Source organism: Heyndrickxia sp. MSNUG (assembly GCF_049532715.1).
Lineage (GTDB): Bacteria > Bacillota > Bacilli > Bacillales > Cytobacillaceae > Mesobacillus.
Map to the genome: position 1 here is coordinate 1,510,904 of NZ_CP150978.1, position 57,671 is coordinate 1,568,574.

Here is a 57,671-nt window from a genome sequence, read left to right on the forward strand (position 1 = left end):
AACAGAAGCTGGTGGGAAAGTACTGTATGAAACTAAAGCAAAAGCGGCAGTAACAAAAAAGAAAGGTCTTAGCAGACAGGCAAAAGACAATCTTGCTGGCTATTTATTTATAGCTCCCTGGATCATTGGTTTTATCGGGTTAACATTAGGGCCGTTATTATTCAGTTTGGCTGCAAGTTTTACAGATTATAATATTACATCAAAAATGAACTTTGTTGGATTTGAAAATTTCAAACGCATGTTTACAATGGATGATCTTTTCCGCACTTCTCTTTATAATACTCTTTATTATGTGATTTTTTCGGTTCCATTGACGACTGCAGGTGCTATTTTGCTTGGTGTTCTTTTAAACCAGAAGGTAAAAGGCATGAGGATTTTCAGGACAATCTATTACCTTCCTGCGGTGTTATCCGGGGTAGCAGTATACTTCCTTTGGATGCAGCTGTTAAGCCCTTCTACAGGTTTAGTAAATACGATGCTGGGGTGGGTTGGGATTGATGGTCCGGCATGGCTGTTCGATCCTGAATGGACAAAGCCAGCCTTGTTATTGATGAAAATGTGGAGTGTAGGTGGAGGAATGCTCTTATATCTTGCGAGTTTGCAGGGAGTTTCGCCACAGATGTATGAAGCGGCTGATATTGAAGGAGCTACTTCTTGGCAGAAATTCTTCCATATTACCCTGCCGATGATCTCACCAATTATCTTTTTTGATGTCATCACGAGTACAATTGGATCATTTCAGATTTTCCAGGAAGCATACGTCATGACTGAAAATGGAAGCGGCGGACCAGGGAACTCACTCTTATTCTATAATTTGCATATGTGGAACAACGCGTTTGAAGTCTTTAACATGGGTTATGCATCTGCGATGGCATGGCTCCTGTTCATTATTGTAATGATTTTAACCGTAGTAAATATGAAACTAGGAAAACGCTGGGTACATTATGAAGGGGGAGATGGAAAATGAGTGCAGCGACAGCACCTAGATTCTACGAAACTAAGAAGTTTAAAGAGAATATGAAGCTCACTTTTGTCACGCTGCTGCTCATTGGGGGAAGCACACTGATTTTGATGCCTTTATGGTGGATGATTTCTACTTCACTTAAATCTCCAGCCGAAATTGCCCAGTATCCACCGACTTTTCTTCCAAAAGAATTTAATTTTAGCAATTATATTGAAGCGTGGCAGACTGCTCCATTCACTCGCTGGGCAATGAACACATTATTCATCGCCGCAATCGGGACGATAGGCAGCGTGTTTGTAAACTCTCTTGTCGCATATGCTTTTGCAAAGATCAAGTTTAAAGGGAGAAATACACTTTTTGTCATTGTTCTTTCAACGATGCTGATCCCAGGTTTTGTGACAATGGTTCCACAATATATTCTCTTTTCAAAACTTGGTTGGGTGAATACGTATCTGCCACTAATTGTTCCGGCTTTCCTTGGCAGTGCCTTCTTCATCTTCCTTCTTCGACAGTTCATGATGGGGATACCCAATGAGTTAATCGAGGCTGCTGTACTCGACGGAGCAGGTCATTTGCAAATTTGGTGGCATATCATGCTTCCGTTAACTAAACCGGCACTTATTACCGTTGCGATTTTTTCATTTAACGGTGCATGGAATGACCTGTTAGGACCATTGCTTTATATTAACGATGAAAGTATGTATACACTTCAAATCGGACTTCAAACCTTTAAAGGAACTGTCCAGACACAATGGCATTACTTGATGGCTATGTCGGTAACAGTTCTGTTGCCGGTGGTTCTATTATTCTTCTTTTTCCAGAGATACTTTATTGAAGGATCAAATCTTGCATCAGGAACTAAAGGTTAATAACAAAAGGATGCTGCACTTTAAACTGTGCAGCATCCTTTTTTTAGGACTATCCATTTTATGATTTTGAGGCAGAGCCTGAAAACGCGCTTAAAATCTTAAGAAAGTTAACTGCAACCATTAATTAGAAACTGGACAATTAGTCAGCCAAACGCCTGATACGCAAACTCTATAACCGTCATAATATGCATAACTTGTGCATCGCCAGCATAAGTAGCCATCCGGGTTCGCAACACCTTCTTGCTGGACTGTTTCTGCTTTTTGGGTGTTAATGTTTTTAACCTGTGAAATTGAGTCTTTCTGTGAAGGAGAGGCAATTACAGATCCAGAGAAAATTAGCAGCAGGACAAACGTCATCATCATTAACTTTTGCATTTTCCTTCCCCCTTTTTTAAATAGATAATACGAATCATTGCGAAAACTTACTTTGTAAAAAATTTACTATTACTTTAAAGTACGGATTAAATATGAATTTTAGAATAGGACAAAATCTTTATTATTCTCAGGGCCGCTGTAGTAAAAAAGGGGTGCAGGGAATTTTCCCAATAAAAAAATACGCCCAGATCGTCTGGACGTAACCGTTTTATAAGCTATGCTGTGGCAGATCTTTCTCGGTTATCACATTCTCCCCCTTATTAGTTTCCTTCCAAATTTTAAATTTTTCCAAGTCTGCAGTGATTTGTTTTAGGACAAATCCGATGACTGCCGCATCATCAACAATCCCCAATCCTACCAAGAAATCAGGCATCAAATCAATCGGTGAGACGAAATAGATGATTGAGGCAATGATTGTAACAATTGAAGCAGTAGGAATTTTTCTATATTCACCTTTGCGCCATGCACTGACTAATTCAAAAAGGAGTTGCAGGTTGTCCCATATTTCTGTAAGGGAACCTTTTTTATCATCAGCTTTTTTAGTTGCATCTTTAATGAGAACATCCGTTTTTTCTGGTCGTTTTACGTATTCTTTAGCTTTTTTTTCAAACTTTTTATATCCTTCTTCTATTTTTTTTGTGCCTAGCATGATTAACACCCTTCCTGGACGTGCTGAAAGTTATTACTACTATTTTTACCCTTATTAACTATTTGTCAAAACATCGCCAGCAATTAGAAAATTTTCCGAATAGTATTTAACAGAACTAAAAATAGAATGAGATCCGTTTTAATACGGTCATTAAGGGAATTTTATAGGATGAGTTAAAATGGTTGACGAATCATGTATATACAAGTAAAATGAAAACGTAATCAAAAACATGTATATACAAGTTTTCTTTCGAGCATCATTTTTTAGGTAATAAATGAAAACGGTAACAGGAGGAGAGAAGTATGAATCGTCAAGCTGTTGAGCAGATTGTTGAAGCTGTGGGCGGCAAAGAAAATATTGCTGCCGCAACACATTGTGTAACAAGGCTGCGTTTTGCCTTGAAAGACGAAGGCAAGGTAGATAAAGAAAAACTCGAAAACATTGATCTTGTAAAAGGTTCATTCTCAGCCAATGGACAATATCAGGTTGTAATCGGCCAGGGGCTGGTAGACAAAGTATATAACGAAATGGTAGAAATCACTGGCATTGGTACAGCGACAAAACAGGAAATTAAAGATGCTGCTGAACAAAACCTAAATCCATTGCAGAGAGCGATTAAAACACTTGCGGATATTTTCATTCCGATTTTGCCAGCAATCGTCACAGCTGGTTTGTTAATGGGAATTAACAATATTCTTACTGGTAAGGATATCTTTTTCGAAGGGAAGGCCCTTATTGATGTCTATACAAATTGGGCTGATTTTGCCAGTATTATTAACTTAATCGCAAATACAGCATTTGTATTTCTGCCAGGCTTGATCGGCTGGAGTGCAGTCAATAAATTTGGCGGAAACCCGCTGCTTGGGATTGTTTTAGGCTTAATGCTTGTTCATCCGGACTTACTGAATGCATGGGGATACGGTGCAGCTCAGCAGGAAGGAAAGATTCCGACATGGAACCTATTCGGTTTAACAGTTGAAAAAGTCGGCTATCAAGGCCAGGTATTGCCTGTTTTGCTTGCTTCTTATGTACTTGCAAAGATGGAGATATTCCTGAAAAAACGCATCCCTGATGCCTTCCAATTGCTTACAGTTGCTCCCATCTCGTTATTGGTAACTGGTTTCCTTTCTTTCATCGTAATTGGACCGATTACATTTATGATTGGTAACGGCATCACCAGTGCGGTCGTAGGAATTTTTGACGCTGTTCCGGCAATCGGCGGTTTAATCTACGGAGGGCTTTATGCACCACTCGTCATCACAGGGATGCACCATACATTCCTGGCAGTTGATTTACAATTGATCGGCACAATTGGAGGCACTTTCTTGTGGCCAATGGTGGCACTATCTAATATAGCCCAGGGTTCTGCCGCATTCGCGATGATGTTCGCAGACAAAAACAATGAAAAACTTAAAGGCTTATCATTAACATCAGCTATTTCAGCATGGCTCGGAATTACTGAACCAGCGATGTTTGGGGTAAACCTGCGCTATAAATATCCATTTATCGCTGCAATCATCGGCTCAGCAATCGCCGGAATCGTCATTACTCTTCGCGGTGTTCAGGCACCTTCTATAGGTGTAGGAGGCCTGCCGGCATTCTTATCCATTTTCACAGAATATTGGGGAGTATTCTTCATTGGTATGGGAATCGCGCTTGTAGTTCCTTTCGTACTGACATTCATAATGGCTAAGGCGAAACAGAAAAAAGAAGCTTAATTGCTAGAGAGTTAATCCTGACGGAGGTGGATTGTTTCAATGACTGAACCATGGTGGAAGAAGGCTGTAGTCTATCAAATTTATCCAAAGAGTTTTTATGACACAGCGGGAAATGGAACGGGCGACCTTCAGGGGATCATCGCCAAGCTTGATTATTTGAAAGAACTGGGTGTAGATGTAATATGGCTTACACCAATTTATGATTCTCCGCAGCGAGATAACGGCTACGATATAAGTGACTATTATAAGATTTATGAAGAATACGGCACAATGGAAGACTTCGACCGGCTGCTTGAAGAGGCTCATCAGCGAGGCATCAAGCTGATTATGGATATAGTGGTGAACCACTCATCAACAGAGCATGATTGGTTCCAGGATGCCCGAAAGTCAAAGGATAGTCCATACCGGGATTTTTATATATGGAAGGATCCAAAAGAAGATGGAAGCGCACCGACAAACTGGGAATCCAAGTTTGGAGGGAATGCATGGGCGTATGACGAAGAAACAGGTCAATACTACCTTCACCTTTTCGATGTGACCCAGGCGGATTTGAACTGGGAGAATGAACAGCTGCGCAATAATCTGTACGAGATGATGCACTATTGGTTTGAAAAAGGCGTCGATGGGTTCAGGCTTGATGTCATCAACCTTATTTCTAAAGACCAGGATTTCCCGGATGATGATGGGTCAGTGCCGCCGGGTGACGGGCGTGAATTTTACACGGACGGCCCTAAAATCCATCAGTATTTGCAGGAAATGAATCGTGAGGTTTTCTCGAAGTATGACAGCATGACGGTTGGCGAAATGTCTTCGACAACGATCGAGAACTGTATTAAATACTCAAATCCGGATCGTAATGAATTGAGCATGACCTTCAACTTTCACCATTTAAAAGTTGATTACTTGAATGGGGATAAATGGTCGCTTGTTGATTTTGATTTCCTCGCCTTGAAACGGATATTATCGTTATGGCAGTCAGAAATGCATAAAGGCGGTGGCTGGAATGCATTATTCTGGTGCAACCATGACCAGCCTAGGATTGTATCACGATACGGAAATGATGGTGAGTACCATCGTCAATCTTCCAAAATGCTGGCAACTGCTGTCCATATGATGCAAGGTACACCTTATATTTACCAGGGCGAAGAAATCGGGATGACGAATCCTTATTATGATAAAATCGAAGATTATCGTGATGTCGAGTCTTTAAATATGTATAAAATTAAGCTCACAGAAGGCATGCCTGAGGAAGAAATACTGAAAATCCTGCAAAGTAAGTCACGTGACAACTCACGGACACCTGTCCAATGGAATGGAGAAGAACATGCAGGTTTTACAAAAGGAACTCCATGGATTAATGTGGCTAAGAATTACCAGACGATAAATGTCAAAAATGCACTGGCTGACAAAGATTCAGTGTTTTATCATTACAAAAAACTGATTAAGCTTAGAAAGCAATACGATATTATTACGGATGGCGATTACGAAGTGATTCTAGAAGACCACCCACAAATATTTGCGTATGTCCGGAATGGACAGAGTGAAAAACTACTTGTCGTGAATAATTTTTACGGAAAAGAAACTGTGTTTGAACTTCCGGAAACAGTAAATCTTGAAGGTTATAGCGCTGAAATATTACTCTCGAACTATGATGATTCCAGCAAGGATATTTCAAGGCTAAGTCTCCGGCCATATGAATCGATTGTTTACCATTTAATGAAATAAGATATGTGGAGGCCTTTGTGTCTCCACAGTTTTTTTCGTTTGGTCATAAATTTTCCACTAGATGGAAAAAGTAGTGATTATCCGTTATTTCGTAGTGATTCTTATTAAAACCGTAGCGAATGAAGCAAAAACCGTAGTGAATCCAATCGAAAGCGTAGTGATTATCTCTGATTTCGTAGTGAATGTATAAAAAGAATATGAAGTTGTCATTTTCACAGTGTGCTATTACATGTTTGAGGGTCGTATAGGAGTGGAAAAAACAAATATACCAATCCTATACGAAATGAGGTCTGTGATATGATACAAATTCAATCTAATTTAGAAGGAAAAGAGCTTTCTGTTGGAGAATTGAAGCAAAAATTGGAGCCAATTGGCTTTACGATAAATGGCAATTGGGAATATGACCATGCTTATTTTGATTATAAAATAAATGATGATCATGGCGACCAGCAATACGTCCGAATTCCCTTTCAGTCAACAGGAGGTTCATTAGATGAAGCTGGTACACTCGTTCAGCTTGGGACACCATTCATGCTGGATCATCAGTTTGAAACAGAAGTAGATGACGAAGGGAATGTTGGAGCTCTCTCAGGCTCCTTCAACCAGTTTAAGGAGCCTGCCGACAAGGATGCTCCTTTCCCAGATGAATATGTAGAACGAGGAAGATCTTTGGTCAGCAAGGCGGAAGAAGCTCTTGAAATAAAATAAATGAACTACAAAAGGCAGCTATCCTGGAAAATGGATGCTGCTTTTTTTCTTTTCCGAATAAGCATGATTTTTTTGAATATCCAAAATGCCCTAGACTATGCGTTTGCTCCTGCACCTAGAAAGATTAAAAAAATGCTATACTTGTTATCAAAGTTTGAAATCGGAGCGTGAAGTGTGCAATGGATGAGAAATTGTATTACAAAGATTCTTATCTTAAAAGTTTTACGGCAGAGTTAATCAAGCAGGGCAATGATGAATCTGGACGTTTATATGCTGTATTATCACAAACAGCCTTTTATCCGACAGGAGGGGGGCAGCCGTTTGATACTGGCAGTATAAATGGAGTAGCGGTTATTGATGTCGAGGAAGTCGAAGGGGAAATACGCCATTACTTAGCAGAACCTTTAGGTGAATGTGCTGCTGTGGAAGGATGTATTGATTGGGAGCGGCGTTTTGTTCATATGCAGCAGCACTCTGGCCAGCATATTTTATCAGCAGCTTTTGAGGAGTTATATCAATATAAAACAGTCAGCTTCCATCTCGGCAAAGAAACGCTGACGATTGACTTGGCTACTGACAATCTTTCAAGTGAAGAAGCGTCTGCTGTAGAAATGCTGGCGAACAAGGTCATCCTTGAAAACCGTCCTATTGTCACTAAATGGGTAAATAAAGATGAATTGAATCAATATCAACTAAGAAAAGAGCTTTCTGTTTCAGAGAATATCAGGCTCGTCATCATCCCGGAATTTGATATTAATGGCTGCGGCGGTACGCATCCAAGCAGTACTGGCCAGGTAGCCTCATTGAAAATATTAGGCTGGGAAAGGCAAAAGAAGAAAGTCCGTGTTGAGTTCGTTTGCGGAAATCGTGTGCTCCTGCAGCTTGAGAAGAAACACACCATCCTCCAGCAGCTTACATCCTTATTGAATGCTCCTGAGCAAGAGATGGCAGGAGCTGTACAGAAAATGCTTGAAAACCGGAAAGACCTTGAGAAGGCAGTTGAAGAGTCGCAGGAAAGACTTTTAACATATGAAGCTTCAGAAATAATTGAGCAGAGCAGCCTGGACTTGTTCAGCAGGGTGTTTCAAAACAGGAGTATTCAGGAGCTTCAAAAGCTGGCAAGATTGCTGATATCGATGGCAGACTCCAAAACATTCCTTTTTGTTGCTGAAAATGAAGACAAGCTGCAATTTGTCTTTGCACGCGGGAAGACGGCACAGGGGAATATGAAGGAATTGGCGGGTAAGGCAATGTCGCTTATCAACGGCAAAGGTGGAGGAAATGATTCATTTTCTCAGGGCGGCGGTGACAAGCTGTTGTCAGGAGAGGATTTTATGAAGCAGATCGTTGAAATGTACAATGATTAAGATTTTTCCATAAGGATAGAGCCTATTTTTGATATGGCACCATGTTAAGTGAAACCGAGAGCGTGAGATTCCGAACCATCCTTGAAAAGCGAGCAATGACAGTAGTGGAACTGAAGAAAGAATACAATGTCACACACAAGTTTTCGAATGTTTTATTACAAATTTTAGGAATATGAGCCTGGTTCATTAGAAGCGTTTATTAACCTTTAAATTGAATTATTGATTAATTAAAGAGAATATTGATTAATAACCAGACTTTTAACCTATTTTTTACAGTTGTAATGGATAAAGATGAAAGTTTTACCATTTAAAAATAGGTTTAACTCCCTCATAATGGAATTCAACCAGAGAAATAGGGGGAATCAGAATGTTTGAAATTGAAAAAGGATCTATTGAAGAAGCCATTATGATCCTGCAAAATCTCGGTTTGAAAATGAATGAATATGAGAAAGTGAATTCGATGATTTCTGTAGAAAAATACAAGGAATTGTTGGAGTTTACAATCGCCATTGCCACAAAGACAAGCGAAATTACCGACACTATTGATGAGATGATGGATGATATCCAAGCCAATATGTAAATATAAATTTAAGGAGCAGCCCTCATGAGTTGAGGCTGCTCCTTTTATTCTTTCAGCAAATCGTTTAATTGTTTTGTGTGCGGTCAATGTATTCGAATAAAAATGATTGTCCATTGCGATAGAATCTAGGGTCATAGACGCCTAATTTTTCACCATCATCGACAATGACGACAAATGGTGACCATTCATAGAGGGTGCGGGCTTCTGGTCTTTCCTTAAATAAGTTATTCAGATTGGCATTCTCAGCGGAGGTAAGTTCATACTGAAGTTTTTTATCAGAGAAAAGATTATCCTGGAAAATCGCTACTTTACTATCGTTTTTAGTGATAACGTTATAAGTCCATGGAATGAAATCAGCCGAAAGGGCAATTTGATCATATTCGTTTTCATATTGGTTGTAGATAATCCAGCCCTGGACACTCTGGACAATCACGTGCAGGACAATGAAAGCCCATGCGAATTTAAAATAATAAGAGCTTTTCATTTTATTTATCCTGGATGCGATAAACGCGACACCGATAATTGACAAGAAAACAAAATCGATGATTGGAATGGTACCAAATGATATTCTAATACTGGAAAATGGCTCTAGATAACCTGTTCCCCAGGCATTGAATAAATCACTCGTGTCATGGATCAATACTGCCAGCCACCCAAGGAAAAATAATTTTAGATCTTTTACGTTAAATAAAAGGTAAGATAGTAAAATAAATAGTGCAGCCCATATTGGAGTCAGGAACAAGGAATGAGTAATGCCGCGGTGCCACATCTGGTAGAGGCCTTCGCTATCCCAAAATCTTGAAACCACATCGATATCGGGAATCTGGCTGGCACCGAGCGCAGTCAGCAGGTAAGCTCTTTTTTTGGATTTTCCCATGTCTTTTTTATCAATGGAGCCATAAATAGCTAAACCGAATAATGTATGAGTAATTGAATCCATGGTCCACCTCCTCGAACTTATATTATAAGGCTTTTGGGAATATTTTAAAAAGTATTGATATGTAATTGCAGGATTGCAAACTTACCGCCAGAAAGATAAGATTAACTTTATGAGGAAATTTGCCTTTAAATAGAAAGGAAACATAAAAATCATGAAAAAATTAAAAGACGAAGTATTATCGCGCAGAACATTCGCGATTATTTCCCACCCGGATGCGGGAAAAACAACTCTGACGGAAAAATTGCTCCTCTTTGGCGGTGCGATCAGAGATGCAGGAACAGTCAAAGCGAAGAAAACTGGAAAATTTGCTACGAGTGACTGGATGGAAATCGAGAAACAGCGTGGTATTTCCGTAACCTCCAGTGTAATGCAATTTGATTACGACGGGTTCAAGGTGAATATTCTTGATACTCCTGGTCACCAGGATTTTTCAGAGGATACTTACAGGACTTTGACTGCGGTGGATAGTGCCGTGATGATCATAGACTCTGCAAAAGGGATTGAAGATCAGACCCTTAAATTATTTAAAGTTTGCCGCATGAGGGGCATTCCGATTTTTACCTTTATCAACAAGCTTGACCGCCAGGGGAAAATGCCACTTGAGCTTCTAGCAGAATTGGAAGAGGTTCTTGGAATTGAATCATATCCGATGAACTGGCCAATCGGCATGGGAAAAGAATTCCTGGGAATTTATGACCGTTTCAATAACAGGATTGAGCAATTCCGTGTAGAAGAAAACGACCGTTTTCTTTCATTGAATGACAATGGTGAGATTGAAGGAGAGCATAAGCTAAAAGAATCTTCGTTGTATGACCAAACTCTTGAAGAGATCATGCTTCTTGACGAAGCAGGAAATGAGTTTTCCGCTGAGCGGATTGCTGAAGGAAACTTGACTCCGGTATTCTTTGGAAGTGCGCTTACCAATTTTGGTGTTCAGACTTTCCTTGATTCTTATCTACAGTTTGCGCCCACGCCTCAGCCAAGAAATTCGACTGCAGGCGAAATAGATCCTCTTTCAGATGAGTTTTCTGGATTCATCTTTAAAATCCAGGCAAATATGAACCCAGCCCACCGTGACCGGATCGCCTTCCTGCGTATTTGTTCAGGGAAATTCGAACGCGGCATGACTGTTCAGCTTAGCAGGACGGGAAAGCCGATGAAGCTTGCGCAATCCACACAGTTCATGGCTGATGACAGAAGCACAGTAGAGGAAGCTGTTGCCGGTGACATTATCGGTTTATATGATCCAGGCACATACCAAATCGGCGATACAATTGTTTCTGGCAAGGAAGCATTCAAGTACGAAAAGCTTCCGCAATTTACTCCTGAACTTTTTGTCCGTGTATCAGCTAAGAACGTCATGAAGCAAAAGCACTTCCATAAAGGAATCCAGCAGCTTGTACAGGAAGGCGCAATCCAGCTGTTTAAAACAGTGAAGACAGATGAATATCTGCTTGGTGCAGTCGGCCAGCTTCAGTTCGAAGTATTCGAGGCAAGGATGCGCAATGAATACAATGTAGAAGTATTGATGGAGAGGCAGGGTTCCAAAATTGCTCGCTGGATCGAGGGTGACCAGGTAAACGAGAACCTATCAAGCTCCAGAAGCCTTCTTGTTACCGACCGTTTTGATAAAAAAGCCTTCTTGTTTGAAAACGACTTTGCATTAAGATGGTTCCAGGAAAAGAATCCAGAAGTAAAACTTTATAATCCAATGGATGCATAAATGTGTTGAGCCGGCTTTGAAGAAAGCCGGCTTTTTCTATTGGCAAATCCTTCAATAACAACTTACGTACGTACCAATTAAGAAAAATATAATAAAGCACCTGTTAAAAACAGGTTCAATTTTCCTATATGGATGGTGTTATTGTTATAATTAAATTGGACTAGATATTAAGGCTGGAGGTTCATTATGAAAAATGAGTGCATACAATGCGGATTGCCATTTCATTTATACGATACAGGTTATCTGTTTATCCGGAGTAAAAAGGATCATCCTAAATTCAGCAGATTTAATGAAGGCTGGTTAACAAAAAATTATCATTCGGTTGAGGAATTGGAAAGAATGCTTAAGGAAGCGTGCGGGCTTTTTGAGGAAAAAGAGGTCGAGGCAGGTATTTCAGAAAAGAATGTTATTCCTAAAATGAACATCAGTCTCCATTCTTTATATAGTCGTGTACGGGAACGTGCCACGGTTGAAATGATCAATCATGGAAGTCTTGTAAGCTACCTGCAGCCGATCATCAATCTAAAGAATGACCGCCAGCTTTATGGATATGAGTCTTTGTTGAGAACGGAATCACCAGAACAGGTACCTCCTGCAAAACTTTTCGGAACTGCTCATGAAGCAGGTCTGCTTTCCTTGCTGGATAAACGGGCGCGGGAAGCTGCGATTAAGGCAAAAAAAGAAAAAGTGCCAGCAGGGATAAAAAGCTTCATTAACTTTCTTCCATCAACAATATATAATCCGGAATATTGTCTGCAGCATACTTTCAGACTTGTAGAAAAATATCAAATCAATCCGGATGATCTTGTATTTGAAGTAGTCGAATCAGAAAAAATCGAAGATATCCAGCACCTAAAGAACGTCTTGAATACATATAAAAGGCAAGGCATGAAGGTTGCCCTTGATGATGTTGGAACAGGTTTTTCAACCCTAGAAGTCCTCGAGATGCTGAACCCTGATTATGTAAAAATCGATCGGCAGTATATTCATTATTGCGACGAGGTTGCAGAGAACCAAGAGTTTTTAACCAGAGTCATAGAATTGGCAAATAAACTTGATATTACGGTACTTGCAGAAGGAATTGAAAGAAGGGAAGAAATGGAGTATTGCCAAAAGATTGGCATCGATCTTGCACAGGGATTTTATATTGGGAAGCCTAGCTTACATACATCATACGCAGCAGCAGGTGTAAGGTAATCTTAAAAGCCGGCTTTAAGAATGATAAAAACGAGTGTGAATGGACGAATATCAGGCAAGCTAGATATAAGAATATAAAGAATGAATGAAATCTGTCTTTCAAAAAGGCAGATTTTTTCTTGACAATTAAATAGTAAAATACTATATTGATATTATGCATCAACGCTTTTATGCATAAAAGCGTTTGAGTGGAAAAGTAATAAAAAATAGTGTTGGCAGAAAAAAGTAGAATTGTCATGGGCAGCAGAAAGAGACTGGGTGGTTGCTGGAAATCCAGGCAGTGGCAAATTTGAAATACAGCTGTCGATTTGATGGCACTATTAATGAAGTGGGCAGGCATGTTTGTTTGCCAATTAGGGTGGTACCGCGGAGCTCCTTCGTCCCTAGACGAAAAGGAGCTATTTGTATTTCAGCTAATTGGAGGAATCAACATGTTAAATCACCAGCATGCAATCTCGTTAAAAACATCGGAAGCTTTTGCCGTAATCCTGCTTTTATTGTCAGGTATAAGTTATGGAATGATCAAGTTAGAACTAGTACCACATATACCGGTCATGCTCGCAATTGGAGCTCTGATCGTTTACGGATTGTTCAAGAAAGTAAAAATTATTGAACTCGAAAGCAGCATGATTGAAGGAGCAAAAGCAGGACTAGGAGCGGTCATGATTTTCTTCTTTATTGGCATGCTTGTGAGCAGCTGGATTGCTGCTGGAACCATTCCCACATTAATATATCTGGCGTTTGAGCTTGTTTCTGGAAAATGGTTTTATGCTATCGTTTTCCTTGTAACATCAGTCGTTGGCTTAAGTATTGGCAGTTCTCTGACTACATCTGCTGTCATTGGGGTTGCTTTTATCGCAGTAAGTGAAACGCTCGGTTTTTCATCAGCCATCACTGCAGGTGCTGTTGTATCTGGAGCTTTTTTGGGAGATAAAATGTCTCCGCTCTCAGATACAACTGTACTCGCATCTTCCACAGTCAAGGTTGATTTATTCGATCACATTAAAAATATGGCATGGACTACTGTACCAGCATTCTTTATCTCATTACTTTTATTTGCCGGGATGTCTCCGGAAATTGGCTCATCCGATTACAGCAAACTGAATGGTTTGCAGAAGGCCCTTACCGACATGAATCTTGTACACTGGTACTCTCTTATCCCTTTAATACTAATCGGTGTACTTGCTATAAAGAAGGTATCTTCGATATTGACACTCGGGGCTGGAACCTTTTCTGCAATGGCAATCAGCCTGCTGGTGGTGGAAAGATCTGAATGGGGTAAGCTGCCGGGTATTTTATACTCAGGCTACCAATCACAGAGTGGTAACGAACAACTCGATTCACTGTTGTCTCGTGGAGGAATTGAAAGTATGTTATTTTCTGTCTCGCTCGTACTACTAGCCCTGAGTATGGGGGGCTTGTTATTCAAACTAGGCGTTCTGCCTGCTTTACTGCAGGGACTCACGGCGAGTTTGAGGAAAGTCCCTGTCCTGATTGGTTCAGCAGCATTGTCTGCCATTGGGATAAATTTTATAATCGGCGAACAATACCTTTCCATTTTGTTAACAGGAAACACGTTCGCAGGACATTTCGAAAGAGCGGGACTACAGGCGAAAAACCTGTCACGGGTTCTAGAGGATGCAGGAACGGTCATCAACCCACTCGTCCCATGGAGTGTTTGCGGGGTCTTTCTTAGCGGAGTGCTTGGTGTAAATACAATAGAGTATGTGCCGTTTGCGTTCTTTTGTTTGCTGTCTCCGGTTTTAACGTTGGCGGCTGGCTTTACAGGCATGACGGTATCTAGACTAGAAAGGAAAGCGGTGGCCTAAGCTGCCGTTTTTTTTGTGCAATTTTCAAGTGTTTCGATGAGAGGGAGAATCCGATGGTAAATAGAGAGAAAACAGGTTCGGAGATCTTAAAAGTAACTTCCTGTTTTCCAGCAAGCGTTGGAAGAAAATGTGAACTTATGCGGAAGGGAAACGAATGTAAGAGTATTTTCACGGAGAATGACTAATTCTGCGATATGTAAAATGAATGTCTCAAAGTTTCATTAAGGCATCAATTGATTTAAAATGAAGTGTACGGTTTCTTTCAAATGCTCTATTTTGAAAAAGGGGTCTCTACATACTACATAGATGACATTTGCAATCTCACAAAGGCTTCACTATATTTAGGGTTGAATTAATTTGATACGTCCGGTCAGTCAGCATGTTTTTACAGCCGAAAGGAGTTAATATATGAAAATCAGCAATTTTTCGATCAGAAGACCTGTTTTTACGATTGTGACCATGTTTTTGGTCCTGATACTCGGTATTGTTTCAATGATGAGGATTCCACTAAAGCTGATTCCGGATATCAATCCGCCAGTAGGTGTGGTTGTCACAAATTATCAGGGAGCCAGTCCTGAAGAAATAGTTGAAAAGGTAACGAAGCCTTTGGAAGCCAGCCTGGCTACTTTGCCAGGAATTAAGACGATGACTTCCACCTCCCAGGAAGGTGCCAACCTGATCCTGATGCAATTTTCCTGGACAACCAATATTGATGATATCCAGGACGAGGTCATTCAGAGACTGGATATGGCACAGCTTCCAGATGAGGCAGATAAGCCGCGATTCCTTAAGTTCGATCCTTCGCAGTTTCCTATTATCCAATTGTCCTTAAGTTCTGATCAGGATGAACAATCATTAAGGGATTTGGCTGAAGAGCTCGAACTTGAGTTGACCAAAGTGGAAGGAGTTGCAAGTGTCAATCTTTCCGGGACCTCTGTCCAGGAAGTAAGGGTGGAATTAGACCAGCAAAAATTAAAGAAATATAAATTAAGCCAGTCCGATATTGTTGACTTGATCAGGGCGAATGATGTCTCGATGCCGGGCGATACCATTTTAACGAATGGAAAAGAGCTGACGACCAGGGTCATAAGTACGCTTGATTCTGTAGACACACTTAAGAACCTGACTGTATTTTCAAATCCAGTGACAAAGCAAAAGGTTAAGCTCCAGGATGTTGGCAAAGTTGAATTACAAAAACAGGATGACCGTACAATTACGCGAACGAACCAGTCACCATCAGTCCTGTTAAGTGTACTCCAGCAATCTGACGCCAATACAGCGGAGGTTTCAAAGGCATTCCTCGATGAGCTGGACAAGTTACTTGAGCGAGACAAATATGAAGGAATTAAATCTGAGGTCCTTTTTGATCAAGGTGACTATATCAAAATGGCCATTGGGAATATCTCTAACTCCCTTATTATCGGTGGGCTGCTGGCGATGGCGGTGCTGTTCTTTTTCCTGAGGAATGTGAAGAGTCCGTTAATCATCGGGATTGCGATTCCTTATTCTGTTATTTTCACATTCGTATTAATGTTCTTTGCGGATTTCACCTTGAATATCATGACACTTGGCGGACTTGCCCTAGGAATTGGCATGCTGGTTGATAATGCGATTGTCGTGATTGAAAATATTTATCGTCACCTTTCGATGGGCAAGGATCCAAAAACTGCTGCCCGTGATGGAGCGCAGGAAGTTGGAGGAGCCATTACGGCATCTACCCTTACGACGGTAGCTGTATTTTTACCTGTTGTTTTCATATCAGGAATTATCGGTGAGCTTTTCACTGAATTTGCACTGACGATTTCATTCAGTCTGCTGGCATCTTTGATTGTGGCCTTGACTGTTGTGCCAATGCTTGCAAGCCGGCTTTTAAAGGCTCCTAAAAAGAACCTCGAGGCAAGAAGGCAGCGTTCAAGTTCGATGAAGAGTTTGGAAAAGTCCGTAAGATGGGCTCTCCGCCACAGATTCCTTGTCATTTTGATTACCCTGCTGATGCTTGCTGGAGGAGGGTATGGACTGACTACTGTCGGGACACAATTCATTCCTGCAACGGACGAAGGATTTTTCAGTATAAGGGTGAAATTAGAAAATGGTGCTGCTTTGCCGGAAACGGAAAAAGTACTCGCTTCACTTGAGGATGAGTTAAAGGGTGAAGAAAACGTAGATGTTTATGTCAGCTTGGTCGGTACTACACAAGAAGCTTCCTTTAGAGGGACGACGAATACAAATGTCGGAGAGTTATATGTGAAGATGGCTGACCTTGAACAGCGAAAAATCAGCACATTCAAGTTTGTCGATGATAAAAAGCAAGAACTGGAACAAGCTGCAAAAAAAGCTAACAGCACCGCCGAGCTCAGTTTTAATTTACAATCCACATCTGGTTCAGCGCCGAATACGCTCACATTCAGTGTCCGGGATACGAGTGAGAAACGACTGAATGAATCGGTGACAAAAATATACGATTCACTCAGAGAACTAGAAGATGTCAATGAACTATCAACGAGTCAAAATGAAAAAGTGGATGAAATTAAGGTAACAGTCGACAGGGAAAAGGCACTTGCCCAGGGGCTAGCTCCAGCGCAGATTGCCATGATCGTGAATGATGTGACCAGAGGGAGCATGGCAACACAAATGGCAGGTAATGACGGGGAAATCCTCGGGGTATTTGTTGAGTATGATCGTGCTGTTACGCAAAATCTTGATAAGCTAAAACAATTGCTGATCAAGAAGCCGGATGGGACCTATGTTGCTTTAGGACAGGTGACCAATATCAAAACTGGCAGCGAACCTGTTAAAATTCAAAGGATTAATCAGCAGGATGCCGTTGAATTTACGATGAAATATAAATCATCAACTAACCTTGGAGCTATCTCGAAAGAAGTAGACAAGAAAATTGATGAGCTTGATTTGCCTGATGAAACAGAAGTTGTATTCAGCGGGGACAGGGAGCTTCTAGAATCATCGATTGATGATTTAGTGCTAGCGTTCGTCCTTGCAATCATCTTAGTTTATCTCGTGATGGCGGCTCAATTTGAATCCTTGAAATATCCGTTTGTTATCATGTTCACTGTACCTTTAATGGTCATAGGAGTTGCAATAGCATTGACTTCGACACAAACTCCGATCAGTTTGACAGTGATTATAGGTATTATTGTTTTGGCAGGTATCGTCGTAAATAACGCAATCGTAATTGTCGATTATATCAACCAGAAGAAAGAACGAGGGTTGAATCCACATGAAGCTATTGTTCTCTCTGTTAAAGACAGGGCAAGGCCAATCCTGATGACTGCCTTAACGACGATATTAGGACTGGTCCCTCTTGCGCTTGGTATTGGAGAGGGTGCAGAAATCAATCAGCCAATGGGAATTACCGTGATTGGCGGCTTGATCAGCAGTACATTCCTGACACTGTTTGTTATCCCGGTCATGTATAGCTTTTTTGATAAAGATACAAGAAGGATGAACAAAATGTATGCGACTCCTGATGGACATTTGGTGCCTGCATACTTGCTGAAGGAGCACACTGACACAGAATTCGAAAGAAATAACGAAGAAAAGACTACCCTTATCCAGCAAGGGAAATATTCAAAAGAAGAAATGGCCGGAATGCTTGAAGAACTACTTCAACTGGTAAAAGAGGATGGAGAGTCAAAAACTAACAGGGATTTAAGAAGACGTAGATAATTTAGTCAATAGGTGTTTGGTGACTATGCTGCTTAGCATGGTTATCAGGCACCTATTATTTTTTGGGAACACTTTCCCTCAACTATCCAATTGAAAAATTAAAATTCAGAATAATCAGCAAAAAATTTTGCCAAATACAAACGCTTACAGATAAAATAAAGCTAATTACATTAAGGAGGATATATATGGAGAACGGATATTTTTTTACAGGCTTCCCAGGATTCATCAGCAATCAACTGATAAGAGAGGTGCTTCGGAAAAACAACGGAAAAGGAAAAGTATATGTACTTGTCCTTCCATCCATGACAGAGAAGGCGGAGAACGAAAAGAAGTCCATAATAAATGATTTCGCATTAGCTGAGGACCGTTTTGAAATTATTACGGGAGACATTACGAAGCATGGTTTGGAGATAGAAACGCAAAAAAGTGCCTATTTACATGAATCGGTTACCCATGTTTTCCATCTTGCTGCAATATACGATCTGGCAGTGCCGAAGGATCTCGCGTTTCTAGTGAATGTTGAAGGCACAAGAAATGTTAATGAATGGGTAAGGAACTTGCGAAATATAGAGCGCTACACGTATTTCAGCACAGCATATGTAGCTGGCAAAAGAGAAGGGGTTTTATACGAAAATGAATTAGTTAAGCCGGCTGAATTTAAGAATTTTTATGAAGAAACAAAATATGAAGCTGAAATATTAGTTGATGCCTTAAAAGCAGAAGTCCCTGTCACCATCATTCGTCCAGGAATTGTAAAAGGACATTCAAGGACCGGGGAAACAATAAAGTTTGATGGTCCTTATTTTATCATGAATTTTATCGACCGCTTAAGCTTCATGCCTTTCCTGCCACGGCTTGGAAAAGGCGATACCGTTGTAAATCTTGTTCCGGTCGATTATATTATTGAAGCAACAGCCTATTTAACCTTCTCAGAAAAAGGTGCAGGCAAGACCTATCATCTTACTGATCCAAAGCCATATAAAGTCTCGGAATTATATGAAATGATGATGGCTGAATTGATGCAAAAAACCCCAAAAGGTTCGATTCCAATAGGATTGGCAAAAGCTGGTCTGAATTTGCGCGTTTTTAGAAAATATCTTGGAGTAGAAAAAGAAGCGCTCGATTATTTTACATGGAGAGGTTATTTTGACTCAACGCAAGCCCAGGAAGACTTAAAGGACTCGGGGATTGAATGCCCCGATTTTAAGGATGGCATCTCGGCAATGGCCTCATTTTACAAGCAAAATAAGCATGAACCTCATTACCAGATAAAAATTATATAGGCAGGTGAATGAACGTGCATTCAGTTGAACAAGTCCCAAAATTAACCGTCATTGCACCTGCGACAGGACAGCTAATCGCTGAGATTGAGGAGACTCGGATTCATGAGGTCCCGCTCTTTTATCAGCGAGGAAGAAATGCTTTTGCAGCGTGGAGCTGCATTTCGATTCCTGATCGCTTAAGATATTTTAGAAAGCTGAAACAATTGATGGTTGATGAGATGGACCAGATTGCCAGAATCATATCCGATGATACCGGGAAGGTGCTGACAGAGGCAATCGTTGCGGATATCATGCCTACACTTGATGCGATCGACCATATTATCAGGCATGCTGAAAAGGTGCTTAGCCGCCAAAAAGCAAAAACGCCATTCTTGTTAATTGGCAAAAAATCGTACATTGAGTACATGTCTAGAGGGGTAGTGCTGGTCATCTCACCATGGAATTATCCGCTCCAACTGGCAATGGTACCAATGGTAAGCGCTTTGGCCGGCGGCAATTCAGTGATTTTAAAGCCGTCAGAGGTCACTCCGCTCGTAGGGAAATGCATTGAAGATCTATTTAATCGTTCAGGGTTTCCTGAAGGAACTGTCCAGGTTGCGCATGGCGGCAAAGAAGTAGGTGCAGCTTTTACCGAGGGAAAACCTGATTATATATTTTTCACCGGTTCTGTCCGTACTGGCAAAATCATTCAGCAGCAGGCAGCAAGGGATTTAATCCCGACCACACTGGAGCTAGGCGGAAAAGATCCGATGATTGTTTTCAAGGATGCTAATTTAGAAAGAGCCGCAAAGGCTGCTGCATGGGGAGCTTTTACAAACAGTGGTCAGGTTTGCATGAGTGCAGAGCGCCTGTACGTGGAACGTTCTATCTCTGATGAATTTCTTGAGTTGCTAAAATCAGAGGTCAGGAATTTGACCCAGGGAAGTGATGAAAATGCAGATGTAGGTTCCATGACTTTCCCGGCTCAGAAGGATATTGTGAAGGCACAGCTGGAAGAAGCCTTGGCAAGAGGAGCAAAGCTTGAAACAGGCCTCGAGCCTGTAAATTGGCAGGAAGGAATGTTCCTTCCCTTGACTGTCGTAACACATGTTGAGCAAGATATGAAAATTATCCAGGAAGAAACGTTTGGACCTTTACTGCCCGTAGTACACTTCGACACTGAGGATGAAGCTGTCACTCTAGCCAATGGAACGGTTTTTGGTTTAAATGCAAGTGTCTGGACCAAAGATAAAGAAAAGGCAAGAAGAGTGGCATCCAGGCTGGTTTCCGGAGCTGTCGTCATCAATGATGTCATCATAACTGTTGCGAACCATGGTCTACCATTCGGAGGAACAAAGGATAGCGGGATTGGACGATATCACGCTGAGGGGGGACTGCGAATATTTTGTCATGAAAAAGCGATTATGGAAGACCTCGGCTTAATGAATTCCGAAATACAATGGTACCCATACAAAGGGAAATATCCTCTTTTTCTAAAGTTATTCAAAAACTATTTCGGAGAAAAAAGAAATTGGCTGTCATTTGCCAAAGACTATTTAGCTTTACTTAAAATAAAATAACTATAATGCCGTTCCTTTGATAAAGGAATGGCATTTTTATGTATTGGCTAAATATATTTAACAATTTTTTGGAAAAATGATAGTTGATGGTCTTAATTGGACACTCTAAAACCATCAGGAGGGTGTGCTGAGTTTTATGAAGCAGGCTATATTCGCAAATCGCTGTTTACGGCTTAGCACATGATTTTTCGATCGTCTTTCATACCTTGAGTTCAATCGTGGAGGAATATATATAAAACACAAAGGTGCGAAAAGAGCTAAATAAAACGATTAAAGGATGAATCTAGAGTGGCCAATAAAAAGAAACTAACCAAACTAGAAGCGGTGATGTGGAGCATAGCACTCCCAGGTTTCGCACAACTCCTTACCGGCAACTTAATCAAGGGAATATTATTTGTCGTGCTTGAGTTCCTGGTGAATGTATATAGTAATTTCAATAAGGGAATTATGCTAAGCTTTTTGGGTGAAACGGAAAGGGCTTTACAGGTAATGGATGTTCAATGGCTGATGTTTTACCCTTGTTTATATACGTTTGCAATGTGGGATGCTTACCGCAGTGTAATGCCTGATGAAGAGAAGCTGACTTTTTTGCCTTTCGTTTTCTCAGCCTACTTTGTAACAGTAGGACTGATGATTTCTCCAAAGGTAAAGATAATGGGAGTATTTCCAGGGCCGGTATTTCTGCCAATGCTCTTTGTAATTCCAGGTGTGATTTCTGGATTTTTAATCAGAAAAGTATTAATGAAATTCTATGCAGATTGATCTTTGTATCATGTTTTTAAATAGCTGCATATAATAATAAAAAGACGTACTAAACGAATCACTAATTAAGTGTAGAAATGGACTCATTCCAAATGAATAGCATCTTCCAAAGGGGAGTAGCTGTTAGGGAAACCTAAAGCAAAGTCGTCATTTCATGGATTTATTCCATCGGCTTTGTTGGCATATACATATGCTTAGCAAGACCTTTGCCGCCTGGCAGAGGTCTTTTTGTGATTTGAAATCCAAAACTTGTAGCCTTTATCAGCGGGGAGTATTGTAAATAATAAGAACCGGAGGGTGACAAAAATGGATTTAGCGATGCTGCTTGAATATGGTTGGGTATTGATTGTTCTTGTTGGGCTGGAAGGAATTCTCGCTGCAGATAATGCCGTTGTCATGGCGGTTATGGTAAAACACCTCCCAAACGATCAGCAAAAAAAAGCTTTGTTTTATGGCTTGTTTGGAGCATTTATTTTTCGATTTGCGACATTGTTCATGATTTCCTTGCTGGCTGATGTATGGCAGGTGCAGGCACTTGGCGCGCTTTATCTCCTATTCATTTCCAGCAGTCATTTAATCAGGAATTATACAAATACAGGCAAAAACGAGAAGAAAAAACAGATTAAGCCTTCGAAGTCCTCATTTTGGATGACCGTGCTAAAAGTGGAGCTGGCAGACATAGCCTTTGCGATCGATTCGATGCTTGCGGCTGTTGCTCTTGCTGTTACGCTGACACCTAGTGGCTGGTTTAGGATCGGCGGCATTGATGGCGGACAATTTATTGTCATGTTCCTGGGAGGCATAATTGGACTTGTTATTATGAGGTTTGCCGCAAACTGGTTTGTCAAGCTATTAAAAGAACGACCAACGCTTGAAACAGCTGCCTTTTTGATTGTCGGCTGGGTTGGAGTAAAACTAGCAGTCTTCACGCTTGCCCATCCAGAAATCGGGGTAATTGACCGCCATTTTCCTGAATCGTTTATCTGGAAATTAATATTCTGGATTGTTTTAATTTCGATTGCTATAGGGGGATATATTTTTTCTGCCCGAAAACTCCAAATACAGCATGATTCATGAAGATTTTTAATGCGAAAGCAGTCGTAAAACCCACATTTAACAACGAAAAAGAAAGACTTCAGTCAGAAATTGACTGAAGTTTTTTTATTTTTTTTTCACAAACCCCCATAAACACCCCCAGTGCAAACGTAACCATTTAGTGATTAAAGCGGCCGCTTCCAAAAAATTATGAGGTGAACAGAGAATGAAGAAACTTTCCAACCAAGAGATGAAGAAAATTGCAAAAAGTACATTGGCTCTAGTGCTTGCCGGTACATTTACATTTTCACCGATTGCTATGGCAGAAGAAAATACAACAGAGTACGAAACAGTTGATTTACAAACTGTTAGCCCAGAGGAAATTGAAGATGCAAAAACTCAAGTTGATGAGCTTGCAGAAACGAATCCATCTTTAATTCCTGGAGATTTCTTCTACTTTGCAAAAATAGCATTGGAAAAAATCAGGCTTGCTTTCACTTTTGATAAGGCCGAGGAAGCAGAATTGCTTGCTACATACGCAGCAGAACGCTTAGCTGAAGCTAGCGAACTGTTTGCAGCGGGAAAAGAAGACGAAGCACTTGAGGTAATCGAGACAGCTGTCGATTACATGGAAAATTCACAGGTCATCGTTGATGAAGAGAAATCAAACGATGAAACAGAAAAAGAAGAAGATGTAAAAACAGAAGAAGGAACAGTTTCAGATGATGTGACTGAGTCTGAAAATGAAACTGATTCGGAAGCAGAAGTAGAAGATGAAAATAAACAAGAAGCACCTGCTGACGATGTAGTTGCCGAAGATCCAAGCGATGATGCAGATGCAGAAACGGAAGAAGCAGAAGACGTCACAGCTGAAAATCCATATGAAGAAATTGAAAGCATCCTAAGGCAAAATATTATCGCTTTGAAAGCAGCAATGGAGCATGTAGGTAATGACAAAGCAAAAGCTGCCCTTCAAAAGAATATCGACAAAACTTACGCGAAAATGGCTAAGAAGCTTGCTAAATTAGAAGAAAAATATGCTGAAAAGCCTGAAGAAGAAGAAAAGGAAACAACTGAACCAGTAGTAGTTGAACCAGTTGTAACTGATCTTGAGCCAGCCGATCAAGTTGAAGAGCAGACAGAAGAACCTGCAAATGAAACTATGCCTGCAGATGATGACATTGTAGTTGCTCCTGTTATTGCCCCTGCAAAATCGGTAAAGGAACAGGAAAAACAGCAGAAAAAAGCTGAAAAAGCTGCTCAGAAGCAAGAACGCAAGGCTGTTCATCAAGAACGCAAGGCTGTTCATCAAGAACGCAAAGCTGCAAAGAAAGAAGAAAAACATCAGGCAAAGCAAGAACGTTCTCATAAAAAGGAAGAACATAAGCAGCAAAAAGGTCATGAAGACAAGGGTAAAGGTCATCAGAATGGCGAAAGCAAAGGTAATGGAAAACACTAAATAAAGTTTGAACAATAGACTCGAAAAGATAGCCATTGTCAGGCTATCTTTTCACTGCCTAACCACAATAGAGAATTGACATGATATGATATAATGTGGTGAGAAAAGAGGTGAGGCTATTGCTAAGTTTATTGTTCATGGCAAAGAAACGGCGCAGACCACTGGAAGAGACAGTGGAAAAAATCCATCAGGGGGATGCAGCTTTAAGGGATGAATTGATTGATTCTTATAAGCCTTTTATTGCAAAGACCGTTTCAGCTGTCTGCAAGAGATACATACATGAATCAGACGATGAATTTAGCATTGGCCTCATCGCCTTTAATGAGGCAATCCAAAAATATTCATCTGAAAAAGGTAATTCATTATTAAGCTTTGCCGAAGTAATGATCAAGCGGAGAGTGATTGATTATATCCGCCAGCAGAGCAGAAACCAGAGCTTTAGTTTTAATATTTCAAATGATCCTTCTGAGGAAGAGCAGCAGCGCTCAACAATTGAAGATGAGCTTTCTCTTGATGACTTCAGGAAAAAGACAGAACAAGAACTGAGGCGTGAGGAAATCATACAATTCCAAAGTATACTGAAGGAATTTGATCTTTCTTTTCAGGACCTGCTCAATCAATCGCCGAAGCATGCGGATGCGCGTAAGAATGCCATGCTCGTTGCTCAAGCGATGGTTGAAAACGAGGAATTAAAGAATTTGCTTCTGGATAAAAAGCGCTTGCCAATCAAGCATTTAGAAGAGATGGTTGATGTCAGCCGAAAGACTATAGAGAGAAACAGAAAATACATCATTGCCATCGCACTGATTTTAATTGGGGATTATATTTATTTAAAGGATTATATTAAAGGGGTGTTAGAGACATGAGAAAAGGAGTTATCCTTGAAATCAATGATCTTTACCTAACATTGTTGACCCCCGAAGGTGAGTTTTTACAAGCCCGAAAGCTTCAACAAGATTATCAGGTAGGAGAAGAAATTCATTTTTTTCCAGAAATGTCCACAGATAAAAGAAAGAAATTCAATCTTTCATTCTTAAATAGTTTTAAAGCAAGAACAATTGCGCTTACTGCAGCATTGATGATGGTTATGACCGCATTCCTTCCGGTTTATCAAAGTGGGCAGGTATACGCGTATATGTCCATTGATGTAAATCCGAGTATCGAATTAGCTGTAAGCGATGAACTAAAAGTACTGCGATTAACAGGTTACAATCCCGAAGGCAAAGAAATCATTGAAGAACTTGATGGCTGGAAAAAGAAAGATGCAGCCAAGGTAGCTGAAATGATTCTTGATAAAATCGAAGACAAAGGATTTTTCAATCAAAAGCATGACATTGTGATAGCCACCGTCCATAACGGTAAGGTTAATAAGGCAGTTGACCGGAAATTGCAAGAGAAAATTTCTGAAATAAAAAAGGCCACACAAGAAGAAAATCTTGATCTTAAGGTTATGCAGGGCACAAATGAAGATCGTAAGAATGCCAAAAAGCAAGGGCTGACAACAGGAGTTTATAAAGAAAAGCAGATTGAAAAAGCTAAACCAGTTTCGATGCCTGCTAAACAGCAGCAAAAGACTAAACCAGAAGCTGCTAAGAAAAAGCCTGTTACCCCATTGAAACCGCAGCCGAAACCAGAACAAAAGGATACATTGCAACCGAAGAAACAGGAGGCACCTGGGCAAATAAAGAAGACGTCTGAGCCGTCAAAGACTAACCACGGAAAGTCAACTGATAGAATTAAAGGACAGGATCAGAAGGATCATCGAAAAAGCAATAATGAAAATACTAACAAAAGCCAAGGCGATAATCATAATCGAGGCAAAGGCGAAAAGTATGGCAACGGCAGCCATATGGACAATGGAAGAACAGAAACGAGAAAAAAAACAACAATATTAAACAAGAGCAAAATGAGAAATCTCACGGCCAACAAGGCCGTCATAAAGGTCAACATAATGGTCATAACAATAAAAAATAAAAACTTTAAAAGTCCGGAATTAACTTCCGGACTTTTTTCCATTTTTATATTCAATTGTTATTGTTGGTTTTTACCTGAAAGCTGTGCTTGTGCCTGCTGTACCAAACGCTTAGTAATTTCCCCGCCTACTGATCCGTTAGCTCTTGATACAGTATCAGAACCAAGGTTCACGCCGAATTCCTGAGCGATTTCATATTTTACCTGGTCCATGAATTGTTCTACTCCTGGAACCAGCAATTTATTTGAACTTCTTGCCATGGTTGTCAACTCCTATTTAGGTATACAGAGAGAACTCTCTGTAAATATAGTGTTATCAATTGTGCCCGGTTCATGAATGGTAAAGTTTTTTTATATTGGATATTATTTCGCGTGAATCGGAATTTTTTAGTAGCACACGATATTATAAAAGGGAACTGCAGGAAAACACTTTATTATTCAGTTGATATTCTTTATCATAGGTATGTATATGAATTAGGGTTGAAAGGAATCAATTATGTGGATTAAATTTAGAAAGAAACTGGATAAACTAACACCTGCTCAAATCATCGTCACATATTATCTGTTAGCAGTTGTCATTGCAATGAGCTTGCTAAGTCTTCCAATTGCTATACAGTCTGGGGCCAAATGGTCATTTATGGATGCGATGTTTACTGCAGCAAGTGCAGTGAGTGTGACAGGATTATCGACGATAAGTGTCCGTGATACATTCACCACTCCTGGTATTTTCATACTGATGTTTGTCCTCCAATTTGGCGGCATAGGGGTAATGGCCCTAGGTACATTTTTCTGGTTGATCCTTAGGAAGAAAATTGGCCTTAGAGAAAGAAGGCTAATTATGACGGATCAAAACCAGACAACAATGTCTGGACTAGTCAAACTGCTTAAGGAAATTCTTGTCATTATAGTCTTAATAGAGTTGATAGGCGCTTTAATATTGGGCTTGTATTTTATGAAATTCTTTCCTACATGGGAAGAAGCGTTTTTGCAGGGCTTGTTTGCATCAATAAGTGCTACTACAAATGCCGGTTTTGATATAACTGGTGCATCCCTGATCCCTTTTGCCCATGATTATTTTGTGCAAAGCATAAATATAGTTTTGTTGACACTTGGGGCGATTGGCTTTCCTGTTCTTATAGAAGTGAAAGGATTTTTATTTAGAAAGAATAAGAAGAAACCTTATCCATTTTCTCTTTTTACTAAAATCACAACCATTACGTTTTTGGGTCTTTTAGTATTCGGGACAGCGGCTATTTTTATTTTGGAAAATAATCATTTTTTTGCTGACAAATCATGGCATGCTGCTTTATTTTATTCCTTGTTCCAGTCATCGTCCACAAGGAATGGCGGGTTGGCAACAATGAATGTCAGTGATTTCTCTGATCCTACATTGCTGATCTTGAGTGTTCTGATGTTCATTGGTGCTTCCCCCAGCTCGGTTGGAGGAGGAATACGTACCACAACCTTTGCCCTTAACCTATTGTTTCTCTACCATTTCGCTCGAGGTAAGAGATCAGTGAAAATCTTCAATAGAGAACTGCATCAGGAAGATATCATTAAGTCGCTTGTTGTCACCATTATGGCAATCATTATTTGTTTTTTATCGGTAATTATATTAATGGCAACTGAGAATCAGCCAATGATGGCAATTATCTTTGAAGTATCTTCAGCATTTGGGACGACAGGACTGTCTATGGGGATTACTCCGGAGTTAACTACGGTCGGTAAGGCGATTATCATTGTCTTGATGTTCATCGGCCGGGTAGGAGTCATTTCATTTTTGTTGTTGATTGCTAAAAAGACGGATAAAGAAAGTATACATTATCCAAAAGAACGAATTATTATTGGATAAACGATTAGATCCGGGGAAATCCCCGGATCTTTTTATATGGTGAGATGATAAACTATAACCCCTTTAGTCCTGTCCCTTACTTACATCGATTGTTGGATGCATAAAAGGGAAAGCCTGAGGCTTCCGCTTCTCTTCTAGCAGTTCCCTGTTTTCAGCTGAATTCCAGCCTATATCGTTGGTAGGATGAACCCATTCGTCACCTGCCATAACAGCAGGGTCAGTTTCCTCACTCCAGTTTTCCAGAGGAGAATTTTGAGAGGCATACAGACTGTCCCCGATGATGACGCCATGTTCATTTATGAAAGGGGCCTGCATTTGAATCCCTGTATTCTTGAAGCTTGGAGCATTCACCTGGTGAGGCAATGTTTCATCAATATTCAAGGGTTTGAGGTTTGGATGATCTTTTACCATAGTAGCCCTCCTTTTTAGTCTATTTTTTGGATATAGGGAGGATTTTATTAAGAGTCACCCTTTGTAAAATTAGGCAATCAAATTCGTACATAGCTCTTAAGCAAATGAAAAAAATAGTACTATGGAGGTGGATCACATGGCTAAACGGAAAGCAGAAAGAAATGCTTTAGAAAAATATACGAACACACCTAAGAAAAATATCCAGGAATCAGAATTCAGCGCTGAATTTTCATCGGGTGAAGATGCCGGAAAATTTGCTAACAGGAATTCAAAGCAAGGCAGGAAGGGAAGAGCTTAAATGAAAAAGCATGAAGAAAGGCACCAAAAGCCTTATAATGTAGAGTTCGGCATGGAATTTGGAGATATAAATGCCAATAAGTTTTATGAACTGCCGATTGCCGGAAGAAAAGGTAATCAAAAATCTAAAAAAAGATAAATAGCGATTCTCCTGATAATATAAAAAGCCGGCGATTAAGCCGGCTTTACATTTTCTTCAGAGAATGGGAAAAAATCCGGTTTCTCTGTTTTAGCATCAAAATAAACAAGCATATATGAAGGCGACTTTACAATTTCTCCTGTTTTCAGATAGCTTTCAAGGTCGATTGAAATTTTTTCAATCAACGTATGCTTATAAAGGTCTTTTTCATTAATATTAAGTTCTGCATAACGAATTCCAAGTGTTTCAGGATGCTGGATGATTCCTCGGTATATTTCGGATTTCTGCTTCTTATCTGACTGCAATTCCCACCATGGTTTTCTAGGCTTGTATTTCATGCTGGCAAGATAGTCATACTTCATTAAGCTTTGAATCGTCTCTATATCATCAGTGCCCTTTTCCAAAAGGAAATGATATAGCCTCTTGTATAGGTCTTCAAGCTGGTGGCCAATCCTTGACCACCCATTTTGTTCCCAGTGAGAGCCAAACTCCTGGAAGAAATCAAACGGAGTAGGGAACACGTTTGTGACAAGATATTCAACTGTCATATCCATCCTATGATCATTCCAGTATTTTTCCAGTACATCTTCAACTTGTTTTATTTTTATAATGTCGTTAAAATCCAGTATATTATTTCCTAAGATCTCATATGGAGAATGATCCATATAAATATAGGCATGCTGAGCAGCCCGCAGCCTCAGTCCAGTTCCGCGCAGCATTTTCAGGAAACCAAGCTGAAGCTCCTCTGGCCTCATCGCGAATACATCATTAAAAGTCTTCTTGAAGGAGTTATAGTCTTCTTCAGGCAATCCGGCAATCAAATCAAGATGCTGATCAATCTTTCCGCCTTCCTTGACCATGGTAACTGTTCGCTTGAGCTTTTCAAAATTCTGCTTACGCATGACTAATTCATTTGTGTAGTCATTTGTCGATTGTACTCCTATTTCAAAACGGAATAAGCCAGCAGGGGCTTCCTGATTCAAGAATTCGATGACTTCAGGTCTCATAATATCTGCTGTGATTTCAAATTGGAATACGGTTCCTGGCAAATGCTCATCTATTAGGAACCTGAACATTTCCATCGCATAACTTCTGCTGATATTGAAGGTTCTGTCCACGAATTTAATCGTTTTGGCTCCGTTCGCCATTAAATAGCGAATATCATCCTTAATTTTCTCTCTGTCAAAATAGCGGACTCCCACTTCAATCGATGACAGGCAGAACTGGCAGCTGAAAGGGCAGCCGCGGCTTGTTTCAATATATGTGACCCTCTTGGAGAGATGGGGGACATCCTCTTCAAAGCGATAAGGTGATGGGAGTTCCTTTAAATCCAGCTTATTTTGCTGAGGATTTATCTGGATACTGCCATTATTTCTGAAAGCAATCCCAGGTACTTTTGAAAAGTCCTGGTCACCCTCAATTTCAGTCAGCAGCTGCTTGAATGTTTGTTCACCTTCACCGATGACAATGAAATCAAACTCCTCGACTTCCTGCATCCAATCCATCACATCATAGGTAACTTCAGGGCCGCCAACGACAATTTTAATTGAAGGATCAATTTTCTTTATCATTTTGATTACTTTAATGCTTTCTTCGATATTCCAAATATAACAGCTGAAGCCGATTACATCAGGCTTCTTTTGGATTAAATCCGTGACAATATTAATAATAGGATCCTTAATTGTATATTCGGTCAGTTTAATATCGTAATCAGGTGATGCATATGCTTTTAAGTACCTGATTGCAAGATTGGTGTGTATATATTTCGCGTTAAGCGTTGTTAAAACGATATTCATTTATAAAATCTCCTTTAGAAAAATCCAGCAGCAAATCAACTTTAAATTATATCTCAGTTTAGACAAAAAAGACAGTTGAAATCCTCTCCAGTCATTGTTTATCTCAATTTATAATGTTGATTTCCTTTCCTGCCCTTGCTTTCCGCGGGGCGACTGGTGCGCCCGTAGGATCCTGTACAGTTTTCTCTAATTTTCTTACGCTCCATGGAAAAGGGTTAGCACTTTCGGAGAAGTCGGTGCCATTTCCTCCTTTAAACAGTGGTTAAATATCATCATTAGCTTAAAACATTCCATCAGTATGAAAAAGAGCCATCTGTAATTGATGGCTCTTTCGTGAATCCTATATTAAATTACCTATAATCCTAATTGCTTAACATCTTTTTACGGTAAAATCTAACCATCGCAGCAAATCTGGCTTTTAAGCGATTAATCCTAGACGTTTTAAATTCGATTAATGGCTGTGCGATTGCGGCTGCGTACTTGCTGGATAACAATAGTGTGAGAAGCAATGCTATCATCGCCAGCAGCAGGAAACGTTCTGGGCTATGGAAAAAGTCCTGTACATGGCTCTCACGGAATGTGCGGACAAAGAACCCGTGAAGAAGATAAACATACAGCGTATTTTTTCCAAGATCCGTAAAGAAATATTCCTTTTTTGGAACGATTGTCAAAAAGCTGAACACCATCATCAAACTTAATAAATAAAAAGCTAATCGTGTGAACATGCTTGAAATCGATGCGGCTTCCATATCTGAATAAGGTTTTGATCCGAGCAGCCATTTATAATCGATTTCCGGGTTGAAGTAGAATCCAAGAAAAACAATTGCAAAAGCTAACAAAGCGCCGACTTTAAAGGGTGGTGTAGTCAGCACGCGGATATGACCCTTCGTCAGGTGGTATCCAAGCAGGAAAAGTGGGAAGAAAACAAATGTCCTTGAAAGACTTAAATAGTTGGAAATCCAATCGAAATACCCTACACCCAGTCCTAATCCAAACGCTAGCAAAAGTCCCTTTGCCGGACTTAGCCTTGAGAAGCCTATGAGCATAATGTTCCAGCAGAATAAACTAATCAGGAACCAGAGAGACCAATGCGGATTCAATGGATCTACTGTAAAAGTCGATTTGTTATAGAGAAAATAATAGAAAACCGAATAAATTAATTGAAAAATGATATATGGAAGTATCAATTTTCTGGCAATCTTTAAAACATACCCCTTTTTATTGAAGCCCCTTGCGAAAAATCCTGACACCAGGATGAATGCAGGCATATGAAATGTGTAAATGACTTTATATATATTGTAAATCATTTCATTGTCTTCAATAAAAGAGCGCAGAAGATGGCCAAATACTACGAAAAAAATCAAGATGAATTTAGCATTATCAAAGTAGTAATCTCGCTGCTTCATAAATCCTCCCTTATATGAGAGACCCCCAAAATTCACTATAACCCTTTTACCCTTTTAACCCCATATAAAAACTATGTAAATAGCTGAAATTTAAGGGGGTTATTCCTTTTATCGGAAATTAAGACCTCTGTACTACTACAAAAGTATTTCTGTTATATATAAGAAACCGTAATAAAATACGGTAAAAAGATGTGGTTTTTGGGTGTGTTCTAATAAAAAAATCAAAATGTTTGATTTATGTCACAGCTTTAAATTGATTTAGTCTTTAAAATTATAGATGGGGAATGTTGATATTTACCTTGAACAACCAAAATGGGGAGGGAGATTATGTCTATTTTACCGAAGAAGAATGAATTAGGATTTTATGAGATAAGACTTGAATCAATTGGAGGTCTCGGCGCAAACCTTGCCGGGAAGATGCTTGCAGAAGCCGGAGTACTTGGACTTGGATTAAACGGTTCCAACTTTTCTTCTTATGGTTCGGAGAAAAAAGGATCGCCAGTTAAAAGTTTTGTTCGTTTTTGTGAGCCAGAAACTGAAATCAGGGTTCATAGTCCAATAGAAGAACCACATGTTGTTGGTGTCTTCCATGAAGCACTTTATAAAATGGTTGATGTAGTTAGCGGCTTGCGCCCGGATGGCATCATGCTTGTTAATTCAACCAGGGATTTTGATAACATAAAAAAAGATCTTCACCTTGAATATGGAACATTAGCAATTGTAGATGCACTCACAATTGCAGTGGAAGAAAAAACGAAAGTAAATACTGCGATGCTCGGAGCTTTGTATCGAATTGTTGATTTCCTGGATCCGGAAGCGATGAAAGATGTTATCCGCAAAACGTTTGAGAAGAAGTATCCTCATTTCGTCGAACCAAATATCAGGACATTTGAAAGAGGCTACAATGAAGTGCAATTCAAGACGTATGCAATGGATGAAGGAGCACAAGGCAAGGAGTTTAAACGTCCATTGCCAATGCTCGGTTATGAAACACAGGAAATCGGGGGAGTACTCACTGCTCAGGCGAACAGCATCCTTAAGGATTTAAGCGGTTCTAGACAAGGATTTCTTCCAAAATTCATACAGGAGGAATGCATCAATTGTGCTGCCTGTGATACTGCATGTCCGGATTACTGCTTCGTTTGGGAAGAAGGAGAGGACAAACGCGGAAGAAAGCAAATGTTCCTTAAAGGCATCGATTATCAGTATTGCAAGGGCTGCCTGAAGTGTGTTGAAGCATGTCCAACTACGGCTTTATCTGATTTAAGAGAAATGATTGGATATGCGGATGAAAATAGAGTAAAGCATAATTATCCTTATGTGACTGGAGGGGTTTATTAATGTCCATTTTAGAAGAAAACTTGAAAACAATGGCTGCAGCTGAACAGATTACTACGTTTGAGTCAGGGAATGAAATGGCTGCGATGGCTGCAGCGCAAATCAATTATCATATCATGGGCTATTTTCCAATCACCCCTTCTACAGAAATCGCTCAATTTCTGGACCAAATGAAATCGCGTGGTGAGCATGATATCAAACTTATCCCTGCAGACGGTGAACATGGTTCCGCAGGTATTTGTTACGGAGCTGCGGCTACGGGTGCCCGTGTGTTTAATGCGACAAGTGCAAATGGCTTAATGTATATGCTTGAACAGCTGCCAGTCCAATCTGGTACTCGGTATCCGATGGTGATGAACCTGGTAACAAGGTCAATCAGCGGTCCGCTTGATATTCGCGGTGACCACTCTGACTTATATTTTGCTTTGAATACAGGCTGGGTTATTTTGACGGCCAGGACCCCGCAGGCCGTTTACGATATGAATATTATGGCGCTGAAAATCGCCGAGCATTCTGATATTCGTCTTCCGGTCATGGTCGCCTATGATGGATTTTTTACATCCCATCAAAAGCGTAAAGTAAATTATTTTAAAGAGCGGGCAGTAGTCCAAAAATTCGTCGGGGAGTGCCCTACGGAATACAATTTTGCAAGAGATCCAAAAAAACCAGTGACAATCGGTGCACATATGAATGGCGATGATTTAATCAATAACCATTTCCAGCAATCAGAAGCTATTTATAAAGCAAAAGATATATATAAAGAGGTTGCGGCCGAATACGCAAAATTATCAGGAAGAAATTATGAAATCCTCGATCTATACAAAATGGAGGATGCTGAAGTTGCGTTATTCTTATTAAATTCAGCTGCTGAATCTGCAAAGGATGTAGTCGACAATCTTCGTGAGCAGGGAATCAAGGCTGGTGTGATAAGTCCTAACATCATCCGACCATTCCCGGCACAAGAAATCAGAGAAGCGCTCAAGAATGTTAAGTCCTTGCTTGTGGGTGAGCGGGCGGATTCGTACGGCGGACATGGCCCTAACCTGACACATGAAATTAAATCTGCCATCCAGGAAGACAAAAGTAATGCAACGATCGTTCAAAGCAGAGTGTTCGGTCTTGGAGGCAAGGATTTTTACGCAGATGATGCAGAAGCTTTCTTTGCAATGGCAATTGATGCAATGGAAAAGGGATATGCCCCGAAGCCGTTTGATTACTATGGTCATATTCCTGGAGATCATGATAAAACGATGAAGCAAGTCATTGAACCTCAGCATGGTGATGTGTTTAAATCAGGTCTTATCGAGGTAACCAGGGATGATGAAAAAAATAAGCTCAATGTGAAGATACCGCCATTACGCTCACTTACTTCAAAACCGAAGCGGATTGCTTCAGGCCATGGTGCATGTCCGGGCTGCGGTATCTTCGGCGGACTTGAACTGTTCTTTAAAGGAATTGAAGGCGATCTAGTAGTCCTGTTCCAGACTGGCTGTGCCTATGTAGTGACAACTGCTTATCCGCACACTTCTCATAAGCAGACGACCATCCACAACCTATTCCAAAATGGTGCTGCGACATTATCAGGAACACTTGAAGCATTCCTCGAATTAAAGCGCAGGGGAGAAATTGAAATTTCTGCAGATGCCACCTTCGTCATGGTTACAGGTGACGGCGGCATGGACATTGGCATGGGTTCAGCAATCGGTACTGCTTTGCGCGGACACAAGCTTATCATGCTGGAGTATGATAACGAAGGCTATATGAATACAGGTTCACAGCTGAGCTACTCAACGCCGTTTGGCCATATGACAAGTACATCGAATGTCGGAAAAGCTCAACAGGGGAAGGCGTTCCATCATAAGGATACAGCTCAAATCATGGCATCAACGAACATTCCTTATGTCTTTACAGGAACAGAGGCATTTCCTCAGGACCTTGTCAAAAAGGCTGCCAAGGCACAATGGTATGCGCAAAATGTAGGAACGGTCTATGGCAAGCTGCTGATCACCTGTCCGTTAAACTGGAAATCAGAAGACCGTTATGGACAGACAATCGTGGAAGCTGCAGTCAATTCCAACTTCTTCCCGCTATATGAGGTTGAAGAGGGAATCACGAATATTACCTATGACCCAGAAGCCAAGAATAAAAAGATTCCTTTAGCAGAGTGGCTGAAATATATGGGGAAAACAAAGCATCTGCTCAAAGAGGAAAACAGTGATATGCTTGCTGAATTTGAGCAAGAAGTCGAAAAAAGATGGCAGCGCCTGAAAGCAAAGCACGAAAACGAGTACCTATAGAATCTTGGAGAAGCAGGGATAAATTCCTTGCTTCTCTTTTTTGTGTTTATGTATTTTTTTATGCCGTTTGTTTAGATTCAAAGTATACAAGGCGCTTGGTCCAAAAAAGGAAGATAGAGTCATATAGAATGTATTATTGTAATCAAATATTAAATTATAAAAAAACAGAAGTATTTTAAATTACAACATTTTTTCAATCGCCTTACAGCCACTTCTCACGGATAAATCATTGATCCTATCCCTAAAACCAAATATAGTTATTAAGTTAAAAAGCAACAAGTAAATTAAACGAAAAAATCCCCGATTTTAAAGGGATTTTTACTATTGATGTAGAAACTACTAGAAAAATGGGAATTCGACAAGGAGGCTTTCGGGTGAGTAGTGCTAACAACCTTGATGAAATAAGGGCACTGAAAGAGAAAATAGCCGTTTTAGAACGTGAAAATTCTTCGTTAAGAGAGATCGCTTTTAATAAACAGCAAGTGACGGCGGACTGCTCTTTCGCTCCGGAATCCGCCCTAGATACTAAAGAACCTTTTGAAAAAAGGTTTACTGAAAATGAAGGGCTGTTTAAAAACCTGTTTTTCGAAACTCTGGATGGCATCGTGTTTTGGGGCAAGTGTGGGAAAATATTTGCTGCAAATGAAGCTACATGCAAAATTTTTGGCTTAACAATCGAAGAGCTGCTGAAGTACAAAATCTCTGATTTCATCTACGAGAAAGATGAGAAATATAGCGAAATGAAACAAATTTTGAATGAAAAAGGTGCACTGCGCGAAGAGGCATTCTTTTTACTGCCTAGCGGGGAGAAAAAGCTGCTTGAATTCACTGTCAAGCTGAATGCTGGCGATGGATACAACATGACAATTGTCCGTGACATTAGTGATCGATATCGGATGGAACAGGAACTGCGAAAAAGTGAAGAAAGGTTCAGGAAGATATTTGAGGGGTCTATTGAGGGAATGATTCTTTGGGATGAAAATTGTAATTTCTATGAAATTAATCCATCTGGTATGGAATATCTTGAACTAGCACCAGAAGATCCTGGGGAAAGAAATTTCAGGAAGTTATTTACTAGACTTGGGATCCCCGATGAAGAAATTGGAGAGAGAAAAGAGTCGCTTCTTTGTAAAGGTAGATTGGATGGCAGAATGACAATCCATTTTGAAGAAGGCAGGATGAAGCATTTCGAATATACGGTAAAACACCATCTTGTCGACGAGTTGAACCTGATTATTTTTAGAAATATTACTGAAAAAGTAGAAATGGAGGCACAGCTGCGCAAATCTGATACTCTAAACATCCTTGGTGAGCTTGCCGCAGGCATTGCGCATGAAATCCGAAACCCAATGACTGCGCTGAAGGGCTTTATCCAGCTGCTTGAAAGCAGTACTGGCGATGCGTACTCTTTATATTTCCAGGTTATCACTACTGAACTTCAACGGATTGATTCTATCATCAATGAATTCCTGATTCTAGCCAAGCCACAGGCAATTAAGTATATCCATACAGATATTAAAAAAATCATGGGGGAAACGGTGGATCTTCTTAATGCCCAAGCCGTTCTGCATGATGTCCAATTTAAAACCATCTACGATCATGAAGTGCCAGAGCTGCTCTGTGAACCCAATCAATTAAAAAAGGTCTTTATTAATATCATCAAAAACGCAATCGAAGTAATGCCAAAGGGCGGCTATGTAACTATCACAATCAGTCCGGCTCCTGGAGGACGGATACATATTAGCATCAGGGATGAAGGGGAAGGAATCCCAGCAGAAAAAGTAAAAAAACTTGGAGAGCCTTTTTACACCACGAAGGAAAGAGGCACTGGCCTAGGATTGATGGTAAGCTTTAAAATTATAGAGGAGCATGGTGGATCAATTGAGGTTGAAAGTGAGGTAGGACATGGAACTACCTTTCATATTTACCTTCCCTGCCAAAAAGAGCAGTCTGATTGAACATTCAATCAGACTGGTTCTTTTTTTAGGCTTTTCATTTTTTAATAAATGTATTATTATTAGATACATACCTAATTAGATATTCATTTAATTCGATTGGAGTGAAATTATGCAGCTTGACAAAATTGTCGCTTTCCATAAAGCGATGGGAGATCCGACTAGGATAAGGATTGTCGCTTTGCTGGCGAATGGTCCATTACATGGGCAGGCGATTGCCGGAAAACTGGGCCTTACACCACCCACGATTACTCATCACATTAAGAAGCTTCGTGATATCAACGTCATATATGAGCGCAGGGACAAAAACACAATTTATTTTCATTTAAACGGATCTGTCATTATGCAGCAGGCAAAGACTCTGAGCAAGCTGATTGAGAAAAAGGAAGGAGAGGTGGAAGCAATGATTGAGCGTAATTTGGAGAGTAAAAAAGTAATTGAGAATTTCCTTACGAAAGACGGAAAACTGAAGAATATTCCTGCACAGAGAAAGAAAAAATTGATGGTGTTCGAATACATTGTCCGTGGTTTAATGCCGGGGAAAAAGTACCCTGAGAAGGAGTTGAATGAATACATCAAGAAGTTTCATGATGACTATGCAACGATTAGGAGAGAATTCATCATCAACCATTATATGTACAGAGAAAATGGGATTTATGAACTGAATCCAGAAGAAATGTGGGCAAAGCCGGAATAACTTTTATAAGCTGAAAAACCGCTCCAGTCAATGTGAGAGCGGTTTTTCTGAGTTTGAAAATAATTAATATAGTTCAGGTCTGCGGTCTGCAAAAATAGGTATTCTGCTTCTCGCATCTATTACCTGGTCTAGGTCAATTTCAGCTGTAAGAATCTCCTGTTCCTCCCCTGCTTCAGCAATTATGTCTCCCCATGGTCCTATTACCATGGAATGGCCTGCGAATTTATTATTAGGGTCAGATCCTGAACGATTGCAGGCAATTATATAGCACTGGTTTTCAATTGCTCGGGCAATGAGCAATGCCCTCCAGTGCTCAAGACGCTGGATCGGCCATTCAGCAACGACGAACATTGCTTCAACCTCCTTAAGAGCGTGTGCGCGAACCCATTCAGGAAAGCGGATATCATAACAAATAAGCCCCGCAAATTTCCTGCTGTCTAAAGAAAAAAGACCTTTTTGCTTTCCTGCTGCAAGATATAAGTGCTCATCCATCAGCTGAAACAAATGCAATTTGCTATATTTCCCTGACAGCTCTCCACTCTTATTGAACACAAGCATTGTATTTTCAATGCCTTCCTCTGTTTTATTGGCTACAGAACCACCGACAATGTGAGCATGATAATTGGCAGCACTATCTTTTAAAAATGCTGCGGCTTCACGCGCCTCTGCATCTGCTTGACCATTAAGATTTACTAAATCATATCCCGTGGTCCAAAGCTCGGGAAGTACGATGATATCTGGATTTTCAGTGCTGGCTTTTTCTATTAGGCTGATTGCTGTTTCGTAGTTTTTTCCTGGGTTTCCGAAAGCGATGTCCATTTGCAGACAGGCTATTTTAAATTTCATCTTCATTCACCGCCATAATTTCTGAAAATTATTTCTTTACAAGTTACTATTTACGTTATATCATTTGTGACTAGAATTTCAAATTAAAATTTTCAAAATATAATAAGTTCTTTAAGCAGGTGAAATAAAATGGAGTTTCAACAATCAGATTTATTGAAAAGCCTGCCCAAGCAATTCTTTGCATCTCTCGTCCAAAAAGTAGGGAGATACACAGAGCAGGGGGCAGATGTAATTAACCTTGGTCAAGGTAACCCGGATCAGCCGACTCCTGGACATATTGTCGAAAAATTAAAAGAAGCGGCTGAGAATCCCCTTAACCATAAGTATTCTCCTTTCAGGGGAATGCGTTCCTTCAAGGAAGCAGCTGCAGAATTTTATCAACGGGAATACGGGGTCCATCTTGATCCTGAAGAAGAAATTGCGATTCTATTTGGCGGGAAGGCTGGCCTCGTTGAAATTCCTCAATGCTTGCTTAATCCAGGTGATACGATTCTTGTTCCTGATCCTGGATACCCTGATTACTGGTCAGGTGTTGAACTGGCGAGAGCCAAAATGGTGACAATGCCTCTGAGGGAAGAAAACGGCTTTTTACCTGATTATACGGAGATTGAAAAGGAAGTTTTATCCGAAGCAAAGTTGATGTTTCTTAACTACCCGAATAATCCAACAGGAGCCATCGCAGACGAGGATTTTTTTAATGAAACGATTAAGCTTGCGAAAGAAAATGAAATTTGTGTCGTTCACGATTTTGCCTATGGCGCGATTGGGTTTGATGGAAAACATCCGTTCAGTTTTTTACAGGCGGAAGGCGCAAAGGATGTTGGAATCGAAATTTATACCCTTTCTAAAACATATAATATGGCAGGCTGGCGTGTTGGCTTTGCTGCTGGGAACAAAAGTGTGATTGCTGCAATTAATTTGCTTCAGGACCATATGTATGTCAGCTTGTTTGGCGCGGTTCAGGAAGCAGCTGCAGAGGCATTGCTGGGTTCGCAGCAATGTGTTTCCGAATTGAATGACTTGTATGAATCAAGAAGGAATGTGCTGGTCGATGGGCTAAAAAATATTGGATGGAACATTACGGCTCCAAAAGGCTCATTTTTTGCTTGGTTAAAAGTTCCTGAGACGTTTACTTCTGTTGAATTTGCTGATTTCTTATTGGATAAAGCACATATCGCGGTGGCGCCAGGAGTAGGATTTGGTGAATATGGAGAAGGATATGTCAGGGTAGGTTTGCTTACCTCCGAGGATCGCCTCAGGGAAGCTGTCAGCAGAATTGAAAGCTTGGGAATTTTCAAAAAACATATTGACAATAATTTAGTAACCTGACATAATCCTAATTAATAAAATTACTTTATCCAATTAAACCAATTAAATAACTTAATTAAATTATTTTCTTATCAAGAGCAGGCGGAGGGACGAGCCCGATGAAGCCCGGCAACCGACCCAGCATTTTTGCTGGGCACGGTGCTAATTCTTGCAGCGGAAGCTGATAGATAAGGAGATGTTAGTTTATTCATCTAACCTCTTCTTTTCGAAGAGGTTTTTTTTCATTAGGAAATTATAAAATTTTTCAGGTGTGGATAACTCAAGTCAGATTTGCCTAATCCAGCTCCAGCGCCTAGCCCCTCGAGTCTCTTGTCTAGTTTCGCCTCCTAGAAACTCCGAAACTTCAACTCCGCCGGCAGAAGCAAAGAGCGCTTCTTTGTCGGAGCCTCCAGTTTCTGCGTTTCTGGACAGTCGGCTACACATTTCGGTTTCGGTCCGCCCAACGAAGTCAAAGAACGACTTCATTGGTCGGTCCTTCGACGGACACGATGTACTAGTGCCGACGTTGCCACAGGACGTGGCGGGTTTAGTCGGCCAGCGCTTGTCGGGGCTGACCAAGGCGCTTGCGCTTTTTGTTCCTGCCAGTTCTAGCATGACGAATTTAGTTTTAGAAGGGAATGAGCTTCATGAGTGAAATTACAGCAACTTATATTGTACATGATTCAAAGCATAACCCAGAGAAAAAGGCCGAGGGAATCGCACTTGGACTGACAGTAGGTTCATGGACAGATTTGCCAGAGCTCGATCAAAAACAGCTTAAAAAACATAAGGGAAGAGTGGTTTCAATTGAAGGAACCGGCTTTGACAGCAATTCAGAAACGGTGGCGACAATAAAAATTGCTTATCCTGCCTTGAATTTTTCACCAGATCTGCCGGCGATTTTAACAACCGTCTTTGGAAAGCTCTCGCTTGATGGCAAAGTGAAATTAGTCGATCTACAATTTGACGATGAGCTAAAAAAGGTTTTTCCTGGACCACGATTTGGTATTGAGGGCATTCGCAGTAAATTAGGCGTGTATGACCGCCCGTTATTAATGAGTATCTTCAAAGGTGTGATTGGCCGCGATCTTGATTTCCTGCTTAAGCAATTACGGGAACAGAGTCTTGGTGGAGTAGACCTTATCAAGGATGATGAAATCCTGTTCGAAAATGAACTTACCCCTTTTGAGAAGAGAATCTCGCAAGGGAAGAAGGTTTTGGAAGAAGTCTATGAAACTACCGGCCACAGAACCTTATATGCTGCCAATCTTACGGGAAGGACTTCTCAGTTAAGAGATAAAGCAAGGAAAGCGGCTGAACTTGGTGCTGATGCATTGTTATTCAATGTTTTTGCATATGGATTGGATGTCCTCCAGGAATTGAGGGAAGACGATGAGATTAACGTACCCATCATGGCACACCCGGCTGTAAGCGGGGCCCTGACTTCTGCTGAAGATTATGGATTTTCACATTCCTTGCTCCTTGGAAAATTGGTGCGCTATGCAGGGGCGGATTTCTCTTTGTTCCCGTCGCCTTATGGAAGTGTGGCACTTGAAAAGCAGCAGGCCATTTCCATCTCAGATGCATTAACCGCAGAGGATCTTTTTAAAAAGAGCTTCCCAGTGCCATCAGCTGGGATTCACCCCGGTATGGTACCACTCTTGATTAATGATTTTGGATTGGATTCAATTATCAATGCAGGGGGCGGTGTCCATGGTCACCCAGGTGGTGCCCTAGGTGGAGGCAAGGCGTTCCGGCAGGCAATTGATACTGTGCTGAATGGCAAAACACTTGAAGAAGGAGCATTGGAGCATGATGAACTCAAGATCGCTTTAGCTCTATGGGGTTCAACAGAGGCGGTGTCAAAATGATAAATCCAGTAATATTTTGTGATTTTGACGGGACGGTAACTGAAAAAGACAATATTATCTCAATCATGAATAAATTTGCACCTCCTGGCTGGGATGAGCTGAAGAATGCAGTACTGGATCGCCGTGTTTCAATCAGAGAAGGAGTCGGCAAGATGTTTTCTCTACTGCCGGTTAGCCTGAAGGATGAAATCATTCATTATGCTTTAGAAAATGCTAAGATTCGCCCTGGCTTTCAGGAATTTCTTGAGTTTGCGAAAGAGGAAAGTATCCCGGTTTATATCGTCAGCGGAGGAATTGATTTTTTTATAGAACCAATCATTGAACGCTTTGGACCGTTTGCAGGAGTTTATTGCAATGGCTCTAATTTTTCAAAAGAGACAATCAAAATAGAATGGCCAAACAGCTGCGATGAGCAATGTACCAATGATTGCGGCTGCTGCAAGCCATCAATTATGAGGAAGCTCTCTCAAAACGAAACATATAAAATTGTTATAGGCGACTCTGTAACCGACCTTGAAGCTGCAAAGCAGGCAGACTTTGTATTCGCTAGAGATTATTTAAAAGCCAAGTGTGAAGAATGGGAAATTCCCCATATACCATTTGAAACTTTTTATGATTGTATAGAAGTTCTTAAAACTAAGACAGGGGTGAGAGGATGAGCATTTTAGAAACAAAATGGGAAGAACTTGCTGATGTGAAGGCAGAACTTGCTGAACGGGACTGGTTTATGGGAACTAGCGGCAACCTAGCGATCAAGGTAAGCAGCGACCCTATACAGTTTCTGGTTACAGCGAGCGGAAAGGATAAACGGAAACGTACTGAGGAAGACTTTTTGCTTGTCGATCAATACGGTAGGGCAGTTGAAGAAACGCATTTGAAACCATCAGCCGAGACACTTCTGCACGTTGAAGTATATAGAAAGACCAACGCGGGCTGCAGCCTCCATGTCCATACGATTGACAATAATGTCATCTCCGAAGTCTATGGTGACAGGGGGGAAGTCCAATTTCAGGGCCAGGAATTAATTAAAGCATTTGATAAATGGGAGGAAGATGCCGTCCTCAAAATTCCGATCATTCCGAATTATGCACACATTCCTTCTCTGGCAAAAGCGTTTTCTGAGCATGTAAAAGGGGATACAGGAGCAGTCCTGATCAGAAATCATGGCATCACAGTCTGGGGCCGGAATGCCTTTGAGGCTAAGAAAATATTAGAGGCAACAGAATTTTTATTCCGATATCAATTAAGGCTCCTTGAGCATAAACCATTTCAGTTATTTAAAGTAGTTTAAAAGATATTACTAAAATAAGGATAATAAGGGAGAGATTTTAAATGGCATTTATCGTTAAGCAAAATTCTAAGGAAAGAATTGTCAATCATGAAGAAGTAGCTGCGTTTTTAAAGGGCCAGGAAGTTATCTATGAAAATTGGGATATTGAAAAGCTGCCGGCGAACCTGCAGGAAAAATTCCTGTTATCAGATGAAGAAAAGCAGCAAATACTGGATGCTTTTAAGACTGAAATCGAGGATATCTCAAACCGCAGGGGTTATCAAGCTCAAGATGTCATTTCCTTATCAAGCACTACTCCGAATCTAGACCAGCTTCTTGCGAATTTCAAGCAGGAGCACCACCATACAGATGATGAAGTACGATTTATTGTAAGCGGCCATGGAGTGTTTGTGATCCAGGGGAAAGACGGAGAATTTTTTGAAGTATTCCTTGATCCTGGAGATTTGATTTCAGTACCAGAAAATGTGCGCCACTATTTCACTTTGCAGGATGACAGACAGGTGGTCGCAGTAAGGATTTTTGTAACGACAGAAGGCTGGGTACCTATTTATGAGAACGAGAAAGTCAGCCAGTAACCCAGTAGCCCCGTATGCTTTTTCCAAGGTTCAAGTTTAGAAGCGTGAATATTGTCGAAGAAAAAATTTTTAACAGAGAAAAATGTCTATTTTTGCGAATCTATTTACTTTGATACAAGCATTTGTAATAATTTTTCAAGTAATCTTTTATTTATTTAAGGAGTTAAAGTAGTAGAGGATTTATAGGAGGAATTATGAAGTGTATCAATCGCAAAGGGCCTTATTGAAGGAAATAGATCGCATGAGGGAACGAATGGTGACTTCGGCAAGTGAATCAGGTTATACAAGCGAGGAAACAATTCGCTTCAGCCAGGATCTGGACCGTTTGATATTTGAATATCAAACTTTATGTAAAGAAGCAGAAATTCAAAGGCAAAGAGGAAAACTCCTTTTTAGACAGATGATTTTGCTAACGAAAAAGCAATATATATTATCACATGCATAATTTGCTGCAATGAATAAATGAGAAAAAAGAAGCCGCTGCTTTAACTGGCAGTGGCTCGGACTGTAGACCAACCCGATAAAAGCGAGTTTGTCTACAGTTTTTTATTGGTTGGGAGGTATAACAGGTCTGTTGATTTCCGTTCCAGGCGCTTCACTTTCCGCGGGGCTGGAGGTGAGCCCGCCGGAGTCTGCGCGCCTTCCACTCCAATCAACTAAGTTTTAATAACTGATTTGTAAACTGTATCTTTGTCGATAAGCTGAGCCACTAAGTTATCCAGCAGCGGCTATAATTTTTCAACAAACTCATTTGATGATTATAATACATGCAATCAACCTCAGATCTCCACAATTCTCCTTTCCATATCAACACATAACAAAGCAAAATCCCCAGAGAAAATTAACAATTTGCTCAAAAATTCACGAGAATAAGGCTATATGTGATTTTTATCATAGTTTTTAAATGAACATTTTATATATTTTTAACATAGATAGGTTTTTATCAACGTAAGCTTATACACCCCACCATGTGCCGCACATCCTTACCATTTTTTACAATGGGCTTCATTTGATCCAAGAAAGACTGAATTTTTCTGTAGTAATTACTCATTGCCTGCACTTCGATTATTCACTTTTTTATTTGTTGTACTATGCTTGTAATGCGATTCATATATCGTACTACATGGCATTTTTTTATCTAGGCTGTTTTCGCTATGATTGTTGTTTTTCCAGCTATGATAATGCTCCTTAATAGAACTCTATGATAAGGGATCAAGACATTGTCTCTTTTTACTGGTCCCCAAATAGGTCAAACTGCAAAGCTAACGAAAAGAGCTATAGAAATCGCTTTCATATTTTAGTTGTTTGTTAATTAAGGAGGGGAACGAAGATCATGCACATTGTCGTTTGTGTGAAGCAAGTGCCCGATACGAAAATCATTAAAATCAATCCTAAGACGAATACCCTGGACCGGCGCAGCGCCCCAGCAATTTTAAATCCATATGATGCCCATGCTGTTCAGGAAGCCGTAAAAATCAAGAACAAAACAGGTGGTACGATTTCGGTATTATCGATGGGTCCCCCACAGGCCGTAGCAGTCATTAAGAAGAGTGTAGAAATTGGGGCTGATCAAGGATTCTTGATTTCAGACAGGGCTTTCGCAGGTGCAGATACTTTGGCAACTAGTTACGCACTTTCAAAGGCACTTGATAAAATTTCAAAAGAAGATCCTATTGATCTTATCATTTGCGGAAAACATGCAATTGATGGGGATACGGGGCAGGTAGGACCGGGAATAGCAAGGCGACTGGATATTCCGCCTATAACAAATGTCATCGAAGTTTCGGAGATAAATGAAGAGGAAAAGTATGTCCATATCAAGCGTAAGCAAATCAATGGCTATGAAGTGATTCAGTCACAATTACCGTGTTTATTGACGGTTGAGAAAGAAATTAATGACATTGAATACGCACCGCTGCCAAACATGATCAATGCTGCACGATACGAGCCGGTAATATGGTCCGTAAATGACCTGGAAGATGTGGATAAAGCCCAATTGGGATTGAAAGGCTCACCGACAATTGTAGGTAAAATGTTCACGCCTCCTAAGCTTGAAGGCGGAAAGAGGATCGAGGGAGATGCAGATTCTCAGATTGAGCAGATTATGGACGTTTTAATGGAACGAAGGGACCTATTCAAGCTGTTTTCATAAGCCATATTGCTAGTCTTAAGTAAAGAATTGGCGGCTAAATGGGGTGCCTTGATATAGAACAAAGCACTTAGCTTTTGTTTTATGCGTAACAACACTTCCTAGAAAAACTGTCTTTTTAAAATAAAGGCTGCCAACTCTTGATTCCGATTTTAAGGAGGAATAACAGGATGCAAGAAAACCAGGGAGTCTGGGTATTCATTGAAGTAAATGAAGGGGAAATCGAAGGTGTTTCATTAGAATTGCTTGGTGCAGGAAGAAAGCTTGCAGATAAGCTAGAGGTACCGCTTTCCGGAGTAATGCTGGGTGAAGGTGTCCTTCCGATTGCAAACGAAGTCATTTATTCTGGAGCCGATCAGGTATATGTAGTTGATCATCCAGTGCTAAAAAATTATCGGACTGAATCTTACATGAAAGGTGTCTGCATCCTGGCCGAAAAGTATAAGCCAGAAATATTCCTTTATGGAGCAACCCCTAATGGGAAAGATCTGGCAAGTGCAGTTGCAACTGATTTAAGCACGGGCTTGACAGCAGACACGACAATGCTTGACGTCGATGTGGATAAAAGATTGCTAGAGGCAAGCCGTCCTGCATTCGGCGGGAATATCATGGCAACGATCCTCTGTAAAAAACACAGGCCGCAAATGGCAACAGTCCGCCCGAAGGTCATGAAAGCCCTTGAAGCTGATACAGAAAGAAAAGGGGTCATTATCGAAGAAGAATTTAATCTTCGTGAAGAAGATATGCGGACAAAAGTGCTTGAAATTGTGAAGGACGTAACAAAAAAAGCAAGCCTTGCAGAGGCACATGTCATTGTTGCGGGTGGAAAAGGAATGGGCGACCCACAGGGCTTCCAGCTGATTCATGAGCTTGCGGATGTCATCGGGGCAAGCGTAGGAGGAACGAGGGACGTTGTTGAAGCTGGCTGGCTGAAGCATGAGCAGCAAGTCGGTCAGACAGGAGAGACAGTCACCCCTAAAATCTATTTTGCGATTGGTATTTCTGGCGCCATCCAGCATGTTGAGGGAATGAAAAACTCCGAGCTGATTATCGCCATCAATAAGGATCCGAATGCGCCGATTTTCGATGTAGCCACATATGGCATTGTTGGAGACGCGTTGGAAATTGTGCCCAAGCTTATCCAGCAATTCAAAGAGCTCAGCAAAGAGAAAGGCGGGGAAATGAGCTATGCCTGAAAAATTTGATGTTATCGTCGTTGGTGCCGGACCTGCCGGAACTTCATGTGCGTATAGCTGCGCGAAAAGCGGACTGAAGGTGTTATTGATTGAACGTGGAGAATATCCTGGAAGCAAGAACGTAATGGGTGGTGTTCTTTACCGTAAACAAATGGAAGAGATTATCCCTGAATTCTGGAAGGAAGCTCCATTGGAAAGGCCTGTCGTTGAACAGCGCTTTTGGATGATGGACAAAGAGTCAGTCGTTCAATTCGGCTATAAAGGTCTTGAGTGGGCGGTTGAACCATATAATAATTTTACGGTGCTTCGAGCACAGTTCGACCAATGGTTCGCCCAGAAAGCTGTTGAGGCCGGTGCATTGCTGATCAATGAGACAGTCGTGACAGAATGTATTGTTGAGAACGGCAAGGTGGTCGGGGTTCGCACAGACCGTCCAGATGGAGAGGCATTTGCTGATGTCGTTGTCCTCGCGGATGGTGTCAACTCATTGCTTTCCAAGCAGCTCGGCTTCCACAGGGAATTCCGTCCAGATGAAGTAGCATTGACTGTCATGGAGGTTATTAATCTTCCAAAGGAAAAAATAAATGAACGATTCAATCTTGAAGGGAACCACGGAACAACAATTGAGATTTTCGGGGATTCAACAAAAGGAAACCTAGGTACAGCGTTTCTTTATACAAACAAAGATAGCTTGAATATCGGGGTCGGAACAACACTTTCAAGTATGATCAAAGCAAAGCTGAAACCATATGAATTGCTGGATTATTTAAAAAAACATCCGATGGTTCGCCCTTATCTTGAAGGCGGAGAGTCAGCCGAGTACCTTGCCCACCTGATTCCTGAGGGAGGCTTTCATTCCGTTCCACGTGTGGCCGGAAATGGTGTGCTTGTAGTGGGAGATGCAGCGCAGCTGGTAAACGCCATCCATCGCGAAGGCTCGAATATGGCGATGGCTTCTGGAAAAATGGCCGCAGAAGCTATCGTCGAAGCGAAGAAGGACGGGAACTTCAGTGAAAAGAGCCTGAATCGGTACAAAGAAGCCTTATATGGAAGCTTCATCATCAAGGACCTTGAAAAATACAAAGATGCTGCCCACACATTTGAGAAGTATCCGCAGTACTTTAAAGAGTACCTGCCAATGGTGAATCAGGCAATGAGCAAATTCTTTACAGTAGACGGAACACCGAAAAAAGAAAAGCAAAAAGAAATCATGCGCAGCATGACTGCTGAAAAAGGAACCTTTAAGGTAATGCAGGACATCTATCGTGCCTGGAAGGCGGTGAAATAATGTCAACGACTAACATAGAGGAAAAACAATATCTCTTAAGGTTTAAGTGTGACACAAAATCGCATCTCACTGTACTTGATCATGACGTCTGTATGACCCAATGCCCTGACAAAATCTGTACTGTTTTCTGCCCTGCGGAAGTATATAAATGGGAAGGTAAACGGATGCAAGTCGGTTATGAAGGCTGCCACGAATGCGGCAGCTGCAGGATCGGCTGTCCGTATCAGAACATTAAATGGGAATATCCAAAAGGCGGTCACGGAATCGTATTCAGGCTTGCTTAAATAACATATTTGAAAAAAGCTGGTGGAGGTGTCCACCAGCTTTTTTGCGATTGTAAGTAAAAAGAATGGAGAACTTTTGGTTTGAGGAGGTATTGTCCCTAGACAGTTATAGGAGCGCATTTTCGGATTGGTAAGGTAAAAAATCATCCCTAGACAGGTTTTAAGAGTACATTTTTGTAATCAAGAATGGAAAAAGATAGCAAGGTACTACTGTTAAGTTATGATATTTTGAGATTTTATTATATACATCATATGTAAGTTAATTCACAAGTGGGTTCAAAAAGAGAAGAGCTAAATGAGAGGAGTTAGCTGAGGGGGGACTAGCTAATTTTTTCTTGGAGCAGTACAGTGTGAAGCTGGTCATTTCGGACTTCTATTTCTATATTCTTGGCAGCTTCCACAGCGTCATCAAAACGGTCAAATGAATCAGAAGAGAAAATTGGTGTGCAGGCGTCGTAGAATCCAGCTGAATCAGATTTGTATATGATGACATTCCAGTGGTAATATTCTTTGTCATCAACTTGATGGCCTTGAAGTCCGATCAGTAAGTGGGTATGAAGCAAATCAGGGTGAATGTCCAAGTAGGTTTTCTTATCACTATTGCCGGCTTGGATTAAAGCTTTCTCATAAAAATCACGGTAATATGCGTTTTGCAAGGTTAGTTCACTCCTTTTGCTTTAATGTATAACTTTATTATATGTAAGGATTTCAGAAATTTGAAGGTAAATTGTTAAAATTTTTAGAAATTTTAACTAAATGTCATTTTTTCTTCACTTTTATACGAGAATTCAATAGTTGTGATGCCCATCACAACTTAAAGAGAGATTGGATTTTATACTATAGGTAACTAAAGAATAGGAGGTCGTTGAATATGTCTGGCTGCATGAGTGGACTAAATCAAGATTCCAGTTTTGTATTATCCGAGGGTCTACAGCAATTAAAGAGTGAGCATCCGCCATTGCTCGAGAGGCTTGAAGAATTGTTGAATCTATGTGTGAAAATAGAAGAAGGAATGCAAATTGAGGAGGATTTTAAAAAGCTGCGTCCTGCTGTGGTTGAGTTTCTTGCCGAGTTGGAACCGCACTCGGAGCGCGAAGAAGGAGTGCTGTTTGAGATGATGGCTGCATATATCGGCAGAGAAATGGGGCCGGTTGCTGTAATGGAATATGAGCATGATCAGGCAAAAAGATTTATAGGAACATTCCTTCACAACACCAAGAATGAATCTGGAGAATTATCAAAAGAGCAAATGATCCAAAATGCACAATTAATCAAAGATGCAAATTACACCCTTGTCAGCCATTTTTCAAAAGAGGAAAGCATTTTGTTTCCGATGGCAGAAAATCTGTTGACAGAAGATGAAAAGCAGGAACTGGCTGCGCGGATAAAATTAATCTAATTCCATAATAAAAGGGGTGATGCAGGGAATTTAGAACCCTCGCATCACCCCTCTTTTATATACTGTTAAAGCTGGCTCATCAAATACACATTCAGTCTTGATGCAGAGCATCTGTCAGAACTGAAAAGGAATTTGAACCTGCTTTCGTATGAAATTTACGTAAACAAGAAAAGTTATTAAGCTTCTGTTATCGTAACTAATTTTATGTCCTTGGTATCGAATCGGTGAAATACATTATCTTCACATGTGAATTCTATGATACCCTCATAATCCTTAGCGTCCTGGATGGCATCAGAAATATTTTCTACCTCGATAGGACGTGATACAGAAAAATCTTTTTCGAAAAAATAGTTGATTTTAAATTTAGACATGTTAATCTCCCTTCCTGATGTGCTCATTACATTATTCCTTAAGCAGAGGATGCCTAAACGTAAATCAACAAATGGAAAATTTTAATTGTTCCATTTCGCAAGCTTCGCATCAGATGGAAGGAATAGTGTCATTATGCCTAAAAGCGGTAGGAAGCCGACACCCATGATCATTTTAGGCAAGCCAATCAAATCGGCCAAAGAACCGAGGCCTACTGAACCAATTGCTCCCATTCCAAAAGCCAGCCCTACTGTAAGACCTGCCATGGTGCCTATCTTGCCTGGAACTAGCTCTTGTGCATAAACGACTGTGACCGAAAAACTCGACATCAAGATAAAGCCGCTGACAGTTAACAGGATAAATGCCACAGTAAATGGAACAAATGGAATGATGGCTGACAAAGGTGCTGTCGCTACCATGGAAATAAAAATAATATTCTTCTTCCCAAATCGATCTGCGAGCGGACCGCCAAAAAAAGTGCCGACAGCTCCGGCTACAAGGAAGGCAAACAGGAACAGCTGGGATTCTTTTATTGTCAGGCCATATTTATCAATTGCATAGAACGCATAGAAATTAGTCATTCCTGATATATACCATGAACGGGCGAAAATCAAAAATAGAATCAGGATAAGTGCTATTTTAATATTTTTCGAGATTCCTTTATTGTTTTGTTTGCTGACTTGCTTAACTTTTGAAGCAATTTTCTCAAAATCCAGTTTTCGGGTATACCAGGAAGCAATATACACAAGCAAGGCAACTGCAAAGGCAGCCACTATCGTGAACCATGCGGCACCAATCTGGCCAAGCGGCACAAGTATGAGTGCTGTGATCAATGGAGCGAGTGCTTGACCTGAATTCCCTCCAACCTGGTAGATTGATTGGGCAAGTCCTCGGCGTGGTCCTGCTGCCATATATGCAACTCTTGAACCTTCGGGGTGGAAGACGGCAGACCCGAGCCCGATGAACAGAACTGAAAGTATGACGAATTCAAAGCTAGGGGCAAAAGCCAGACCTAATACACCGAACATTGTAGATGTTAAACCAAGCGGCAGGGCATATGGCATCGGCTTCTTATCAGTCGCCATGCCAATCACAGGCTGAAGAACCGAGGAAACAATGTTAAGGGAAAAGCCGATTATGCCTAACTGTGTATAGGTTAAACCCATCGACTTTTCAAGAATAGGAAACATTGCAGGAATAACTGATTGGATGGAGTCATTCAGCAAATGCACTAACCCTATGATGAAAAGAATTTTATAGGCTGTCTCGTTTTGTTTTTGTGGTTTTAATTTGACAGCTGCTGCAGATTGGCTCATGGTCGTCTCCTTTGAAAATTATTTCGATTTCCTACATTTTATTTTACATAAAAAGTATGCAGATAAAAATAGCTTTTCTAACGAAATATATGATGTAATATAATTTGAGTATTAAGAAAAGATAAAAAACAAAGGGGAAAATGGCAGATGGAAAAAGTAGTAGAAAGATTAATGACTGATCAGCTGCTGAGCAAATTTTTGAATTTATTCGGATTAGAGCCTGAAGTAAAAAAGCTCGGAGATTTTGAGAATTATGTATTTGAAACCTACAAAAATGGAAAGGCCTTTATCTTAAGAATCACCCATAGCTCACACCGAAGCGGTGAGGAAATTGATTCGGAAATCGATTGGATGAGACATCTCCACAAGTCAGGTTTGTCCATCCCAGAAGTTTACTCGTCAATAAATGGACTATTTGTGGAACCATTGCATGCTGATGATGGCAGTGAATTTTACGGATGCCTGTATTCGAAGGCTGAGGGTGAACCAGTGAATGTCCGCTCTGAAAAGTTCGATTCTCAATTGTTTAAGGCCTGGGGGGAAACGACTGCTTTGATGCATAAGGCTACTAAGTCCTATACGCCTTCCGAGGGGATTAAAGTAAGGAGCAGCTGGAATCAAGATGAACTGCTTGAGGTGGAAAAATACTTTCCGGCAGAGGATGCCCAATTGGTTGAAAACTCCTACGAATTGTTCGATTCTCTGTCCAAGCTTCCTCAAAATCTGGATACATACGGATTAATTCATACAGATATCCACTCAGGAAACTTTTTTTACGATGGCGAGAAAATTCACGTATTTGATTTCGATGATGCCTGTTACTTTTGGTTTGCATCTGACATTGCCATTCCTTTGTTTTACTCCATTTTTTATAAAATTCCGCCAGAAAAACAAGAGGAAAGGCAAGAATTTGCTGATAAATTCATGATGGATTTTATGGCAGGGTATGAAAAAGCCAATAGGCTTCCAGAAGGCTGGAAAGAGCAGCTTCCATTATTTCTGATGCTGAGGGATGTAGTTTTATATGCTGTATTGCATAAAAAAATAGCTCCTGAAGACAGGGGCGAACGCTTGCTTGCCATGATGGCTGAATTAAGAGAAAGGATTAAGAATAAGAAACCAATCGTGAATGTTAATTAACAATTTTTTTTATTAATAAAAAAACACCAGAATTCGTTTTCTGGTGTTTTTAGTATGCTTTAATACAGTTTTTTCATTTTTTCTGAAGCAAAACGACGAGTGTGCGTTAATGTAAATCCCTGCTACCAGCCACGGCTTGCCCCGCCGCCGCCGGAAGATCCGCCGCCCCCTCCGCGTGGACCTCCACCACCACCGCCGCCTCTAGAAACAATTGAAAGGAGCATATAGGTTAGAGTGCCTCCGAAAAACATGAAATCGAGTACGACAACTCCGATTATGATAATGATCAGCAGCCAGGTGGGGATTGGGAAATCCTGCTCCTGTTGATGCTGTTGCGGGACATCTCCGAATTCAGTGGTGCCTGAAACTTCATTTGCGAGCGCCTGATACGTATTCATAACCGCCAGATTAGGCTGGCCACTTTTTAGGTGGGGAATGGCGTATTCATCAAGAATTCTTCCTGCTTTGCCATCAGGGATCGTTCCTTCAAGTCCGTACCCAACTTCAATCCTTATTTTTTTTCTTTCATCGCCAAAACTATAAGAACACCGTTATTATCCTTTTCAGTGCCCAGGGCGTATTTGCGATAAGCTTTAACTGAGTATTCTTCAATGCTTGTTTCACCGATGGAATCGACTGTGAGAACAGCAACCTGGGAGGTTGTTTGATCTTCAATCGACCTTCCTATGTTGCGCATCTGGATTTCTTCATTTTCATTTAAGATATTTGCAAAGTCCTGGACATAGATATCTCCAACAGGTGCCGGAATTTCATTTGGTGCCGCGATTGCTCCGGCTGGAAGCAGCAACAGCAGGATGCCAATTATTGCTGCTATTCCGGAGAATCTTCCTTGGCTCATCGTTAGCCTCCAAAATCAACCGAAGGAGCTTCTTGTGCCCTTGGGTCCGCTTTGAAATATTCCTTTTCGTCAAAACCGGTAATACTCGCAACAATGGCACCCGGGAACTGCTTGACCTTCTTGTTATACACAGAAACTTGATCATTATAGTCTTTTCTTGCCACTGCCAGTCTGTTCTCTGTGCCAGCAAGCTCGTCCATCAATTGAGTAAACTGTTTGTCTGCTTTTAAGTTTGGATAATTCTCAACTACTACGAGCAATCGGCTTAGAGCGCCAGATAGCTCTGCGTTTGCAGTTGCCTGGTCTTCGGGTGTTTTCGCTCCGGCTAAGCGTGCTCTCGCATCTGAAATCGACTGAATCACTTCTTTTTCATGAGCAGCATATCCCTTTACAGTATTAACAAGGTTAGGGATCAGGTCGAGCCGTCTTTGAAGCTGGTTCTCGACTTGAGCATATGCCTGGTTAACATTTTCCTCTTCGCTTACGAAGCTGTTATAGCTTCCCACTCCCATCATGATAAAAATACCGACTATGACTAACAAACCAATAATAATTCCTAATCCTTTTTTCATTCATTTGCCACTCCTGTTTCTATGATGTATTGGTAATGACGGTATTTTTCCCTCTTTTAGCAGGTTTTTAAACTTAAAGGTTTTTTTCTTTAAAATCACCATGCACAATGGATTCAACTGGAATGATAGTTTTTAGAATAAAATCAAGGGAAATACTGATAAAAGGAAGAAATTCAGATATACTCTACTTATGAATAAGTCGTTAATGGTAAAGGAATGAATTAGCATGAACAATGAGAGAGAAAACCAAAGCTTAAAATTATTCATTGTCCTGTCGAGAGCATACAGGGCAGTTAATGAGAAAGTAAATAAGGTGATCCAGAAAAATGGGCTGAACCCTACTGAATTTGCTGTCCTTGAGCTCTTATACCATAAAGGGGAGCAGCCATTACAGCAGATTGGCGGAAAAATATTGCTAGCCAGCGGCAGCATCACCTATGTTGTCGACAAGCTTGAAGAAAAGGGATATCTCAATCGAGTCGCCTGTCCTAAAGACCGACGAGTGACATACGCTAAAATCTCAGACGATGGAAAAAAATTAATCGAAGAGATTTTCCCAGAGCACAGCGCGTTGATCCATGAATTGATGGACAGCCTTGCAGATGAGGAAAAGGCAACCGCCATCGAGTTATTAAAAAAGCTCGGACTTTCTGTCAGCAAATATTAAAAAACGGCGTCTAAGCCGTTTTTTTGTTTATTTTTCCGGAATAAAAAGGGAAATAATGAATATCCGTAGAATAGGAAAGAGATGGGGATTGGCTTAATCCCAGATAGAGAAAAAGGGGGCAATAACATGAATTTCGAGCAGTATACATATACGCGTCCAAATCTTGAAGAGGTTACGGCGAAATTTGATCAGCTTCTTGAAAAATTCAAGAATGCTGGTTCTGTTGAGGAACAGAGTACAGCAATGAATGAGATTAATGAGCTGAGAAATGATGTTGGCACAATGTTTAACCTTTGCTATATCCGTCATTCAATTGATACAGAGGACGAGTTCTATAAGCAGGAACAGGATTTTCTTGATGACCTGGCACCTCAGGTGGAGGGTCTTGTGACAAAATATTATGAAGCATTAGTTTCATCTCCCTACAAAGATGAACTTGAAGCTAAGTGGGGCCGCCAGCTTTTTGCACTGGCAGAAGCACAATTAAAACAGTTCTCTCCTGAGATCGTTCCTTTAATGCAGAAGGAAAATAAACTATCTACTGAATATACGAAACTCGTAGCTTCAGCAAAAATTATGTTTGAAGGTGAAGAAAGGACTCTTGCACAGCTTGATCCGTTTACAGAATCTAAAGACCGTGAAACAAGAAAAAAAGCAAGTGAAGCAAAATTCGCATTTTTCTCAGAACATGGTGATGAATTTGACAGGATTTATGATGAGCTTGTAAAGGTAAGAACGGAAATAGCCCATAAGCTTGGATATAAAAACTTTGTAGAGCTTGCTTATTTCCGTATGTCTCGAACAGATTACGACAGCAAAATGGTTGCTGCTTTCAGGGACCAGGTTCACCAATATATTGTTCCTGTTGCTACAAAGCTCAAGGAACGCCAGATGAACCGCATTGGGGTTGAAGGGTTAAAGTATTATGATGAGCCGTTTGGCTTCGAAACAGGCAATGCAGTACCTAAAGGAAGCCCAGAATGGATTGTAGACAACGGACAGAAGATGTATGATGAACTTTCGAGCGAAACAGGCGAATTTTTCCGATATATGAATGAAAACAACCTAATGGATCTTGTAGCTAAGAAGGGGAAAGCTGGAGGCGGTTATTGTACGTATATCGAAAATTATAAATCGCCATTTATCTTTTCAAATTTCAATGGTACATCAGGGGACATTGATGTTCTCACTCATGAGGCAGGGCATGCTTTCCAGGTTTATTCAAGCCGCCATTTCGAAATTCCTGAATACAATTGGCCAACATATGAAGCATGTGAAATCCATTCGATGAGCATGGAATTCTTTACTTGGCCTTGGATGGAATTGTTCTTTAAAGAGGATACAGATAAGTACAAATTCTCACATTTGAGCGGAGCTCTTCTGTTCCTGCCTTACGGAGTTTCAGTTGATGAATTTCAGCACTGGGTCTATGAAAACCCTGAAGCAACGCCTGCAGAGCGCAAGCAGCAATGGCGTGAAATCGAGAAGAAATATCTTCCTCATAAAGATTATGACGGAAATGCATACCTGGAGGAAGGCGGATTCTGGCAGCGCCAGGGACATATTTACAATTCTCCTTTCTATTATATCGATTACACTCTCGCACAAATCTGTGCATTCCAATTCTGGAAGCGTTCAAGAGAAAACCAGGAAGAAGCATGGAAGGATTACGCGAATCTATGCAAGCTAGGCGGCAGTATGGCCTTTACTGAGCTAGTTAAAGCTGCTAATTTAATCTCACCTTTTGAAGAAGGCTGTGTCGAATCAGTAATTGGAGAAATTGAAAGCTGGCTGGATTCCGTAGATGACAGCAAACTATAAAATAAAAAGTAAAAAGCGAAGCCTGCTGGCTTCGCTTTTTTATAATTTTTTATAGTTTTCTTTGAGTTAGAATGTTTTATTCTGGCAAGGACCGGTTTGTTATCTGCGTTCCTTTTTAACCTGCCTGTAGAAAAA

Annotated in this window: 52 protein-coding genes, 2 pseudogenes and 1 riboswitch (2 of these 55 running past the window's edge); of the genes and pseudogenes, 39 read left to right on the forward strand and 15 right to left on the reverse strand. The window is 40.6% G+C overall.

What is annotated here, in order from left to right; translation table 11 throughout:
- Positions 1 to 967, forward strand: partial view of a carbohydrate ABC transporter permease gene (locus tag AABM38_RS07400; RefSeq protein ID WP_423409811.1) — the 3' portion only. The gene continues 29 nt to the left of window position 1, outside the view; the window shows 967 of its 996 coding nt (coding positions 30-996); the start codon falls outside the window, past its left edge; the stop codon is at positions 965 to 967.
- Complete coding sequence (locus AABM38_RS07405) at positions 964 to 1,833, forward strand: carbohydrate ABC transporter permease (RefSeq protein WP_423409812.1); 870 nt, start codon at positions 964 to 966, stop codon at positions 1,831 to 1,833. Before AABM38_RS07400 ends, AABM38_RS07405 begins: the two co-directional genes overlap by 4 nt.
- A 120-nt stretch (positions 1,834 to 1,953) precedes the next feature.
- Here the strand turns inward: AABM38_RS07405 and AABM38_RS07410 are convergent, their stop codons facing one another.
- Complete coding sequence (locus AABM38_RS07410; protein ID WP_423409813.1) at positions 1,954 to 2,208, reverse strand: hypothetical protein; 255 nt, start codon at positions 2,206 to 2,208, stop codon at positions 1,954 to 1,956.
- 208 nt (positions 2,209 to 2,416) lie between these two features.
- Positions 2,417 to 2,857 carry a YkvA family protein gene (locus AABM38_RS07415; protein WP_423409814.1) on the reverse strand — a complete coding sequence of 147 codons (441 nt, stop codon included), beginning with the start codon at positions 2,855 to 2,857 and terminating at the stop codon, positions 2,417 to 2,419.
- Positions 2,858 to 3,159: 302 nt separating this feature from the next.
- On the opposite strand from AABM38_RS07415, the gene treP reads away from it, so the two are divergent.
- The 5 genes from treP to AABM38_RS07440 all read left to right on the forward strand — a co-directional run bounded on the left by treP (position 3,160) and on the right by AABM38_RS07440 (position 8,955).
- Positions 3,160 to 4,575 (forward strand): PTS system trehalose-specific EIIBC component, encoded by a 1,416-nt coding sequence (treP, locus tag AABM38_RS07420; RefSeq protein WP_423409815.1) that lies wholly within the window; start codon positions 3,160 to 3,162, stop codon positions 4,573 to 4,575.
- 39 nt (positions 4,576 to 4,614) lie between these two features.
- Positions 4,615 to 6,300 (forward strand): alpha,alpha-phosphotrehalase, encoded by a 1,686-nt coding sequence (treC, locus tag AABM38_RS07425; RefSeq protein WP_423409816.1) that lies wholly within the window; start codon positions 4,615 to 4,617, stop codon positions 6,298 to 6,300.
- Positions 6,301 to 6,597: 297 nt separating this feature from the next.
- A complete protein-coding gene (locus tag AABM38_RS07430; RefSeq protein WP_423409817.1) occupies positions 6,598 to 7,008 on the forward strand; it encodes a YugN family protein in 411 nt (136 codons plus the stop codon).
- Positions 7,009 to 7,187: 179 nt separating this feature from the next.
- Positions 7,188 to 8,375 carry an alanyl-tRNA editing protein gene (locus AABM38_RS07435; RefSeq protein WP_423409818.1) on the forward strand — a complete coding sequence of 396 codons (1,188 nt, stop codon included), beginning with the start codon at positions 7,188 to 7,190 and terminating at the stop codon, positions 8,373 to 8,375.
- Between the two features lie 367 nt (positions 8,376 to 8,742).
- Entirely contained in the window at positions 8,743 to 8,955 is a 213-nt protein-coding gene (locus tag AABM38_RS07440; RefSeq protein WP_423409819.1) for a hypothetical protein, read from the forward strand.
- 64 nt (positions 8,956 to 9,019) lie between these two features.
- Here AABM38_RS07440 and AABM38_RS07445 read toward each other — a convergent pair whose 3' ends face one another.
- Positions 9,020 to 9,895, reverse strand: coding sequence for a metal-dependent hydrolase (locus AABM38_RS07445; RefSeq protein WP_423409820.1), 876 nt, complete (start codon positions 9,893 to 9,895; stop codon positions 9,020 to 9,022).
- Positions 9,896 to 10,046: 151 nt separating this feature from the next.
- Here AABM38_RS07445 and AABM38_RS07450 point away from each other — a divergent pair, with 151 nt between their 5' ends.
- The 11 genes and pseudogenes from AABM38_RS07450 to AABM38_RS07500 all read left to right on the forward strand — a co-directional run.
- Entirely contained in the window at positions 10,047 to 11,618 is a 1,572-nt protein-coding gene (locus AABM38_RS07450) for a peptide chain release factor 3 (RefSeq protein WP_423409821.1), read from the forward strand.
- A 186-nt stretch (positions 11,619 to 11,804) separates the two neighbouring features.
- Complete coding sequence (locus tag AABM38_RS07455) at positions 11,805 to 12,815, forward strand: EAL domain-containing protein (RefSeq protein ID WP_423409822.1); 1,011 nt, start codon at positions 11,805 to 11,807, stop codon at positions 12,813 to 12,815.
- A gap of 431 nt (positions 12,816 to 13,246) precedes the next feature.
- Complete coding sequence (gene nhaC / locus AABM38_RS07460; protein WP_423409823.1) at positions 13,247 to 14,644, forward strand: Na+/H+ antiporter NhaC; 1,398 nt, start codon at positions 13,247 to 13,249, stop codon at positions 14,642 to 14,644.
- 408 nt (positions 14,645 to 15,052) lie between these two features.
- On the forward strand, positions 15,053 to 18,328 hold the full coding sequence (locus AABM38_RS07465; RefSeq protein ID WP_423409824.1) for an efflux RND transporter permease subunit: 3,276 nt from the start codon (positions 15,053 to 15,055) through the stop codon (positions 18,326 to 18,328).
- Positions 18,329 to 18,513: 185 nt separating this feature from the next.
- A complete protein-coding gene (locus tag AABM38_RS07470) occupies positions 18,514 to 19,611 on the forward strand; it encodes an SDR family oxidoreductase (RefSeq protein WP_423409825.1) in 1,098 nt (365 codons plus the stop codon).
- Positions 19,612 to 19,625: 14 nt separating this feature from the next.
- Complete coding sequence (locus AABM38_RS07475) at positions 19,626 to 21,170, forward strand: aldehyde dehydrogenase family protein (RefSeq protein WP_423409826.1); 1,545 nt, start codon at positions 19,626 to 19,628, stop codon at positions 21,168 to 21,170.
- Positions 21,171 to 21,497: 327 nt separating this feature from the next.
- On the forward strand, positions 21,498 to 21,932 hold the full coding sequence (locus AABM38_RS07480; RefSeq protein WP_423410688.1) for a hypothetical protein: 435 nt from the start codon (positions 21,498 to 21,500) through the stop codon (positions 21,930 to 21,932).
- Between the two features lie 306 nt (positions 21,933 to 22,238).
- Entirely contained in the window at positions 22,239 to 23,009 is a 771-nt protein-coding gene (locus AABM38_RS07485) for a TerC family protein (protein WP_423409827.1), read from the forward strand.
- Positions 23,010 to 23,193: 184 nt separating this feature from the next.
- Entirely contained in the window at positions 23,194 to 24,426 is a 1,233-nt protein-coding gene (locus AABM38_RS07490) for a DUF5667 domain-containing protein (protein WP_423409828.1), read from the forward strand.
- A gap of 119 nt (positions 24,427 to 24,545) precedes the next feature.
- Entirely contained in the window at positions 24,546 to 25,292 is a 747-nt protein-coding gene (gene sigI, locus AABM38_RS07495) for an RNA polymerase sigma factor SigI (protein WP_423409829.1), read from the forward strand.
- Positions 25,289 to 25,891: pseudogene (locus AABM38_RS07500) on the forward strand (anti-sigma factor domain-containing protein); the annotation flags it as partial. The gene sigI and the pseudogene AABM38_RS07500, both read left to right, overlap by 4 nt.
- Positions 25,892 to 26,457: 566 nt before the next feature.
- Here the strand turns inward: AABM38_RS07500 and AABM38_RS07505 are convergent.
- The gene (locus tag AABM38_RS07505; protein WP_335378923.1) at positions 26,458 to 26,658 is read right to left on the reverse strand and encodes an alpha/beta-type small acid-soluble spore protein; all 201 of its coding nucleotides are present in this window, start codon (positions 26,656 to 26,658) and stop codon (positions 26,458 to 26,460) included.
- 235 nt (positions 26,659 to 26,893) lie between these two features.
- On the opposite strand from AABM38_RS07505, the gene AABM38_RS07510 reads away from it, so the two are divergent.
- Positions 26,894 to 28,249 carry a TrkH family potassium uptake protein gene (locus AABM38_RS07510; protein WP_423409830.1) on the forward strand — a complete coding sequence of 452 codons (1,356 nt, stop codon included), beginning with the start codon at positions 26,894 to 26,896 and terminating at the stop codon, positions 28,247 to 28,249.
- 63 nt (positions 28,250 to 28,312) lie between these two features.
- Here the strand turns inward: AABM38_RS07510 and AABM38_RS07515 are convergent, their stop codons facing one another.
- Entirely contained in the window at positions 28,313 to 28,660 is a 348-nt protein-coding gene (locus AABM38_RS07515; RefSeq protein WP_423409831.1) for a DUF3905 domain-containing protein, read from the reverse strand.
- 136 nt (positions 28,661 to 28,796) lie between these two features.
- On the opposite strand from AABM38_RS07515, the gene AABM38_RS07520 reads away from it, so the two are divergent.
- Both AABM38_RS07520 and AABM38_RS07525 read left to right on the forward strand, forming a co-directional pair.
- Positions 28,797 to 28,958, forward strand: coding sequence for a hypothetical protein (locus tag AABM38_RS07520; RefSeq protein WP_335378926.1), 162 nt, complete (start codon positions 28,797 to 28,799; stop codon positions 28,956 to 28,958).
- Positions 28,959 to 29,096: a hypothetical protein gene (locus AABM38_RS07525; protein ID WP_423409832.1), complete on the forward strand. Its 138-nt coding sequence runs from the start codon at positions 28,959 to 28,961 to the stop codon at positions 29,094 to 29,096.
- Positions 29,097 to 29,131: 35 nt separating this feature from the next.
- Here the strand turns inward: AABM38_RS07525 and AABM38_RS07530 are convergent, their stop codons facing one another.
- Together AABM38_RS07530 and AABM38_RS07535 are read right to left on the reverse strand one after the other, a co-directional pair.
- Positions 29,132 to 30,892: a B12-binding domain-containing radical SAM protein gene (locus tag AABM38_RS07530; RefSeq protein ID WP_423409833.1), complete on the reverse strand. Its 1,761-nt coding sequence runs from the start codon at positions 30,890 to 30,892 to the stop codon at positions 29,132 to 29,134.
- Between the two features lie 362 nt (positions 30,893 to 31,254).
- Positions 31,255 to 32,298 carry an acyltransferase family protein gene (locus AABM38_RS07535; RefSeq protein WP_423409834.1) on the reverse strand — a complete coding sequence of 348 codons (1,044 nt, stop codon included), beginning with the start codon at positions 32,296 to 32,298 and terminating at the stop codon, positions 31,255 to 31,257.
- A 327-nt stretch (positions 32,299 to 32,625) separates the two neighbouring features.
- Here AABM38_RS07535 and AABM38_RS07540 point away from each other — a divergent pair, with 327 nt between their 5' ends.
- From AABM38_RS07540 to AABM38_RS07555, 4 genes are all read left to right on the forward strand, one after another.
- The gene (locus AABM38_RS07540; RefSeq protein ID WP_423409835.1) at positions 32,626 to 33,639 is read left to right on the forward strand and encodes a 2-oxoacid:acceptor oxidoreductase family protein; all 1,014 of its coding nucleotides are present in this window, start codon (positions 32,626 to 32,628) and stop codon (positions 33,637 to 33,639) included.
- The gene (locus tag AABM38_RS07545) at positions 33,639 to 35,933 is read left to right on the forward strand and encodes a thiamine pyrophosphate-dependent enzyme (RefSeq protein ID WP_423409836.1); all 2,295 of its coding nucleotides are present in this window, start codon (positions 33,639 to 33,641) and stop codon (positions 35,931 to 35,933) included. Before AABM38_RS07540 ends, AABM38_RS07545 begins: the two co-directional genes overlap by 1 nt.
- Positions 35,934 to 36,307: 374 nt before the next feature.
- The gene (locus AABM38_RS07550; RefSeq protein ID WP_423409837.1) at positions 36,308 to 37,891 is read left to right on the forward strand and encodes a PAS domain-containing sensor histidine kinase; all 1,584 of its coding nucleotides are present in this window, start codon (positions 36,308 to 36,310) and stop codon (positions 37,889 to 37,891) included.
- 109 nt (positions 37,892 to 38,000) lie between these two features.
- Positions 38,001 to 38,585, forward strand: coding sequence for a metalloregulator ArsR/SmtB family transcription factor (locus tag AABM38_RS07555; RefSeq protein WP_423409838.1), 585 nt, complete (start codon positions 38,001 to 38,003; stop codon positions 38,583 to 38,585).
- Between the two features lie 63 nt (positions 38,586 to 38,648).
- On the opposite strand, the gene AABM38_RS07560 is transcribed toward AABM38_RS07555, so the two are convergent.
- Complete coding sequence (locus AABM38_RS07560; protein WP_423409839.1) at positions 38,649 to 39,431, reverse strand: carbon-nitrogen family hydrolase; 783 nt, start codon at positions 39,429 to 39,431, stop codon at positions 38,649 to 38,651.
- A gap of 129 nt (positions 39,432 to 39,560) precedes the next feature.
- Between AABM38_RS07560 and AABM38_RS07565 the strand changes: the two genes are divergently transcribed.
- The 10 genes from AABM38_RS07565 (at position 39,561) to AABM38_RS07610 (ending at position 49,393) form a co-directional block, all read left to right on the forward strand.
- Complete coding sequence (locus tag AABM38_RS07565) at positions 39,561 to 40,760, forward strand: pyridoxal phosphate-dependent aminotransferase (RefSeq protein ID WP_423409840.1); 1,200 nt, start codon at positions 39,561 to 39,563, stop codon at positions 40,758 to 40,760.
- Positions 40,761 to 40,825: 65 nt separating this feature from the next.
- Positions 40,826 to 40,934, forward strand: a riboswitch (SAM riboswitch).
- A 452-nt stretch (positions 40,935 to 41,386) separates the two neighbouring features.
- A complete protein-coding gene (mtnW, locus tag AABM38_RS07570; RefSeq protein WP_423409841.1) occupies positions 41,387 to 42,610 on the forward strand; it encodes a 2,3-diketo-5-methylthiopentyl-1-phosphate enolase in 1,224 nt (407 codons plus the stop codon).
- Positions 42,607 to 43,269: a 2-hydroxy-3-keto-5-methylthiopentenyl-1-phosphate phosphatase gene (locus tag AABM38_RS07575; RefSeq protein ID WP_423409842.1), complete on the forward strand. Its 663-nt coding sequence runs from the start codon at positions 42,607 to 42,609 to the stop codon at positions 43,267 to 43,269. Before mtnW ends, AABM38_RS07575 begins: the two co-directional genes overlap by 4 nt.
- Positions 43,266 to 43,901, forward strand: coding sequence for a methylthioribulose 1-phosphate dehydratase (locus AABM38_RS07580; RefSeq protein ID WP_423409843.1), 636 nt, complete (start codon positions 43,266 to 43,268; stop codon positions 43,899 to 43,901). The genes AABM38_RS07575 and AABM38_RS07580 overlap by 4 nt, the downstream gene beginning before the upstream one ends.
- 41 nt (positions 43,902 to 43,942) lie before the next feature.
- Positions 43,943 to 44,476: a 1,2-dihydroxy-3-keto-5-methylthiopentene dioxygenase gene (locus AABM38_RS07585; protein ID WP_423409844.1), complete on the forward strand. Its 534-nt coding sequence runs from the start codon at positions 43,943 to 43,945 to the stop codon at positions 44,474 to 44,476.
- A 199-nt stretch (positions 44,477 to 44,675) separates the two neighbouring features.
- The gene (locus AABM38_RS07590; RefSeq protein ID WP_335378939.1) at positions 44,676 to 44,921 is read left to right on the forward strand and encodes an aspartyl-phosphate phosphatase Spo0E family protein; all 246 of its coding nucleotides are present in this window, start codon (positions 44,676 to 44,678) and stop codon (positions 44,919 to 44,921) included.
- Positions 44,922 to 45,809: 888 nt separating this feature from the next.
- On the forward strand, positions 45,810 to 46,628 hold the full coding sequence (locus AABM38_RS07595; RefSeq protein ID WP_423409845.1) for an electron transfer flavoprotein subunit beta/FixA family protein: 819 nt from the start codon (positions 45,810 to 45,812) through the stop codon (positions 46,626 to 46,628).
- Between the two features lie 167 nt (positions 46,629 to 46,795).
- Positions 46,796 to 47,821: an electron transfer flavoprotein subunit alpha/FixB family protein gene (locus tag AABM38_RS07600; protein ID WP_423409846.1), complete on the forward strand. Its 1,026-nt coding sequence runs from the start codon at positions 46,796 to 46,798 to the stop codon at positions 47,819 to 47,821.
- A complete protein-coding gene (locus tag AABM38_RS07605; protein ID WP_423409847.1) occupies positions 47,814 to 49,109 on the forward strand; it encodes an FAD-dependent oxidoreductase in 1,296 nt (431 codons plus the stop codon). Before AABM38_RS07600 ends, AABM38_RS07605 begins: the two co-directional genes overlap by 8 nt.
- Positions 49,109 to 49,393 (forward strand): ferredoxin family protein, encoded by a 285-nt coding sequence (locus AABM38_RS07610; RefSeq protein ID WP_423409848.1) that lies wholly within the window; start codon positions 49,109 to 49,111, stop codon positions 49,391 to 49,393. The genes AABM38_RS07605 and AABM38_RS07610 overlap by 1 nt, the downstream gene beginning before the upstream one ends.
- A 320-nt stretch (positions 49,394 to 49,713) precedes the next feature.
- Here AABM38_RS07610 and AABM38_RS07615 read toward each other — a convergent pair whose 3' ends face one another.
- Complete coding sequence (locus AABM38_RS07615; RefSeq protein WP_423409849.1) at positions 49,714 to 50,049, reverse strand: hypothetical protein; 336 nt, start codon at positions 50,047 to 50,049, stop codon at positions 49,714 to 49,716.
- 215 nt (positions 50,050 to 50,264) lie between these two features.
- On the opposite strand from AABM38_RS07615, the gene AABM38_RS07620 reads away from it, so the two are divergent.
- Positions 50,265 to 50,792: a hemerythrin domain-containing protein gene (locus AABM38_RS07620; RefSeq protein ID WP_423409850.1), complete on the forward strand. Its 528-nt coding sequence runs from the start codon at positions 50,265 to 50,267 to the stop codon at positions 50,790 to 50,792.
- 176 nt (positions 50,793 to 50,968) lie between these two features.
- Here AABM38_RS07620 and AABM38_RS07625 read toward each other — a convergent pair whose 3' ends face one another.
- Positions 50,969 to 51,163 carry a hypothetical protein gene (locus AABM38_RS07625; RefSeq protein ID WP_423409851.1) on the reverse strand — a complete coding sequence of 65 codons (195 nt, stop codon included), beginning with the start codon at positions 51,161 to 51,163 and terminating at the stop codon, positions 50,969 to 50,971.
- Between the two features lie 81 nt (positions 51,164 to 51,244).
- Entirely contained in the window at positions 51,245 to 52,477 is a 1,233-nt protein-coding gene (locus AABM38_RS07630) for an MFS transporter (protein ID WP_423409852.1), read from the reverse strand.
- Between the two features lie 147 nt (positions 52,478 to 52,624).
- Between AABM38_RS07630 and AABM38_RS07635 the strand changes: the two genes are divergently transcribed.
- On the forward strand, positions 52,625 to 53,617 hold the full coding sequence (locus AABM38_RS07635; protein ID WP_423409853.1) for a phosphotransferase enzyme family protein: 993 nt from the start codon (positions 52,625 to 52,627) through the stop codon (positions 53,615 to 53,617).
- A gap of 122 nt (positions 53,618 to 53,739) precedes the next feature.
- Here AABM38_RS07635 and AABM38_RS07640 read toward each other — a convergent pair whose 3' ends face one another.
- From AABM38_RS07640 to AABM38_RS07650, 3 genes and pseudogenes are all read right to left on the reverse strand, one after another.
- Positions 53,740 to 54,015 carry a hypothetical protein gene (locus AABM38_RS07640; RefSeq protein WP_423410834.1) on the reverse strand — a complete coding sequence of 92 codons (276 nt, stop codon included), beginning with the start codon at positions 54,013 to 54,015 and terminating at the stop codon, positions 53,740 to 53,742.
- 33 nt (positions 54,016 to 54,048) lie between these two features.
- Positions 54,049 to 54,476, reverse strand: a pseudogene (locus AABM38_RS07645) (TPM domain-containing protein); the annotation flags it as partial.
- A gap of 2 nt (positions 54,477 to 54,478) precedes the next feature.
- A complete protein-coding gene (locus AABM38_RS07650; protein WP_423409854.1) occupies positions 54,479 to 55,048 on the reverse strand; it encodes a LemA family protein in 570 nt (189 codons plus the stop codon).
- 226 nt (positions 55,049 to 55,274) lie between these two features.
- On the opposite strand from AABM38_RS07650, the gene AABM38_RS07655 reads away from it, so the two are divergent.
- Together AABM38_RS07655 and AABM38_RS07660 are read left to right on the forward strand one after the other, a co-directional pair.
- On the forward strand, positions 55,275 to 55,715 hold the full coding sequence (locus AABM38_RS07655) for a MarR family transcriptional regulator (protein WP_335427947.1): 441 nt from the start codon (positions 55,275 to 55,277) through the stop codon (positions 55,713 to 55,715).
- 126 nt (positions 55,716 to 55,841) lie between these two features.
- Positions 55,842 to 57,536 carry a M3 family oligoendopeptidase gene (locus AABM38_RS07660; protein WP_423409855.1) on the forward strand — a complete coding sequence of 565 codons (1,695 nt, stop codon included), beginning with the start codon at positions 55,842 to 55,844 and terminating at the stop codon, positions 57,534 to 57,536.
- Between the two features lie 99 nt (positions 57,537 to 57,635).
- On the opposite strand, the gene AABM38_RS07665 is transcribed toward AABM38_RS07660, so the two are convergent.
- Positions 57,636 to 57,671, reverse strand: partial view of an efflux RND transporter permease subunit gene (locus AABM38_RS07665; protein ID WP_423409856.1) — the 3' end only. It continues 2,985 nt past the right edge of the window; 36 of the gene's 3,021 nt are visible here — the last part of the coding sequence; its start codon lies off the right edge, out of view; it ends in the stop codon at positions 57,636 to 57,638.

Bases quoted from the DNA above. Each gene is read 5' to 3' on its own strand.
- AABM38_RS07405 (WP_423409812.1), top strand. From the start codon at position 964: ATGAGTGCAGCGACAGCACCTAGATTCTACGAAACTAAGAAGTTTAAA.
- AABM38_RS07410 (WP_423409813.1), bottom strand. From the start codon at position 2,208: ATGCAAAAGTTAATGATGATGACGTTTGTCCTGCTGCTAATTTTCTCT.
- AABM38_RS07415 (WP_423409814.1), bottom strand. From the start codon at position 2,857: ATGCTAGGCACAAAAAAAATAGAAGAAGGATATAAAAAGTTTGAAAAA.
- treP (WP_423409815.1), top strand. From the start codon at position 3,160: ATGAATCGTCAAGCTGTTGAGCAGATTGTTGAAGCTGTGGGCGGCAAA.
- treC (WP_423409816.1), top strand. From the start codon at position 4,615: ATGACTGAACCATGGTGGAAGAAGGCTGTAGTCTATCAAATTTATCCA.
- AABM38_RS07430 (WP_423409817.1), top strand. From the start codon at position 6,598: ATGATACAAATTCAATCTAATTTAGAAGGAAAAGAGCTTTCTGTTGGA.
- AABM38_RS07435 (WP_423409818.1), top strand. From the start codon at position 7,188: ATGGATGAGAAATTGTATTACAAAGATTCTTATCTTAAAAGTTTTACG.
- AABM38_RS07440 (WP_423409819.1), top strand. From the start codon at position 8,743: ATGTTTGAAATTGAAAAAGGATCTATTGAAGAAGCCATTATGATCCTG.
- AABM38_RS07445 (WP_423409820.1), bottom strand. From the start codon at position 9,895: ATGGATTCAATTACTCATACATTATTCGGTTTAGCTATTTATGGCTCC.
- AABM38_RS07450 (WP_423409821.1), top strand. From the start codon at position 10,047: ATGAAAAAATTAAAAGACGAAGTATTATCGCGCAGAACATTCGCGATT.
- AABM38_RS07455 (WP_423409822.1), top strand. From the start codon at position 11,805: ATGAAAAATGAGTGCATACAATGCGGATTGCCATTTCATTTATACGAT.
- nhaC (WP_423409823.1), top strand. From the start codon at position 13,247: ATGTTAAATCACCAGCATGCAATCTCGTTAAAAACATCGGAAGCTTTT.
- AABM38_RS07465 (WP_423409824.1), top strand. From the start codon at position 15,053: ATGAAAATCAGCAATTTTTCGATCAGAAGACCTGTTTTTACGATTGTG.
- AABM38_RS07470 (WP_423409825.1), top strand. From the start codon at position 18,514: ATGGAGAACGGATATTTTTTTACAGGCTTCCCAGGATTCATCAGCAAT.
- AABM38_RS07480 (WP_423410688.1), top strand. From the start codon at position 21,498: ATGTGGAGCATAGCACTCCCAGGTTTCGCACAACTCCTTACCGGCAAC.
- AABM38_RS07485 (WP_423409827.1), top strand. From the start codon at position 22,239: ATGGATTTAGCGATGCTGCTTGAATATGGTTGGGTATTGATTGTTCTT.
- AABM38_RS07490 (WP_423409828.1), top strand. From the start codon at position 23,194: ATGAAGAAACTTTCCAACCAAGAGATGAAGAAAATTGCAAAAAGTACA.
- AABM38_RS07505 (WP_335378923.1), bottom strand. From the start codon at position 26,658: ATGGCAAGAAGTTCAAATAAATTGCTGGTTCCAGGAGTAGAACAATTC.
- AABM38_RS07510 (WP_423409830.1), top strand. From the start codon at position 26,894: ATGTGGATTAAATTTAGAAAGAAACTGGATAAACTAACACCTGCTCAA.
- AABM38_RS07515 (WP_423409831.1), bottom strand. From the start codon at position 28,660: ATGGTAAAAGATCATCCAAACCTCAAACCCTTGAATATTGATGAAACA.
- AABM38_RS07520 (WP_335378926.1), top strand. From the start codon at position 28,797: ATGGCTAAACGGAAAGCAGAAAGAAATGCTTTAGAAAAATATACGAAC.
- AABM38_RS07525 (WP_423409832.1), top strand. From the start codon at position 28,959: ATGAAAAAGCATGAAGAAAGGCACCAAAAGCCTTATAATGTAGAGTTC.
- AABM38_RS07530 (WP_423409833.1), bottom strand. From the start codon at position 30,892: ATGAATATCGTTTTAACAACGCTTAACGCGAAATATATACACACCAAT.
- AABM38_RS07535 (WP_423409834.1), bottom strand. From the start codon at position 32,298: ATGAAGCAGCGAGATTACTACTTTGATAATGCTAAATTCATCTTGATT.
- AABM38_RS07540 (WP_423409835.1), top strand. From the start codon at position 32,626: ATGTCTATTTTACCGAAGAAGAATGAATTAGGATTTTATGAGATAAGA.
- AABM38_RS07545 (WP_423409836.1), top strand. From the start codon at position 33,639: ATGTCCATTTTAGAAGAAAACTTGAAAACAATGGCTGCAGCTGAACAG.
- AABM38_RS07555 (WP_423409838.1), top strand. From the start codon at position 38,001: ATGCAGCTTGACAAAATTGTCGCTTTCCATAAAGCGATGGGAGATCCG.
- AABM38_RS07560 (WP_423409839.1), bottom strand. From the start codon at position 39,431: ATGAAATTTAAAATAGCCTGTCTGCAAATGGACATCGCTTTCGGAAAC.
- AABM38_RS07565 (WP_423409840.1), top strand. From the start codon at position 39,561: ATGGAGTTTCAACAATCAGATTTATTGAAAAGCCTGCCCAAGCAATTC.
- mtnW (WP_423409841.1), top strand. From the start codon at position 41,387: ATGAGTGAAATTACAGCAACTTATATTGTACATGATTCAAAGCATAAC.
- AABM38_RS07575 (WP_423409842.1), top strand. From the start codon at position 42,607: ATGATAAATCCAGTAATATTTTGTGATTTTGACGGGACGGTAACTGAA.
- AABM38_RS07580 (WP_423409843.1), top strand. From the start codon at position 43,266: ATGAGCATTTTAGAAACAAAATGGGAAGAACTTGCTGATGTGAAGGCA.
- AABM38_RS07585 (WP_423409844.1), top strand. From the start codon at position 43,943: ATGGCATTTATCGTTAAGCAAAATTCTAAGGAAAGAATTGTCAATCAT.
- AABM38_RS07595 (WP_423409845.1), top strand. From the start codon at position 45,810: ATGCACATTGTCGTTTGTGTGAAGCAAGTGCCCGATACGAAAATCATT.
- AABM38_RS07600 (WP_423409846.1), top strand. From the start codon at position 46,796: ATGCAAGAAAACCAGGGAGTCTGGGTATTCATTGAAGTAAATGAAGGG.
- AABM38_RS07605 (WP_423409847.1), top strand. From the start codon at position 47,814: ATGCCTGAAAAATTTGATGTTATCGTCGTTGGTGCCGGACCTGCCGGA.
- AABM38_RS07610 (WP_423409848.1), top strand. From the start codon at position 49,109: ATGTCAACGACTAACATAGAGGAAAAACAATATCTCTTAAGGTTTAAG.
- AABM38_RS07620 (WP_423409850.1), top strand. From the start codon at position 50,265: ATGTCTGGCTGCATGAGTGGACTAAATCAAGATTCCAGTTTTGTATTA.
- AABM38_RS07625 (WP_423409851.1), bottom strand. From the start codon at position 51,163: ATGTCTAAATTTAAAATCAACTATTTTTTCGAAAAAGATTTTTCTGTA.
- AABM38_RS07630 (WP_423409852.1), bottom strand. From the start codon at position 52,477: ATGAGCCAATCTGCAGCAGCTGTCAAATTAAAACCACAAAAACAAAAC.
- AABM38_RS07635 (WP_423409853.1), top strand. From the start codon at position 52,625: ATGGAAAAAGTAGTAGAAAGATTAATGACTGATCAGCTGCTGAGCAAA.
- AABM38_RS07640 (WP_423410834.1), bottom strand. From the start codon at position 54,015: ATGAATACGTATCAGGCGCTCGCAAATGAAGTTTCAGGCACCACTGAA.
- AABM38_RS07650 (WP_423409854.1), bottom strand. From the start codon at position 55,048: ATGAAAAAAGGATTAGGAATTATTATTGGTTTGTTAGTCATAGTCGGT.
- AABM38_RS07655 (WP_335427947.1), top strand. From the start codon at position 55,275: ATGAACAATGAGAGAGAAAACCAAAGCTTAAAATTATTCATTGTCCTG.
- AABM38_RS07660 (WP_423409855.1), top strand. From the start codon at position 55,842: ATGAATTTCGAGCAGTATACATATACGCGTCCAAATCTTGAAGAGGTT.